Annotated in this window: 42 protein-coding genes and 2 pseudogenes (1 of these 44 only partly in view); 30 read left to right on the top strand and 14 right to left on the bottom strand. The window is 61.2% G+C overall.

What is annotated here, in order from left to right:
• Positions 1–358, top strand: partial view of a LysR substrate-binding domain-containing protein gene (locus tag AC070A_RS24510; protein WP_057255152.1) — the end only. 560 nt of this gene lie to the left of the window's left edge; 358 of the gene's 918 nt are visible here — the last part of the coding sequence; its start codon lies beyond the left edge, outside the window; it ends in the stop codon at positions 356–358.
• A 263-nt stretch (positions 359–621) separates the two neighbouring features.
• Here AC070A_RS24510 and AC070A_RS24515 read toward each other — a convergent pair whose 3' ends face one another.
• Together AC070A_RS24515 and AC070A_RS24520 are read right to left on the bottom strand one after the other, a co-directional pair.
• Positions 622–1425: a L,D-transpeptidase gene (locus AC070A_RS24515; protein WP_057255153.1), complete on the bottom strand. Its 804-nt coding sequence runs from the start codon at positions 1423–1425 to the stop codon at positions 622–624.
• Positions 1426–1700: 275 nt separating this feature from the next.
• On the bottom strand, positions 1701–1892 hold the full coding sequence (locus AC070A_RS24520) for a DUF6494 family protein (protein WP_057255154.1): 192 nt from the start codon (positions 1890–1892) through the stop codon (positions 1701–1703).
• Positions 1893–2769: 877 nt separating this feature from the next.
• Here AC070A_RS24520 and AC070A_RS24525 point away from each other — a divergent pair.
• From AC070A_RS24525 to AC070A_RS24565, 9 genes are all read left to right on the top strand, one after another.
• Positions 2770–4524, top strand: a complete 1755-nt coding sequence (locus tag AC070A_RS24525) for an alkaline phosphatase (protein WP_057255155.1) — start codon at positions 2770–2772, stop codon at positions 4522–4524.
• Positions 4525–4603: 79 nt separating this feature from the next.
• Positions 4604–5068: a hypothetical protein gene (locus tag AC070A_RS24530; protein ID WP_057255156.1), complete on the top strand. Its 465-nt coding sequence runs from the start codon at positions 4604–4606 to the stop codon at positions 5066–5068.
• Positions 5069–5070: 2 nt separating this feature from the next.
• Positions 5071–5757, top strand: coding sequence for an ABC transporter ATP-binding protein (locus AC070A_RS24535; protein WP_057255157.1), 687 nt, complete (start codon positions 5071–5073; stop codon positions 5755–5757).
• Entirely contained in the window at positions 5754–7052 is a 1299-nt protein-coding gene (locus AC070A_RS24540) for an ABC transporter permease (RefSeq protein WP_057255158.1), read from the top strand. Before AC070A_RS24535 ends, AC070A_RS24540 begins: the two co-directional genes overlap by 4 nt.
• Before the next feature lie 339 nt (positions 7053–7391).
• Positions 7392–7718 (top strand): GYD domain-containing protein, encoded by a 327-nt coding sequence (locus AC070A_RS24545; protein ID WP_057255159.1) that lies wholly within the window; start codon positions 7392–7394, stop codon positions 7716–7718.
• 693 nt (positions 7719–8411) lie between these two features.
• Positions 8412–9830 (top strand): aspartate ammonia-lyase, encoded by a 1419-nt coding sequence (aspA, locus tag AC070A_RS24550; RefSeq protein ID WP_057255160.1) that lies wholly within the window; start codon positions 8412–8414, stop codon positions 9828–9830.
• 63 nt (positions 9831–9893) lie between these two features.
• The gene (locus AC070A_RS24555; protein ID WP_057255161.1) at positions 9894–11174 is read left to right on the top strand and encodes a dicarboxylate/amino acid:cation symporter; all 1281 of its coding nucleotides are present in this window, start codon (positions 9894–9896) and stop codon (positions 11172–11174) included.
• A 144-nt stretch (positions 11175–11318) separates the two neighbouring features.
• Positions 11319–13136, top strand: a complete 1818-nt coding sequence (locus AC070A_RS24560) for a sensor histidine kinase (RefSeq protein ID WP_057255162.1) — start codon at positions 11319–11321, stop codon at positions 13134–13136.
• Positions 13112–14440, top strand: coding sequence for a sigma-54-dependent transcriptional regulator (locus tag AC070A_RS24565; RefSeq protein ID WP_057255163.1), 1329 nt, complete (start codon positions 13112–13114; stop codon positions 14438–14440). The genes AC070A_RS24560 and AC070A_RS24565 overlap by 25 nt, the downstream gene beginning before the upstream one ends.
• Positions 14441–14497: 57 nt before the next feature.
• On the opposite strand, the gene AC070A_RS24570 is transcribed toward AC070A_RS24565, so the two are convergent.
• Positions 14498–15514, bottom strand: coding sequence for a LacI family DNA-binding transcriptional regulator (locus AC070A_RS24570; protein WP_057255164.1), 1017 nt, complete (start codon positions 15512–15514; stop codon positions 14498–14500).
• Between the two features lie 137 nt (positions 15515–15651).
• On the opposite strand from AC070A_RS24570, the gene AC070A_RS24575 reads away from it, so the two are divergent.
• The 6 genes from AC070A_RS24575 to AC070A_RS24600 all read left to right on the top strand — a co-directional run bounded on the left by AC070A_RS24575 (position 15652) and on the right by AC070A_RS24600 (position 21889).
• On the top strand, positions 15652–16686 hold the full coding sequence (locus AC070A_RS24575) for a Gfo/Idh/MocA family protein (protein ID WP_113133400.1): 1035 nt from the start codon (positions 15652–15654) through the stop codon (positions 16684–16686).
• 10 nt (positions 16687–16696) lie between these two features.
• Positions 16697–17599, top strand: a complete 903-nt coding sequence (locus AC070A_RS24580) for a sugar phosphate isomerase/epimerase family protein (protein ID WP_057255166.1) — start codon at positions 16697–16699, stop codon at positions 17597–17599.
• 59 nt (positions 17600–17658) lie between these two features.
• Entirely contained in the window at positions 17659–18891 is a 1233-nt protein-coding gene (locus AC070A_RS24585) for an ABC transporter substrate-binding protein (protein ID WP_113479322.1), read from the top strand.
• A 201-nt stretch (positions 18892–19092) separates the two neighbouring features.
• Positions 19093–19995 (top strand): carbohydrate ABC transporter permease, encoded by a 903-nt coding sequence (locus AC070A_RS24590; RefSeq protein ID WP_057255168.1) that lies wholly within the window; start codon positions 19093–19095, stop codon positions 19993–19995.
• Positions 19992–20819 (top strand): carbohydrate ABC transporter permease, encoded by an 828-nt coding sequence (locus tag AC070A_RS24595; RefSeq protein WP_057255169.1) that lies wholly within the window; start codon positions 19992–19994, stop codon positions 20817–20819. The genes AC070A_RS24590 and AC070A_RS24595 overlap by 4 nt, the downstream gene beginning before the upstream one ends.
• Positions 20816–21889 (top strand): ABC transporter ATP-binding protein, encoded by a 1074-nt coding sequence (locus AC070A_RS24600; protein ID WP_057255170.1) that lies wholly within the window; start codon positions 20816–20818, stop codon positions 21887–21889. Before AC070A_RS24595 ends, AC070A_RS24600 begins: the two co-directional genes overlap by 4 nt.
• A 74-nt stretch (positions 21890–21963) precedes the next feature.
• On the opposite strand, the gene AC070A_RS24605 is transcribed toward AC070A_RS24600, so the two are convergent.
• Entirely contained in the window at positions 21964–22629 is a 666-nt protein-coding gene (locus AC070A_RS24605) for a TetR/AcrR family transcriptional regulator (RefSeq protein WP_057255171.1), read from the bottom strand.
• Positions 22630–22909: 280 nt separating this feature from the next.
• On the opposite strand from AC070A_RS24605, the gene AC070A_RS24610 reads away from it, so the two are divergent.
• The 6 genes from AC070A_RS24610 (at position 22910) to AC070A_RS24635 (ending at position 30136) form a co-directional block, all read left to right on the top strand.
• Positions 22910–23473, top strand: coding sequence for a TRAP transporter small permease (locus tag AC070A_RS24610; protein ID WP_113479321.1), 564 nt, complete (start codon positions 22910–22912; stop codon positions 23471–23473).
• A gap of 10 nt (positions 23474–23483) precedes the next feature.
• A complete protein-coding gene (locus AC070A_RS24615) occupies positions 23484–24764 on the top strand; it encodes a TRAP transporter large permease (protein ID WP_057255173.1) in 1281 nt (426 codons plus the stop codon).
• A 59-nt stretch (positions 24765–24823) separates the two neighbouring features.
• Positions 24824–25837: a TRAP transporter substrate-binding protein gene (locus AC070A_RS24620; protein WP_113133404.1), complete on the top strand. Its 1014-nt coding sequence runs from the start codon at positions 24824–24826 to the stop codon at positions 25835–25837.
• 92 nt (positions 25838–25929) lie between these two features.
• Positions 25930–26790, top strand: a complete 861-nt coding sequence (locus tag AC070A_RS24625; protein ID WP_057255532.1) for a shikimate dehydrogenase — start codon at positions 25930–25932, stop codon at positions 26788–26790.
• A 34-nt stretch (positions 26791–26824) separates the two neighbouring features.
• Positions 26825–28714, top strand: coding sequence for a bifunctional sugar phosphate isomerase/epimerase/4-hydroxyphenylpyruvate dioxygenase family protein (locus AC070A_RS24630; protein WP_057255175.1), 1890 nt, complete (start codon positions 26825–26827; stop codon positions 28712–28714).
• Between the two features lie 996 nt (positions 28715–29710).
• Positions 29711–30136 (top strand): DUF4168 domain-containing protein, encoded by a 426-nt coding sequence (locus tag AC070A_RS24635; protein WP_082616269.1) that lies wholly within the window; start codon positions 29711–29713, stop codon positions 30134–30136.
• A 79-nt stretch (positions 30137–30215) separates the two neighbouring features.
• Here the strand turns inward: AC070A_RS24635 and AC070A_RS24640 are convergent.
• Positions 30216–30458 (bottom strand): annotated as a pseudogene (locus tag AC070A_RS24640) (hypothetical protein); the annotation flags it as partial.
• A 317-nt stretch (positions 30459–30775) separates the two neighbouring features.
• On the opposite strand from AC070A_RS24640, the gene dtd reads away from it, so the two are divergent.
• Positions 30776–31219, top strand: a complete 444-nt coding sequence (gene dtd / locus AC070A_RS24645; protein ID WP_057255177.1) for a D-aminoacyl-tRNA deacylase — start codon at positions 30776–30778, stop codon at positions 31217–31219.
• 284 nt (positions 31220–31503) lie between these two features.
• Here dtd and AC070A_RS24650 read toward each other — a convergent pair whose 3' ends face one another.
• Positions 31504–32100 (bottom strand): TetR/AcrR family transcriptional regulator, encoded by a 597-nt coding sequence (locus tag AC070A_RS24650; protein ID WP_057255533.1) that lies wholly within the window; start codon positions 32098–32100, stop codon positions 31504–31506.
• Between the two features lie 100 nt (positions 32101–32200).
• Between AC070A_RS24650 and AC070A_RS24655 the strand changes: the two genes are divergently transcribed.
• The 3 genes from AC070A_RS24655 (at position 32201) to AC070A_RS24665 (ending at position 36686) form a co-directional block, all read left to right on the top strand.
• Complete coding sequence (locus AC070A_RS24655) at positions 32201–32887, top strand: PspA/IM30 family protein (RefSeq protein WP_112994280.1); 687 nt, start codon at positions 32201–32203, stop codon at positions 32885–32887.
• Between the two features lie 28 nt (positions 32888–32915).
• Complete coding sequence (locus tag AC070A_RS24660) at positions 32916–33194, top strand: YiaA/YiaB family inner membrane protein (RefSeq protein WP_057255179.1); 279 nt, start codon at positions 32916–32918, stop codon at positions 33192–33194.
• Between the two features lie 93 nt (positions 33195–33287).
• A complete protein-coding gene (locus AC070A_RS24665; protein WP_112994279.1) occupies positions 33288–36686 on the top strand; it encodes an acyl-[ACP]--phospholipid O-acyltransferase in 3399 nt (1132 codons plus the stop codon).
• Positions 36687–36706: 20 nt separating this feature from the next.
• On the opposite strand, the gene AC070A_RS24670 is transcribed toward AC070A_RS24665, so the two are convergent.
• From AC070A_RS24670 to AC070A_RS24695, 6 genes are all read right to left on the bottom strand, one after another.
• On the bottom strand, positions 36707–37726 hold the full coding sequence (locus tag AC070A_RS24670; protein WP_112994278.1) for a nitroreductase family protein: 1020 nt from the start codon (positions 37724–37726) through the stop codon (positions 36707–36709).
• Positions 37723–38829, bottom strand: a complete 1107-nt coding sequence (locus tag AC070A_RS24675) for a GNAT family N-acetyltransferase (protein WP_113479320.1) — start codon at positions 38827–38829, stop codon at positions 37723–37725. Before AC070A_RS24675 ends, AC070A_RS24670 begins: the two co-directional genes overlap by 4 nt.
• Complete coding sequence (locus tag AC070A_RS24680; RefSeq protein ID WP_057255183.1) at positions 38822–40021, bottom strand: hypothetical protein; 1200 nt, start codon at positions 40019–40021, stop codon at positions 38822–38824. Before AC070A_RS24680 ends, AC070A_RS24675 begins: the two co-directional genes overlap by 8 nt.
• On the bottom strand, positions 40018–40905 hold the full coding sequence (locus AC070A_RS24685; protein ID WP_112994276.1) for a HesA/MoeB/ThiF family protein: 888 nt from the start codon (positions 40903–40905) through the stop codon (positions 40018–40020). The genes AC070A_RS24680 and AC070A_RS24685 overlap by 4 nt, the downstream gene beginning before the upstream one ends.
• Positions 40902–41849, bottom strand: a complete 948-nt coding sequence (locus AC070A_RS24690) for a hypothetical protein (protein ID WP_112994275.1) — start codon at positions 41847–41849, stop codon at positions 40902–40904. Before AC070A_RS24690 ends, AC070A_RS24685 begins: the two co-directional genes overlap by 4 nt.
• A 294-nt stretch (positions 41850–42143) precedes the next feature.
• Positions 42144–43043 carry a LysR family transcriptional regulator gene (locus AC070A_RS24695; RefSeq protein ID WP_112994274.1) on the bottom strand — a complete coding sequence of 300 codons (900 nt, stop codon included), beginning with the start codon at positions 43041–43043 and terminating at the stop codon, positions 42144–42146.
• 117 nt (positions 43044–43160) lie between these two features.
• Between AC070A_RS24695 and AC070A_RS24700 the strand changes: the two genes are divergently transcribed.
• The 4 genes from AC070A_RS24700 (at position 43161) to AC070A_RS24715 (ending at position 46482) form a co-directional block, all read left to right on the top strand.
• Positions 43161–44093, top strand: coding sequence for a VOC family protein (locus tag AC070A_RS24700; protein WP_057255186.1), 933 nt, complete (start codon positions 43161–43163; stop codon positions 44091–44093).
• Between the two features lie 129 nt (positions 44094–44222).
• Complete coding sequence (locus AC070A_RS24705; protein WP_057255187.1) at positions 44223–44510, top strand: XapX domain-containing protein; 288 nt, start codon at positions 44223–44225, stop codon at positions 44508–44510.
• Positions 44511–44680: 170 nt separating this feature from the next.
• Positions 44681–45784, top strand: a complete 1104-nt coding sequence (locus AC070A_RS24710) for an NADH:flavin oxidoreductase/NADH oxidase (RefSeq protein WP_057255188.1) — start codon at positions 44681–44683, stop codon at positions 45782–45784.
• 407 nt (positions 45785–46191) lie between these two features.
• Positions 46192–46482: a GNAT family N-acetyltransferase gene (locus AC070A_RS24715; RefSeq protein ID WP_057255189.1), complete on the top strand. Its 291-nt coding sequence runs from the start codon at positions 46192–46194 to the stop codon at positions 46480–46482.
• A 16-nt stretch (positions 46483–46498) separates the two neighbouring features.
• On the opposite strand, the gene AC070A_RS24720 is transcribed toward AC070A_RS24715, so the two are convergent.
• Together AC070A_RS24720 and AC070A_RS24725 are read right to left on the bottom strand one after the other, a co-directional pair.
• Entirely contained in the window at positions 46499–46897 is a 399-nt protein-coding gene (locus tag AC070A_RS24720) for a DoxX family protein (protein WP_057255535.1), read from the bottom strand.
• Positions 46898–47030: 133 nt separating this feature from the next.
• Positions 47031–47186 (bottom strand): annotated as a pseudogene (locus AC070A_RS24725) (hydrolase); the annotation flags it as partial.

Consider the following 47186-nt stretch of genomic DNA (forward strand, 5'->3'; position numbering starts at 1 on the left):
GTCCCGGCCCCTGATCAAGGTGGATTATGCCGAACCGGGCTGGCACGATGAAGGGTGGGAAGCATGGTTTGCTGCAACTGGGTTTGGGCATCTCGAACTGCGGTCAACCTTGTCGTTCAATCTGGTGCACCTTGCGATCGATGCCTGTCTGTCGGGCGCCGGCTTCGCTCTGGTTCCAGATTTCCTGGTCGAGACCGAGCTTTGCACCGGGCGGCTGGTCGATGCCTTCGGGATATCGCTGCCGATTAGGCAGCCCTATGTCATCATGACACCCGACGCTAATCTTGCGCGACCAGAGGTTGCGATCCTAAGAAGCTGGCTCTTGGATCAAGGTATTGCGACGGCGAAACTGGGGTAACCGGTCCCGCACGGCTTTCAGTCCGAGTACTGTTTTCGCCGACCCCGTTCGAGCAAGAGACGCATGGCATTGGGCAGAACGCGCCATTCACCGCGCTTGTGGCGGATGACAGCAACGGGTCAAAGGGAGCCGTTCTCCTCGATCCCCGTGCACGGCTTGCTGCGAGGTTGTTCACGTTCTGGGCTAAGAAGATCGCATAATTTATCGACGGGAAGGGACTGTCGTGATCCTTCGATCCCCTACGCACTCAGCGCGGAAGGCTTTCACGCCACCACAATCGGGACTTTGGTCGGCGAAGCCTTGACCCGGTTGTAGAGGTCGATGACGTCCTGATTGATCATGCGCACGCAACCGGAAGATGCTTGAGTGCCAATGGTCCACCATTCCGGTGAGCCGTGCACGCGATAGCCAGTGTCGTGGCCGTCCTTGTAGATATAGTGCGCGCGGGCGCCGAGCGGGTTGTCGAGCCCGCCTGGCTGACCGCCCGTCCATTTCACCAGTTCCGGCTTGCGCGCGATCATCTCTCTGGGCGGCGTCCAGGTGGGCCACTCCTTTGTGTACTGGATCTCCGCGCGGCCGTTCCATTCGAAGCCGGCCTTGCCGATGCCGACGCCGTAACGGATCGCTTCGCCGCCTTCCTGCACCCAATAGAGATGCCGCTCGTTGAGCCGCACCACGATCGTACCCGGCGCCTCGCCGGTCGGATCGATAACAATCTGACGCCGGAATTCCGGCCTGACCTTCTGGAATGGGATTTCCGGGATCACGAAACCATTGTCGACCAGCGAGGCATACATCGTGCTATTGTCGGTGATGTTGCTGTCGACGCTGATCGGTGGGATCGGGCGGATGGACCCGGTCGGCATGTGGTCAACGCCCACAGGCGGCATACCACCAGACGGCTCGATTGGTCCCAGCGAAGGGAGTTCCAGCGTCTGCGAGCAGCCGGAAGCGCCAAGCAGGGTCATGACACCGAGGCCCGAAAGTACGGCGCGGCGGGAGACGATGTACCCGGACTCCGGTATGGGAGCGTCAGAGGATAGCTTCTGATCTTGCGGCTTACGCATGCACTTTTCACCCCAAACGAACGGTCGGCATCATACCCACCGGATGGGCACATTTTCACAATTCATGGTTAAGAAGGCGTGAAACCGGCCGCCCGGCTGCTTGCCATTTGCAAGTGCAGGGTAATTCAAGCTCGAACTATATGGCTCTGGTTGCCAGCGATAGGCGAGATATCACTGGCAATTCCAATGTAGTGATAATTTTGAATGGCGTGTTTCTGACGGCCCCGAATTCGTACGAGGGGATGCGACGTTTCACGTAGGAAGCTCGATGCTTCCTATGGAAGTTCGATCTCGCCGGTCACCACGTGGTCGAGGTCGGTGCCTTCCGCCGTCAGCGTCATGCGGACCTTCAGCTTTTGGCCGCCGGTTTGCCCTTCGCGCACCGTCTCCTCGATCTTGCGCTGCGAGGTGATGCCGACTTCCTTCAGGAACTTGCGGATCGACATGTTAAAGGCGTCTTCGCTCATGGCAGAACTCCACTGTGTTCAGAAGGGATTGTAAGGGAAGGGGAGTGGTCAAGGAAGCAGGACGGTGAGGCGCGGTGTGCTACAAACAGACTGCGACCGAAGAAGAGGCGCCGAGGCCCTTTGAACTTAACCGACTCTGGGAGGAGGCGTGAAACCGATCCACGTTATGCGCGGCGGGGGGAGCTCGAAAATCGCATAATGTTTCGTGCTGAACTTGAGTTTCGCGTTGCGCTCGGAGGAGCAATTCGACTTGCTCGGAAGTTTGGTGGGGGATGGTGTCCGGCTCCACACCCGGAAGGGCGACGATCGGTTCGTAGCGGCTATTTTGCGAGCAACCTTGTAGGTTTCGTCCGGCACGCCTGTCGGGACGTAGCCAGAGACGCCGCTGAGGGCTTTGACGACGGACGACCGTGATTGCTGCCCCTGCTTGCTCTCCACCCCGAGAATCCGGCACCACTGTCACGCGGCGCCGTTACGCTCGTCTATCTCGGTAAGTTCTCTGTATGCACTGATGCGAGGAGATCCGGGCGTCCCGCGTCTCCCAGACATCACGGAGGCTGATACTCGTCCACCACTTCGGCGCGACCCTCGTTCGACGGATATGCATGCGAACCACGGGTCTTCGGTTCCGATCCCATCAAGGCAACGGATGCACAGTTCAACTCCCAAGGTCGGTGTCTCTTTGGCCCAGAGCTCAGCTCAGAGCTGGTATCGTCCAGGAAGCGGAGCGGATGCTATCCACGAGAGTGCAGGTCTCCCTCACGACCGAACCGGTATCGGGAAGGCCGAAAGCGCCTCCTTGATGCGGCTGTAATACGCCTGTCACGCTGAGTTTCTATCGCAAGAAGGGTAACCACCGCTCAAGAGAGGCTCTCCCATGCGTAAACTTCTCCTCGCCCTGGCATCGGCAACGATCCTTTCCGGCGCAGCACAGGCCGCGACTGTTTATCCCATCGATCGCGCGACGATCCTCGTCGGTTCGCCGTTCGACTTCAAGGTAGAGTTCGATACTGTCGTGAAACCGGAAGACGTGAAGGTCACCGTCAACGGCCAGGACTACGAAACCGTTTTCGGCAAGAAGGCCGAATTCGTCGTCGAGGAAAAGGGCGCGGAAGACAAGGTACTCGGTTCCGCCCTCGTCCTGCGCGGCCTGACGATCGGCACGGCCGGCGCCTACAAGGTTGAGGTTTCAGCCGGCAGCGAAACGCAGTCGGTGGGCTGGGATGTCTACGGCACCGCCGCCGAGCCGAAGGCGAAAAACGTCATCTTCCTGATCGCCGACGGCCTCTCCGTCGCCCACCGCACGGGCGCGCGCATCATGTCGAAGGGTATGACGGGCGGCAAGGCGAATGGCCGCCTCGCCATGGACGACATCCCGCCGGTCGCCTTCATCGGCACGTCCTCGACGCATTCGATCGCAACGGACAGCGCCAATACCATGTCGGCCTACATGACCGGCCACAAGTCGCGCGTCAACGCGCTCGGCGTCTATGCCGACCGCACGCCGGCAAGCCTCGACGACCCGAAGATCGAGACGATTGCCGAGGCACTGCGCCGTACCACCAAAAAGTCCGTCGGTATCGTGACGACCGCCGAAGTTGAGGACGCCACGCCGGCAGCCGTCGTCTCGCACACCCGCAAGCGCGGCGACAAGGCGGAGATTGTCGGCATGCTGTTCGATGTCAAGCCGGACGTGCTTCTCGGCGGCGGCTCCGCCTATTTCCTCGGCAAGGACGTACCGGGCTCCAAGCGCAAGGACGACAAGGACTACATCGCGGAATTCAAGAACGCCGGCTACGCGCTCGCGACCGACAAGACGGAACTGGCCGCTGCCACCGGCTCCAACCAGGACAAGCTGCTTGGTCTCTTCCACACCGGCAACATGGACGTGACGCTCGACCGTGAATTCCTCAAGAAGGGCACCGTCGAGAAATTCCCGAACCAGCCCGGTCTTGTCGAGATGACCAAGGTCGCGCTCGACAAGCTCTCCAAGAACCCGGAAGGCTTCTTCCTGATGGTCGAAGCCGCTTCGGTCGACAAGATGAGCCATCCGCTCGACTGGGACCGCGCACTCGTCGAAACGATCGAGTTCGACAAGGCCGTGGGCGTGGCCCGCGAATTCGCTGCTGCCAATCCCGACACGATGATCGTCGTCACCGGTGACCACACCCACGGCGTCGCCATCATCGGCACCGTCGACGACGAGAAGCCGGGCGAGGACATGCGCGCGAAGGTCGGCACCTATGACGACGCCGGCTTCCCGAACTACGAGGACAAGGACGGCGACGGTTATCCGGATCGCATCGACGTCACGCGTCGTCTCTTCCTGGCCGCCAACAACGGTCCGGATCACTACGAAACCTTCCGTCCGAAGCTGGATGGTCCGTTCGTTCCGGCCGTGCAAAACGAGGCGAAGGAATATGTCGCCAACGAAGCCTATAAGGACGTTCCCGGCGCCGTCTTCGTCCAGGGCAACATCCCGAAGGATGGCGACAGCGGCGTTCATGCTGTCGACGACGTCGTGCTTCAGGCGGCCGGTCCTGGTTCGGAAGGCTTCCGCGGTTACATGGAACAGAGCGACGTCTACCGCGTGCTTGCCGACGCCTTCGCCCTCGGCACCGCGAAGGACTAAGGGCTTACATCCCTTTGACGGACAGGCGGTCCCGCGCCGCCTGTCCGCATGATTGCGAATGAAGAGGGAAAGCACGGCCATGACCGAAGAAACCCGTAGGTTTTTCAACAGACGGCGGGTGCTCGGCGCGCTCGCGGCCCTGCCCATCCTGTCCCTCTCCCGCCCGGCGCTGGCGGCGGAGACGCTTGGCTTCGGCGAGCTCTACAAGAGCTTTGGCGTGCTGGGCCTCGAGTTTTCCGACAAGGTGAAGCGGCTGAATGGCCAGGACGTCACCGTAAAAGGCTTCATGGCGCCGCCTTTAAAGGCCGAAGCGAATTTCTTCGTGCTCACCGAAATTCCGATGTCGCTCTGCCCCTTCTGCTCTTCCGACGCGGACTGGCCGGACAATATCGTTGTCGTCTATCTCGCCCGCAAGCAGACCTTCGTGCAATTCAACGCACCGATCGAGGCGCAGGGCGTACTGGAATATGGTTCATGGATCGATCCGGAAACCGGATTCGTCAGCCAGCTTCGCCTGCGCGAAGCCGCATTCAATACGGTCTGACGATGCTGGCGCTCGCTATTTCCGGCCTCACGATGCGGTTTCCCGGCCTCGACGCGCCGGTGCTCGCCATCGACCGGCTCCACATTCCGGCCGGTGGTCGGCTTGCAGTCACCGGCGCTTCGGGCTCCGGCAAAAGCACGCTGGTCAACGCCATCACGGGGCTTGAAATCGCAACCAGCGGTTCCGTTTCCTGGGGTGGGACGGACATCGCCCGCCTTTCGGCCGGACGCCGCGATGCCTTCCGCGCAGCGCATATCGGCCTCGTCATGCAGGATTTTCATCTTTTCCCCGGCCTTTCGGCCTTCGAGAATGTCGTGCTGCCGGTCCGGCTCTCCCGCCGCCTGACGCCGGTCGAGCGCGAGCGGGCGCTGCATCTTCTCGAAACCACCGGCATCGCTCGCCCGAACCAACCCATCGAGACCCTGTCGCGCGGCGAAATGCAGCGCATCGCGGTGGCACGGGCACTGTTGTCAAAACCTGGCGTGATCGTCGCTGACGAGCCGACCGCCAGCCTCGACCGACGCACAGGCAACGAGGTGGCCGAGCTGATCGTCCGGCTCGCCCGCGAGCAGGGCGCCACACTCGTCGTCGTCACCCACGATCCGGCCCTGGTGGATAGGCTTGACCGTCGGATCGGCCTCGACGGCGGCCGCATCGTCGAAGACAGCGCGGAGGCGCGCGCTGCGTGATCCGTTTCATCCTCGCCGATCTTCGCCGGTTCAAGGGTGGTGCGCTTGCCGTCATCGTGCTGATAGCGCTCTCCGTCGCGCTCAGCGTCACCGTTACCTTGCAGGAGCGCGCCGTCAGGCTCGGCAGCGCCCGGGCGGCGGAAAATTTCGATCTGCTGGTCGGCGCCGCCGGCAGCGAAACCCAGCTTACCCTCTCGGCCGTCTTCCTCCAGCCCTCGCCGCTGCCGCTGATGTCCGGCAGCGTGCTGGCCAAACTCTCCGAGGACCCGCGCGTCGATTTCGCCGCCCCGGTTGGCTTCGGCGATTCCGCCGATGGTTATCCGGTGGTCGGCACAACCGTCCAACTCGTATCGGCTCTCTCGCCAACGCTCGCTGAGGGTGCGATCTTCGCTCGCCTCGGCGATGCGGTGATCGGCTCGGACGTGCCGAAGCGGTTGGGCGCACAGATCAAGCCGATGCATGGTGCAGCCGACGAAGGCGGTCATGCCCACACCGAGCTCGTCTACGAGGTCACCGGCCGCATGGCCCCGACCGGCACCGCCTGGGACCGGGCGATCCTCGTGCCGATCCGCGCTGTCTGGCAACTGCACGGTATGGCTGGGGACGGCGGACACGCCCATGACCACGTGACCGAAGGTACCGCGGCGACCGATCATCATCATGCCGGCGAAGCATCCGAACGCTCGGCCGCAGACGAGCGCGACCGCGAAACGCATGTCGAGGGCGATGCGGCGCTCGACGAGCATTTCGATACCGATACGCCCCGCATTCCCGCCGTTCTCGTCAAGCCGAAGACGGTCGCCGATGCCTATCGCCTGCGCCAGGAGTATCGCGGTGAGACCACGCTCGCCGTCTTCCCCGCCGAAGTGCTGACCCGTCTCTACGCCACGCTCGGTGATGTGCGCAGCCTGCTGCTGGCGATCGCCATCGGCACGCAAGTCATCGTCATCGCCGCCATCCTTCTGGTCACGATCATGCATGTCGGCGCCCGCCAGCGGCAGATCGGCGCTCTCAGGGCCTTCGGCGCGCCAGGACGCGCGGTCGTCGCCATCGTCTGGGGCGAACTCTTCCTGCTCTTCCTCGCCGGTTTCGGGCTCGGCATTCTCATCGGCTATGGCGCGGCGCAATTGATCTCGGCCACCGTCACCGCCACGACGGCCATCCGCATGCCCGTGGAGTTCGCCCGCGAGGATGTTTCGCTGGCCGCCTGGTTCGGGGTTCTGGCTGTGCTGGTATCGATCGTGCCGGCGCTCTCGGCCCTGCGTCTCAGCCCGGCAACGGCGCTGAGGGCCTGACGCCGCCTCGTAATCATTGCCGCGTTCGAACTACCAGTGCTGCCGTTTGCCACCCTGAGCAGCGATGCGGCGCAGGGGTATTTCGCCGACGGCCTCGCGGAAGGCCTCATCACCGATTTTCCAAAGTTCAAGGCCTCCTGGTGATCGCCCGTCATTCGAGTTTTGCCTATCGCGCGCTGGATTTGCGCGATCGCCAACGTCCGCTATCTGGGGCTTTCCGCCGCAAGCCCAGAAACTGCGAAGTTGAAACCGTTGACTACGACAAGTCCGCACATTGGATGACTCGCGTTTTCCTCGCCTTGAGCGTTAACTGTGTTGTTCTGGCGGAGGAGACAAATCATGGCCATTTATCTCACGCGCTTCAGCTACACGCCCGAAACGTGGGCGCGAATGATCGAAAACCCCGAGGATCGCCGAGAGGCGGCGCGCACTTACATTGAATCCGTTGGCGGAAAGCTCCATGGGTTCTGGTACGCCTTTGGCGAGCATGATGGTTGGAATCTGTGGGAGGCGCCTGATAATATATCGATGGCGGCAGTCGCCCTTTCTATTGGCGCAGGAGGCGCGCTCAGTTCTATTGAGACCACTGTTCTGCTCAGCGTCGACGATACGATCGAAGCCTTGGAAAAGGCAAAGTCAATTCGGTATCGTCCACCGGCAGCGTAGGCGGCGACCCACTGCTTGCCATCATGTTGAGATGCGTGCTTCGTGCGTATCTCCGTCGCCGGCGCAAGCTGTCTTTGAATAACGCTGGAGGCAAGAAGAGTCGAGAATGGGTCGACAGTGGCCGCTGATCGCAAATTATCCGATGTTCATGCACGAAGTTGACTCGTAGACGAGCGATGACCCCGTTATGTGCTTCTAGCATCGCATAATGTATCGACCGGAACTGGTCACCAATTGCCTGTCTGCGCCGGTCAGCCGATCGGGCGATAAAACCAAGCCAACAACAGGCTATAGCGGCCGGTAGATTTACTCGGCCCGTGGCTCGCGTTGGCAGAGATAATTTGCAGGGTTACCAGCCACTTGCCTTGCCAATCACGATGACCGCCCGGTGGCGAGGAAAGTAGTTGCAAGCGGGGTCGCCTCAGATGCATCCGCGGGAGCGACGTCCAGGCCATGCGCCGCTCGGTTCATGGCGGTGGCGTCACTAAATGGGGTTGGATCATTCGGAACACCGAACGCGCAAGCTATTCTCCATTCGGAAATCCGAACATTGCCCAACGGCTCGGCAAACCGCAACGTTTGACTTCAATGACTTAGCGGCACGGCTCGGGCCCGCTCGAATTGGCACGCCTGTTGCTCTCTTCAGGTGACACTCGCTCGGCAGCGGGTGGATGGAGAGGAGTAAAACGCCCGATGACTGTTGCCTTGAGCCGTACAGAGCATGATCTGCTCGGGGACCGTGAGGTCCCCACGGACGCCTATTACGGCGTTCACACGCTGCGCGCCGTCGAAAACTTTGCGGTGACCGGCATTCCGATTTCACACTATCCGGATCTGATCCGCGCGCTCGCGCAGATCAAGATGGCGGCGGCGCGGGCGAACATGGAGCTGGGACAGCTCGATGCCGAGAGGGCCGAGGCGATTGTTGCCGCCTGCCACGAAATCGAGGCCGGCGCGCTCAACGAACAGTTCGTGGTGGACGTGATCCAGGGAGGAGCCGGTACGTCCACCAACATGAATGCCAACGAGGTCATCGCCAATCGGGCGCTTGAGCTCCTGGGCCACGCCCGCGGCGACTACCGGCGCCTGCACCCGAACGAACATGTCAACCTCGGCCAGTCAACCAATGACGTCTATCCGACGGCGCTGAAGCTTGCGACCTACAGCGGGATCTTCCGCCTGATCGATGCAATGGCCTATCTCCGCGCAGCCTTCGAACGCAAGGCAGACGAATTCCACGACATCCTCAAGATGGGGCGGACCCAACTGCAGGATGCAGTGCCGATGACGTTGGGGCAGGAGTTCTCCACCTACGCGGTGATGCTTGGCGAGGACGAGCAGCGGCTGCGCGAAGCCGCACTACTGATCCGCGAGATCAATCTCGGCGCGACTGCCATCGGCACGGGCATCACCGCCCATCCCGATTATGCGGCTCTGGTTTGCCAGTTGCTCGCGGAGGATAGCGGCGTGCCCGTGATCACTGCGCCCAATCTCATCGAAGCCACACAGGATTGCGGTAGCTTCGTCCAGCTGTCGGGCGTCTTGAAGCGCGTGGCGGTCAAGCTTTCCAAAGTCTGCAACGATCTTCGCCTGCTTTCCAGCGGACCGCGGGCGGGCTTCGGGGAGATCAACCTGCCGCCGCGCCAGGCTGGCTCCTCAATCATGCCCGGCAAGGTCAATCCGGTGATCCCTGAACTCGTCAACCAGATCGCCTACGAGGTGATCGGCAACGACCTGACGGTGACCTTTGCGGCCGAGGCGGGCCAATTGCAGCTCAACGCCTTCGAGCCGATCATCGCCCACAGCCTGTTCAAGAGCATCGGCCACCTCAGCCGGGGATGCCTGATCCTCGCCGACAAGTGCGTCGACGGCATCACCGCGAACCGCGAGCGCCTGGAGGCGAGCGTGCTGGGTTCGATCGGCATCGTCACCGCGCTCAACCCCATCATCGGCTACGCCAATGCGACCGAAGTCGCGGCGGAGGCGCACCGAACCGGAAAGGGTGTCGCCGAACTCGTGGAGGCGCGCGGGCTGATGACCGCCGAAGCGCTCGCCGAAGTCCTGCGCCCCGAGGCGCTGACCCAGCCGCGCCCGATCACGGCGCGCAGCTGAACCACCCATCTGTTGACTGAAAAACCGCCCGGATGGACCGGGCGGGGGAGGAAGGAGATTATCATGAAGATAAACAAGCAGACGACCTGGATCGTCATCGCAATGATCCTGGGGGTTGTCGTCGGCTACGGCTGCAACGTGCTCTCGGGCAGCCCGGCCGTGGCGAAGGATATCGCCGGCTATTTCGCGATGGTGACCGACATTTTCCTGCGGCTGATCAAGATGATCATAGCGCCGCTTATTTTCACGACCCTCGTCGCCGGCATGGCTGGCATGGGCGATGCCCGGACCGTCGGCCGTATCGGCGGCAAGGCGCTCGGCTGGTTCCTGATGGCGTCGCTCGCATCGCTGGCAATCGGCCTCGTCTTCGCCAATCTTTTCCAGCCCGGCGCCAATGTTGGCGTGCCGTTGCCCGATGTCTCGGCCTCTGCTGACCTGAAGACCTCCTCGCTCAATCTCAAGGACTTCATCACCCACGTCTTCCCCCGCAACATCTTCGAGGCGATGGCGAATAACGAGATCCTCCAGATTCTCGTCTTCTCGGTATTCTTCGGTCTCGCCCTCGGCAGCTTGAAGGACACGAAGGCTCGAGCCCTGATCGAGGTCATCGAAGGCGCCGTCCCGGTCATGCTGAAGGTGACGGATTATGTGATGCGTTTCGCACCGGTCGGCGTCTTTGCTGCCGTCGCCAACGTCGTCACCGTCCAGGGTCTCGGCATCCTGATGGTCTACGGCAAGTTCGTCGGCAGCTTCTACGCAACGCTCGTCGTGCTTTGGGCCGTGCTAGTCGGCGCAGGATTCCTGGTGCTCGGCGCGAACGTGTTCCGACTGGTCAGGGAAGTGCGCCAGCCGATGCTTGTCGGTTTTTCCACCGCTTCCAGCGAAGCGGCCTACCCGCGCGTCATGGAGAAGCTGGAAGACTTCGGCGTGAAGGAGCGTGTCATCGGCTTCGTTCTGCCGCTCGGCTATTCGTTCAACCTCGACGGCTCGATGATCTATACAGCCTTTGCCGCTCTTTTCATCTCGCAGGCCTACGGCCTGCCGCTCACAATGGAACAGCAGATCGTCATGCTGCTGGTCCTCATGGTTTCGAGCAAGGGCATCGCCGGTGTGCCGCGCTCCGCGCTGGTCGTTGTCGCCGCCGTTCTGCCGATGTTCAACCTGCCGGAGGCGGGCGTGCTGTTGATTATGGGTATCGACCATTTCCTCGACATGGGGCGCACCGCCACCAACGTGCTCGGAAATGCGATTGCCACCACAGTTGTCGCCAAGTGGGAAAACGCGCTCGACATTCCTGACGGAACGGAAGAGCGCACACGCGGAAGACTGGCCGCAGCCGAATAGCAGGACGCCCAAGGACAGTCTGCCCGCTTTCCCTTGAGAAGGCGGGCAGTTTCCCGCACGCTCGCTCGGTCTCATCGGATGTGGTAGGGAGCCGGATCAACAACAACACCGTTGCGGCGTGTGCATCCGCTTCCATTCGTTCCCATGTCGATCGCCTCTTTCATTCGCAAATACGGTTTGCTGCTGCCCGGCCTCGTCGCTATTGCGCTTGCCGCCGGCATTGCCGGCTTTCGCGTCAGCGAGAACCTGGGGCTCGCTGAGTTGCAAAGAACGGGAACCCAACGCCTCGAAGTCTACGCCACCAGCCTGAACAGGCAGATCGACAAATACGCCTACTTCCCTGCGACGCTTGGACTGGAGCGGGACGTAATCGACCTGGTCGCGCGCGGAAAACCGCTCACCGACACCGTCAACCGCTACCTCGAACAGCTCAACCACCGGGCGGGCACGCTGTCTATCTATCTGCTCGACCGGCAAGGACATGTGGTTGCTACCAGCAACTGGAACCGACCTGACAGCTTTATCGGAGAGGACCTGTCCTACCGCTCCTACTTCACAGATGGCATGCGGGGCCGGCCCGGCCGGCTCTTCGGCATCGGTATCACCCGCGGCGAGCCGGGCTACTATCTCTCTTCGCCGTTGCTCGCGAATGGCGAGGTTGTAGGCGTTGCCGTGGTCAAGGTCAGTCTTGAACAATTGGAGCAGTCCTGGGCGACCGTCGAAGTGCCCGTCATCGTCACTGATCAGAACGGTGTCGTCATCCTCGCGTCAGTGTCATCCTGGAAATTCACGACGCTGCGCCCGTTGCCGGATCAAGAAAGGCGGCGGCTGGAGCGCAGCCTGCAATATAACGCCCGCCCGCTTCCCTCGCTCGGCCTGACGCGTGAGGAGGCTTTCGATGAAAATGCTGTCCTCGTGCGGCTTGCTCTGCCGTCGGACGTCGACGGCGGCTCCAAGTTGTCCGGCAATTTTCTGGCGCAGACTGCTCCCATGGGCGACACTGGCTGGTCGCTGACCGTGCTCTCGCCCGCCGGCGAGGTCAGGGCTATCGCCTGGACACGCGCCGCGCTGGCGGCGATCGCCAGTGCCTTCGTCGGCATCTTGCTGGTGCTGCTCGACCAGCGGCGGCGGCATCTGCGCGACCGGCTGCGGGCGCGAGAGGCGTTGCAGCGCGCCCATGACGAACTCGAACGCAAGGTGGAGGAGCGGACACGGACGCTACGCGCGGCGCAGGACGAGCTCGTCCATGCTGCCAAGCTGGCAACGATCGGTCAGATTTCCGCAGGCCTTGCCCATGAATTAAATCAGCCTCTGGCAGCGCTACGCACGCTTTCCGGCAATGCGGTCAAATTCCTCCGTCGCGGCGACATCGCGACCGCCGAAAGCAATCTGGACCGCATCGGCAGCATCGTCGATGGCATGGGCACGCTCACCAACCAGCTCAAGTCCTTCGCCCGCAAATCCTCCGGCATGCCGGGCCCGGTCGATGTCCGACGCGCCGTCGACAACGCGCTGTTCCTGCTCGCCCAGCGCCTGCGCCGCGCAAACGTGACCATAACCACCGAGATTGGGGCGGAAATGACGGCGCTCTGCGACGCCAACCGCCTGGAGCAGGTCATGGTCAACCTGATTGCCAATGCGCTGGATGCGATCGAGGGCATTGCGGCACCCATGTTGCGCATTCGCGGCCGGCGCGAGGCGACGCGCGTGATCGTGGAGGTCCATGACAATGGGCCGGGTCTGCCGGAAGACGTGCGCGAGCACCTCTTTGAGCCATTCTTCACGACCAAGGAAAGCAACAGGGGATTGGGGCTCGGCTTGGCCATTTCATTGGAAATCGTGCACCATTTCAGTGGAACGCTGTCGGGGGCGAACCATCCCGAGGGCGGCGCGGTTTTCACCGTCGCTCTTCCCGCAGCCGATATCGGAGAAACGCCATGGGCGACCACCTCAAGGTCCTGATCGTCGAGGACGAACCGAACGTCCGGCTCGGCTGTCAGCAGACGCTCGAGCTCGAAGGCATGGCGGTCTTGGCGGTCGAAAGTGCCGAAAAGGCACGGCAGCTCGTTGCTGCGGATTTTCCGGGTGTCGTCGTCACCGACATCCGCCTGCCGGGCGATGACGGCATGGCTCTCATGCATGACCTCCTACGGCAGGATCGCGACCTGCCGGTGGTCCTGATGACTGGCCATGGCGATGTTTCTCTGGCGGTCCAGGCGATGAAGGACGGAGCGCACGACTTCATCGAGAAGCCGTTCTCGCCCGACTATTTCGTTGAGATTGTGCGGCGGGCGCTGGAAAAACGCACGCTGACGCTGGAGGTGCGCGAATTGCGCGCGCGACTTGAGAACAGGCAATCGACCGCCAGCCGCATCATCGGAGATTCTGCTGCCATCGAGCGCGTACGCCATCTCATCGGCGAGCTTGGAAATAGCGCAGCCGACGTGCTGATTCAGGGCGAGACCGGGACCGGAAAGGAGCTCGTCGCGCGCTGCCTGCATGATGCGAGCCCAAGGCGTAGCGGCAATTTCGTCGCCATCAATTGCGGCGGCGTGCCTGAGAACCTGTTCGACAGCGAAATCTTCGGCCATGAGCCTGGAGCCTTCACCGGCGCCGCCAAGCGCCGGATCGGCAAGATCGAGCACGCCAATGGCGGCACGCTGTTTCTCGACGAGATAGAAAGCATGCCGATGGCCATGCAGGTCAAGCTGCTCCGGGTGCTGCAGGAACGCACGCTCGAGCGTCTCGGGTCAAACACCCCGATCCTCGTCGACTGCCGTGTCATCGCTGCGACCAAAGTCGATCTGGCAGTACTTGCCGAAAAAGGCGAATTCCGCGCTGATCTCTATTATCGCCTGAACGTCGCGACACTGCCCTTGCCGCCCTTGCGCGAAAGGCGCGAGGACATCGGTCTCCTGTTCGAGCATTTTGCTCTGCAGGCTGCATCACGCCACGAGCGCCCCGTGCTCGCGCCTGACGCCGAACGCACGCGATGTCTGCTCGCTTACAACTGGCCCGGCAACGTGCGCGAGTTGCGCAATGTCGCCGAGCGCTGCGTGCTGGGGATCGCAGCCGGCTTCCCGCCCTTTGGTGGGGCGACAGGCACCGCCCCTCGGCCGCTGGCGCGAACCGTCGAAGCCTTCGAGCGTGCCCTTATCGCCGAAGCCCTCGGCCGCAACGGCAACAGCCTAGCCCGCGTCAGCGAGGAATTGCTAGTGCCGAAGGCGACCCTGCATGACAAGATCCGTAAGTATGGCTTGTCGTGATGCTGGTCCATCCGCGTTGGGTTGCGGTGTGGTTATATCCTTAAGATCGAATGTTGCTCAATCGCTTTCGCCGGGGACGAGAGCCATGGGCCAGAGAAATCGCTCAGACCTCGCCGGGTAGTAATCTGCAAAGGCTGGCATCGTTGCAAGCAGGGACTCGGCAAGCGCAATCCCGAGGTCGCGCAGCGACAGACTGAAGGATGTCAGACGGGGCGACAGGAATTGCGAATGCGGGCTTTGGCGTCCGATGATCGCCATGTCTCGCCCGGGCTTTATCCCGGCTTCGACAAGCCCCCGATAAAGGCCGACAGTGATTGCTTCGTTGATGAGCACGATTGCCGTTGGCCGGTCCTCAAGCGCGCTCAGTTCGCGGGCGATCTGGTATCCTCCCGCCTCGTTCGGGGTTGAACGAAAAACGTGACGCTCGTCGAGGTGAAGCCCGTGTCGGGCGAGGGTCGCCCGGCACTGATCCGCGAAAACGTAGCCGAGATTCATGTCGTCGTGAGGTCGTGTAACGGCGATGTGCTTGTGGCCGCGGGAGACGAGCCGATCGATGGACGCCTCGGCCATGCCCTCGAAATCGAGATCAAGCCAGGGCTGACCGACATCCGTCAAGCTTCGTCCAAGCGTGATGAACGGGATCTTGCGTTTGGCCAACAGTTCGAAACGAGCGTCGTGGCGCCGGGTCGCCGAAAGAATGATGCCGTCGGCAAACCCACGCGCAACCACGCGTTTCAAATAGTCGTTGGGATCCTCCTCGGAGGAGCAGAGCAGGGCAACAAGATCGAGCTTGTGACGGGCAAAGACGGTCTGAACACCGTCGAAGACGCTCATGAAGAAGGTGTCACCCTGACCGGTAATTTCGGAGCCGGTCTGCATCATGAAGCCGATGACGCCGGTCGCGCCCTTCCTGAGCGCACGGCCTGATTGATTGGCGACATAACCAAGGGATTCTGCTGCTTCAAGAACCCTTTTTCTGGTTTCCTCGTTGACGTCGGGCTTGCCGTTCAGCGCGCGCGATACCGTGCCGATAGAAATATCGAGGTGTTCGGCAAGTTCGCGAATCCCCTTCATTTTTCCGCGTTCCTCCCCAGACCCGCGATTGGTCATTTTCTCACCTCTTGACATAAAAACCCGTTGCCGCATAGTATCGTAAACGTTTACGGAAGCCAATTGAGGAGTTGCCGCTTCCGTTTCTTGGAGGAAATCACGTGAGACACAGGGCCGTTTTGTGCGGGTGCGGAGCTATGGCCAAAGGGTGGCTAAGAGCTCTGACGCAGAGCAAAGTTCTTCGAGAGAAGGTAGAGATTGTCGGCCTTGTGGATCTTAATCAGGCGACCGCAGGCGCGCTCGCCGCAGAATTCCACCTTGGCCACATCCTGATCGGTACGGACCTGACGGAGGTTCTTCGCGGAAGCCGGGCGGACCTGCTCTTCGACATCGTCGTTCCTGCGGCGCGGCGCGCGGTGGTCGCTGCCGGTCTTGCGCATGGTTGCCACGTTTTGAGCGAGAAGCCGATGGCCGCCACGCTCGATGAGGCGCGCGAATTGCGCCGGCTTGCGACCGCGGCCTCGCGCGTTCACGCCATCGTGCAGAACCGCCGCTTCATCGGTGGTGTCCGTCGCATCCGTCGCCTCATCCAGTCCGGCGCCTTGGGCGAGCTGACGGCGTTGCATTGCGACTTCTTCCTCGGTCCGCATTTCGGGGGATTTCGCGAGCAGATGGACAATGTCCTGCTTCTGGACATGGCCATTCACACCTTCGACGCAGCGCGCTTCATGTCCGGCAAGGAACCGCTCGCGGTCTATTGCCACGAATACAATCCTGAGGGTTCCTGGTATCGCCATGGCGCCGCCGCCAATGCGATCTTCGAGTTTTCCGACAACGTTGCCTTCACCTATCGCGGTTCCTGGTGTGCTGAAGGCGCGAACACGAGCTGGGAAAGCGCGTGGCGCATAACAGGTTCGAAGGGCACGTTGCTTTGGGATGGCGGCGAGCGCTTTGAGGCCAATGTCGTCACAGGCAGCGAAGGTTTCCTGCGTGCCGTAGAGGCGATCGCAGTGCCTGAGGCCGAAGACAGTGCCGACACCAACGGCCACACGAGCGTCATCGAGCGTTTCATCCGCGCGATCGATGCGGGAACCGTGCCGGAAACCGACGGCAGCGACAACATCAAGAGCCTTGCCATGGTCTTCGGCGCGATCGACAGCGCGCGCGAGGGCAAACGCGTTACCATTGCAGCCTAGGGAGCCCATTTTGACCAACCCCAGCAAATCCATTCGCATCGGCACGATGATCTCGGCCACCAAGGGCGGCGCCGACAGGCGCATCGGCCAGATCGCCGACATGGGCTTTGAGAGTTTCGAGCCCTTCTTCTGGCAGACGACCAACGGCCAGGATCTTGCCGAACTTGGCAAACGTTGCGTGGCGGCAATCGGCGACCGCGACATCACCATGTCTACCCTTGGCATGTTCGGCAATCCGCTGGAGACGACAGAGATTGACGAACAGACCCTCCAGGGCTGGCGAGACTGCATCGACAACGCCCACCACTTCGGCGCCACCTGCGTCGCCGGTTTCACCGGCCGTCTTCGCGGCAAGCCGCTGACCGACAGTCTGCCGCGCTACCGGAAAATCTGGTCAGAGCTATCAAAGCGCGCAGGCGACAGGGGCGTGAAGATCGCCTTTGAAAACTGCGCCATGGACGGCAACTGGCAGAGCGGTGACTGGAACATCGCGCACAATCCGGACGCCTGGGAGCTGATCTTCAATGAGACGCCGGACGATCATATCGGGCTCGAATGGGAACCATGCCATCAGATGGTCTATCTGATCGATCCGCTGCCGCAGATCCGCAAATGGGCAAAGAAGATCTTTCACGTGCATGGCAAGGACGCCACGATCCGTTGGGACGTCATCCGCGAACACGGGATCTTCGGCAAGGAGAAATTCGTCTTCATGCGCACGCCCGGCTTCGGCGACACCAATTGGACCGACGTGATTTCCGAACTTCGGCTGGCCGGCTGGTCCGGCTCGATCGATATCGAAGGCTGGCATGACCCGGTCTATCGCGACGAACTGGAGATGACCGGCCAGGTCCATGGCCTGAATTACCTTAAGACCTGCCGGGGTGGCGACTTCGTCATCGACCCGGCCTGAGACGTGCATGTCGGCCGGCATGGAGGATGCCGGCATCGGGATAACCAAAGGAGGAGAAAATGGCTATCCGCGGATCCGCAATCCTGGGCGCTCTCGCCCTTGCAGGTGTCTCTCTGCTTGGACTTTCAGCCAAGGCGGAAGATGTCACGATCAACGTCTGGTCGCTCGATCGCGACATCCAGCCCGCACCGAACCTGATATCGGACTTCAACAAGCTGAACACGGGCATCAAGGTCGAATATCGCCAGATCCAGTTCGACGATGTCGTCAGTGAGGCGATGCGTGCCTATTCGACCGGGCAGGCACCCGATATCATCGCCATCGACAATCCGGAACATGCGCTCTTTTCGTCACGCGGCGCCTTCCTCGATCTAACCGACATGATCGCAAAGTCGACCGCGGTGAAGACCTCGAACTATTTTCCGGGACCTCTTGCCTCCACCATGTGGGACGGCAAGAACTATGGCCTTCCCAAAGCGACGAACACGATTGCGCTCTACTACAACAAGGACATGTTCAAGGCGAAGGGGCTCGATCCGAGCAAGCCGCCGCAGACCTGGGATGAACTGGTCGATGCGGCTCGCAAGCTGACGGATCCTTCGGCGAACGTCTACGGGCTCGCCTTCTCGGCCAAGGCCAATGAAGAGGGGACATTCCAGTTCCTGCCCTGGGTCCAGATGGCCGGCGGCAGCTACGAGCACATCAACTCGGAAGGTGCCGTCAAGGCGCTCGACATCTGGAAAACCATCATAACCGAGAAACTGGCCTCGCCGGATACGTTGACCCGCGGACAGTGGGATTCGACCGGCACCTTTAACTCCGGCAATGCCGCCATGGCGATCTCCGGTCCGTGGGAGCTCGACCGAATGGTGAGCGAAGCGAAGTTCGACTGGGGTGTGGCGCTGCTGCCGGTGCCCGAGGCCAGTGCGGAGCGTTCGTCGGCCATGGGCGATTTCAACTGGGCGATCTTCTCCAACACGCAGCACCCCGCCGAGGCGTTCAAGGTGCTCGAATACTTCGCCTCCCAGGACGTCCGCATGTTCAAGGACTTCGGACAGCTGCCCGCTCGATCCGATATTGCCATCCCTGAGACTGGTGTGCCGCTGAAGGACGCGGCCCTCAAGGTCTTCATCGAGCAGCTCAAATTCGCAAAGCCCCGTGGACCCCATCCGGAATGGCCGAAGATCTCCAAGGCCATCCAGGACGCAATCCAGGCGGCCTTGACCGGGCAGATGACGTCGAAAGATGCCCTCGACCAGGCGGCTGAAAAGATAAAGGCAGTCCTTGGCTAAAGCTTCTGGCAAGGCGGCCTGCAGGCTTCCGGACGGACCGGAACAGCCGGCCGCCTTTCACAAGCGCTTAATCCGCTTGAGGCGCTCGGGCGGAAAAACCGCAAAACCATGCCGGCGAGGCCGGCGTGCTTCTGGTCGTTCTAGTTTGCAGGCCGGGTTGTGCGAGCGGTATATGCTGGCGCCTTGGCGGCGGAGGAGCTCATGAAACGCTTTCTATCCAGCATGATCGATGGTCGCGGCTTCGATATCGGCCTTGTCGGCCTGCCGCTCGCGTTCCTGCTCACGCTCTCCGGTCTTCCGCTACTCTACAATATCGCCATGAGCCTCCAGGAGGTCGACATGTTCAGCCTCGGGAGCTTCTGGCGCCCTTTCGTCGGCCTCAAGAACTACCGTGATCTGTTCGCTCAGCCGGAAACGTGGCCGATCCTGGTCAATACCGCGACCTTCGTCGTCGCCTCGATCGCGGGTCAGTTTCTTGTAGGTTTTGGCCTGGCATTGTTCTTCTGGACGAATTTTCCGGGCGCCTCGTGGCTGCGGGGTCTGTTCCTAGTGTCCTGGGTGATGCCCGGTCTTGTGGTCGGTGCGATCTGGAACTGGATCCTCTCGGGCGACTTTGGCGTGCTCAACTTTATCCTGCGTGAAACCGGCCTCATCGACGGCAATATCTTCTGGCGCTCGGACCCCGGCTTTTCGCTCTGGGCCGTCATCATCGCAAATATCTGGCTCGGCACATCTTTCAACATGATCCTTCTGTCCGTTGGCCTGTCGTCGATCCCACGGGATCTTTATGAGGCATCCGAACTGGACGGCGCCAATGTCTGGCAGCGCTTCTGGACGATCACCTTGCCGATGATGCGCTCGTCCATCGGGGCCATCATCGCGCTCGGTCTGATCTTCACGCTGCAGCAATTCGATCTTTTCGCCGCCATCACCTCGGGAGGACCGAACAATGCTTCGAACGTCACACAATACTGGGCCTGGGATTTGTCGTTCCGACAGTACGATTTCGCCAAGGGCGCGACGATTTCGGTGATCATGATCGTCTTCGTGATGATCGCCTCAGTCGTCTACGTGCGCTCCACACGGCACGAGGTGCGCGGATGAGCCATCAAACCCGCGACCGTCTGCTGCTCGCAATCGCGATCATCCTCGCCGGCATTTATCTGTTTCCCCTCTACTGGATGTACATAACCACGATCAAATCGGGATCGGAGATGTTTGCCACTCCGCCGACCTTCTGGCCGACCGATCCCCAATGGCAGATCTTCGGCAACGTCTGGCAAGGCCGCAACATGGGCCGGTACATCTGGAATTCTCTGGTCATCGCTTGCGGAGCGGTCAGTGTCATCACCGTACTCGGTGTCGGCTGCGCCTATGTGCTGGCGCGCTATCGTAACATTTGGGTCGATATCGGGCTCTTCCTCATTCTCATGTTGCAGGTGCTTCCGGCCTCACTGATGGTCACGCCGATCTTCGTGGGTTTCTCTCAGATCGGGCTGCTCAATTATCCCCGCCTTGCGGTGATCCTTGCGATCGCGGCGAAAAGCATGCCGTTCTTCGTGGTTCTGGTGCGCGCGACCTTCATGAGCGTGCCGCAGGAATTGGAGGAAGCCGCCCTCGTTGACGGCAACTCGAGGGTTGGCGCCTTCTTCAACATCGTCCTGCCGCTGGCACGAAACGGCATCCTTGTCAGCGCCATCCTGATCTTCATGCAGGCGTTCGGAGAGTTCGTCTATTCGAAGTCGATGATCCAGGCGGTGGAGCTGCAGCCGGCAAGTGTCGGACTGAATTCCTTCATGGGACCGAACACCAACGAATGGAACAATATCATGGCCTATGCGGCGATCTACGTGACGCCAATCCTCGCCATCTTCGTCCTCCTGCAACGCCGCATCGTCTCTGGCCTTACCTCGGGAGCGCTCAAATGACCGCCCAGATCGAACTGACCAACGTCAACAAGTATTATGGTGCCTATCATGCATTGAAGGACATCGAGCTCTCGATCCGCAAAGGCAGCTTCACGGCGCTTGTCGGCCCTTCCGGTTGCGGGAAGTCGACACTGCTGCGGTCGCTGGCCGGCCTGGAGAGCATATCGTCCGGCACCCTGAAAATCGCCGGCGAGGTCATGAACGCGATGCCGCCGCGCAAGCGTGACGTGGCGATGGTTTTCCAATCCTATGCGCTCTATCCGCACATGACGGTCGAGGAGAACCTCACCTACAGCCTGCGGATCAAGGGCGTTGCCAAGGCTGACCGCAAGAAGGCGGCCAATGAAGTCGCTGCAGTGACCGGGCTTACGAACCTGCTCGGACGCTATCCGCGTGAGCTTTCCGGCGGTCAGCGCCAGCGGGTGGCGATGAGCCGGGCGATCATCCGCCATCCCAAGGCGTTTCTGTTTGACGAACCGCTTTCCAATCTTGATGCAGCGCTTCGCGTTCATATGCGCAAGGAAATCCGCGCGTTGCACGACCGTTTGGGTGCCACTTCGGTCTATGTCACCCACGACCAGGTCGAGGCAATGACGATGGCGGACCATGTCGTCATCATGCGCGATGGCGTCATCGAACAACAGGGCAGCCCGCTTGAGCTCTATGACCGGCCGGACAACAAGTTTGTGGCCGGGTTCATCGGATCTCCGGCCATGAATTTTCTGCCAGCAGTCGGCGGTCCGGATGGCCGGTCGATCATTCTCGATCTCGGTATGAAGCAAACGGTCTCTCTCGAACGCGCCGTGCAGCCGGGGCGGGCCTTGGTCGTTGGCTTGCGCCCGGAGAACATCGAGCTTGCCCCGGCGGATGAGGGCGTTGTCTCGGTACAGGTGGCGCTGGTCGAATCGACCGGGGCGACATGCTTCTTGACCATGGCAACGACGCCTGAGCTTTCGGTAGTCTTCAACGGGCGATCGCAGGCGCAAGCCGGCGATCGGGTCGGACTGAACTTTGCACCCGCCAGCATTCATCTTTTCGACGCAGATACCGAACGGCGTTTGCCGGACTGAGGGCAGATACTGACCGCCCTATAGCGCGTGGGTTGCTTCGATATGCGACTTTCCGGCTGGCCCTTGCCAGTGGCTCAGGGACGCACCAGCGCATTCCCGTCCGCTTCTTTGAGATAGCTAACAACGGCGTCGGCGATCATGGTCCGATGCCTGCCGATCGTATGTGGCTCTGAGAGGTCACGGCGAAAGATCGTGCCGAACGTATAGCGGTTGGAGACCCGGAAGAAGCAGAAGGCACTGATCAGCATGTGCACGTCGATCGGGTCGGCCTTTCGCTTGAATACGCCTTCAGCGATACCGCGCTCCAGAATGCCGGCAATCGTCTCGATGACCGAGACATTCAGATCGCGGATCGCTTCCGAACGCAGCATATGTGCGGCGTGGTGGATGTTTTCGATGCTGACCAATCGCACGAAATCGGGATTGGCCTCGTCGTGGTCGAACGTACTGGAGATGAGGGTGCGCAGCGCCTCTTCCGGCGCAAGGCTTGCAAGCTTCAAATCCTCCTCAAGTGTGCGGATCTTGCGATAGGCGCGCTCCAGCACGGAGAGGTAAAGTCCCTCCTTGCCTCCGAAATAATAGTAGATCATGCGTTTGGAGGTGCGGGTCCGCTCCGCGATGGCATCGACCCGCGCGCCAGCCAGACCATGCGTCGAGAACTCCTCCGTGGCGACGACAAGGATGTCTTCCTTGGTCCGTTCCGGATCGTTCTTCCGACTTGCCTCAGCCCGCCCCGCCATTCTTTCGTCGTCACTCCTCCGGCGTTAACCGAAATTTTCTCAATAAAACCAATTCGAAACGGGCGGGCCACAGGACTCGTCATCTCGCCTCCATTGAAAGTCATATTGAGGTTGCAGGGGTCTTTCAAGAGACTCCTCTTGACATACGTACTAGTTCGTACATTTTGTTATGAGCGATTACGCCTGGAGGAGGGCGTGGTCGCCCCGTGCCCCTGATGCGCATCCCGAAGCCGATACAACGCTCGGGCGCAAAGACGGCACTCTGCTTTGGGAGGAGCGCATGACCCGCATCATCGATTTCTATTTCTTCGCGCTGAAGGTGGCGATTGCCGTGCTGCTCGCCGGCATGGTTGTCCTCGTCTTCGGCAATGTCGTTCTGCGTTATGCCTTCAATCAGGGGATTACGGTTTCCGAAGAGCTGTCACGCATCTTCTTCGTCTGGCTGACATTCCTTGGCGCCGTCGTCGCCATGCGCGAACACGGTCATCTCGGCGTTGATACGGTCATCAAACGTCTGCCACCCGTCGCGGCAAAGATTGCTGTGCTCCTGGGCCATGCGCTGATGCTTTATGCGACCTGGCTGATGATCAGCGGCAGTTGGGCGCAGACGCTGATCAATCTCCACGTCGGTGCACCGGCGACCGGGCTTTCGATGGGCTTCTTCTACGGCGCCGGTCTCGCCTTCGGCATTCCTGCCTTCCTGATCCTACTTGCCGACGCGTTGGCGATCGCCACCGGCCGCATCGACGTGACAACGGCCGAACTCGTGCGCGAGAGCGAGGACGAGTTGGCCCTCGACGATCTTCCCGAGCCGGTGTTCGATCCCGTTTCCGCGAAACGCTGAGGAGCTGGCCATGACCGTTACGATCTTCCTCGGTGCACTCCTTGGACCCATGGCGCTCGGTGTGCCGATCGCCTTTGCACTCATCCTCAGCGGTGTGGCGCTGATGCTTTACCTCGGTCTTTTCGACGCACAAATCGTGGCGCAGAACGTCTTGAATGGTGCTGACAGTTTTCCGCTGATGGCCGTGCCCTTCTTCCTGCTCGCAGGCGAAGTCATGAACACAGGCGGGCTTTCCAGGCGCATCGTCGCGCTGGCGCTGGCGATGGTCGGCCATATTCGTGGTGGTCTCGGCTTTGTGGCGATCTTCGCCGCCTGTATTCTTTCAAGCCTCTCTGGCTCGGCCGTCGCGGACGCGGCTGCCCTCGGAGCGCTACTCCTGCCGATGATGCTGAAGAGCGGTCATGACGCAGCGCGCGCTGGCGGGCTGCTCGCCTCCGCCTCGGTGATCGGACCGATCATACCGCCGTCGATCGGCTTCATCCTCTATGGCGTCGTTGGTGGCGTCTCGATCACCAAGCTTTTTCTCGCCGGCATCTTCCCGGGGCTGATGATCGCTGCGGCCCTTTGCATCACCTGGCTGATCGTTGCCCGCAAGGAGCAGTTCGAGTTGCCGCCAAGGCAGAGCGGCACCGTGCGGCTCAAGGCGCTCGTCGACAGCATCTGGGCGCTGATGCTGCCGGTGATCATCATCGTCGGCCTGAAGTTCGGGGTCTTTACACCAACCGAGGCCGGCGTTGTTGCTGCCGTCTACTCGCTTTTCGTCGCCATGGTCGTCTATCGCGAACTGCCGCCAGCACAGCTCTTTCACGTCTTCGTGTCGGCGGCAAAAATCACCTCCGTCGTCATGTTCCTGGTCGCTTGTGCCGCGGTCTCCGCCTGGCTGATCACGGTGGCCGACGTCCCCGGTGCGCTTGCCTCGCTGATCGAGCCGCTGATGGACAACCAGACGCTTCTCTTGATTGCAATCATGGTCCTGATCGTGCTCGTCGGCACTGCGATGGACATGACGCCGACCATCCTCGTGATGACGCCGGTGCTGATGCCCATCATCAAGCAGGCGGGAATCGATCCGGTCTACTTCGGTGTCCTGTTCATCATCAACAACTCGATCGGTCTGATCACGCCGCCCGTCGGCACGGTTCTGAACGTCATCTGTGGCGTCTCGAAACTGTCGATGGAAGACCTTATGAAGGGCGTGCTGCCCTTCCTGGTCGCCGAGTTGATCGTCCTGTTCCTGCTTGTCCTGTTCCCCGCGCTGGTGACCGTTCCGGTTACCTGGTTCGGGCACTGACCGAAACTTCAAGCTTCAACACGGCCGGCGGAACTACCGGCCAAATCTGGGAGGAGAACATGTTGAAATTGACGAAACTGGCCTTGGGCCTTGCTCTGCCGCTCGCTTTGCTGACGGCAGGACCGACGCTTGCCGAGATCCGCGATCAGACGATCAAGTTCGCTTCGGCCAACAACAAGGGTCACCCGCAGGTGACCGGCATGGAGAAGTTTGCCGAACTCGTGAAGGACAAGAGCGGCGGCAAGATCGAGGTAAAGCTCTTCCCGGGCGGCACGCTCGGCGGCGACGTCCAGACTGTCTCGGCCCTGCAGGGCGGCGTCATCGAGATGACGGTGCTGAACGCCGGCATCCTCGCCAACAACGTCAAGCAGTTCGGCGCCGTCGACCTTCCCTTCCTCTTCGACAGTGGTGCGGAGGCGGACAAGGTCATGGACGGTGCTTTCGGCGACAGTCTCCTCAAGCTTCTGCCCGATACCGGCCTTATCGGTCTCGGCTATTGGGAACTCGGCTTTCGCAATCTCACCAACAATCGCCATCCGGTGACGAAGCTCGAGGACATCAAGGGTCTGAAGATCCGCACGATCCAGTCGCCCATCCCGATCGAACTCTTCAACACGCTCGGCGCCAATGCCGTGCCGCTGCCCTACACGGAACTCTATACCGCGCTCGAGACAGGGACGGTCGACGGGCAGGAGAACCCGGCCGCAAACATCATGAACGCCAAGTTCTACGAAGTGCAGAAGTACATGACGCTGACCCGTCACCAATACAATCCGCAGATCGTGCTCGTCAGTAAGAAGTTCTGGGATGGGCTGAATGACGAGGAAAAGGCCGTCCTTGAGGCGGCCGCGACCGAAGCGCGCGACTACCAGCGCAAGGTGTCACGCGACGCGGACGCCGCAGCTCTCGAGGAAATTCGCAAGACCGGCATGGAAGTCAGCGAATTCAGTCCGGAGGAAACGCAGAAGCTGCGTGATGCCGTCAAGCCGGTGATCGAGAAGTTCAGTGCCGAGATTGGCGCTGAGACGGTTCAGGCGCTGTTCAAGGAGATTGGTGCCGCACGGGGCCAGTAACAGGGTGCGAAGTCTTCGGCCCGCCCGCAAGTCACGGCGGGCCGGAAGCTGGCTGCCCGTACTTGCGGGCTTTGAGGATGGAAACGCAAATCATGACCGAAACGCTTGTAAGACCCTTGAAGGCCGGTCTGATCGGCGCAGGCATTCAAGCGTCGCTGACCCCAGCGATGCACATGGCCGAAGGCGCGGCTCAAGGGCTCCGCTATGTGTACGAACTGATCGATCTTCGCGAAATCGACGCGACGGAAAACGACCTGCCGCGTCTGCTTGCCGATGCTGAACGGCAGGGATTTGCGGGCCTCAATATCACCCATCCATGCAAGCAGGCGGTCATTGCGCATCTTGACGATCTCGCACCTGACGCGCAGCGGCTTGGCGCCGTCAATACTGTCGTGCTCAAGGGAGGGCGGCGACATGGCCACAATACCGACTGGTGGGGTTTTGCCGAAGGTTTCAGGCGGGGGCTGCCGGATGCCGACCTTTCCTTCGCCGTGCAGCTTGGAGCAGGCGGCGCCGGCGTTGCAACGGCCTATGCCGCACTTTCGCTCGGCCTGAAACGTCTAGCGGTTTTCGACCGCGAGCCGGAGCGGGCACAGTCGCTTGCCGAGATGCTGACCGCCCTGTTCCCCGAGGCGGATATCTCAGCCGGCACGGACCTTGCGGCTGCAATGCGGTCGGCGTCGGGGTTGATTCACGCCACGCCGACAGGGATGGCGAACTATCCGGGGCTGCCGCTCGACGGTGACCTTCTCGATCCGCGCCACTGGGTCGCCGAGATCGTCTACTTCCCGCTCGAAACGGCGCTGCTCAAGGAGGCGAGACGGCGCGGCTGCCGCACGCTCGATGGGGGAGGAATGGCCGTCTTCCAGGCGGTCGGCGCTTTTCGACTGTTTACCGGGCTCGAGCCGGACGCAGCGCGGATGCTCAACCATTTCAAGGCCATGACCGGCTGACACTGACGCCGGAAGTTCCAGCAAGGACAGAAACATGAAGACCTCGATAGCAACGGTTTCGCTGAGCGGCGATCTCAAGGACAAGCTGCGCGCCATCGCCAAGGCGGGCTTTGCCGGTGTCGAAATATTCGAGAACGACTTCCTTGCCTTCGACGAAAGCCCGCGCGAGGTCGGCCGAATGGTGCGCGACTTTGGCCTGGAGATCAGTCTGTTCCAGCCGTTCCGTGATTTCGAGGGTATGCCGGAGCCACTCAGAGCCCGGACTTTCGACAGGGCCGAGCGCAAGTTCGACCTGATGCAGGAGTTGGGCACCGACTTGGTGCTCGTCTGCTCGAACGTGTCGCCGGCGGCAGTGGCTGGCATCGACAGGGCAGCCGCCGACTTTTGCGAACTCGGCGAGCGGGCGGCGAAGCGGAACTTGCGCGTCGGTTACGAGGCGCTCGCCTGGGGGCGCCATATCAGCGACCATCGCGATGCCTGGGAGATCGTCCGGCGCGCCGATCACCCGAGCATAGGCCTGATCCTCGACAGCTTTCATACCCTGTCGCGCAAGATCGAGATCAATTCGATCCGCTCGATCCCGAAGGAGAAAATCTTCATCGTCCAGCTTGCGGATGCTCCGCTGATCGACATGGATCTGCTCTATTGGAGCCGGCACTTTCGCAATATGCCGGGCGAGGGCGACCTGCCGGTGACCGACTTTACCCGCGCGGTGGCGGCGACCGGCTATGATGGATATCTGTCGCTTGAAATCTTCAACGACCAGTTTCGCGGCGGTAACGCCAATGCCATCGCGGTCGACGGCTACCGCTCGCTGATCTATCTCGGGGACCAGGTGAAGCGCGCCGAGCCGGACGTCCGCCTGTCGGTTCCTGAGATGCCCCCGCGCGTCGACGTCAAGGGAGTGGCCTTCGTGGAGTTCAGCGCCTCGGAGGACGAGGCGGGCGAGCTCGAAGCGCTGCTCGTCACCATCGGCTTCAGGAAAGCGGCGCAGCACCGGACCAAGCAGGTGGTGGTCTACCGCCAAGGCTCCATCAATCTGGTGATCAACACCGAGCGGGAAGGCTTCGCCAACGCTTCCTATCTGGTTCACGGCACGTCCGCCTATGCGTTCGGCCTCGTGGTCGACGATGCCAAAGCGACTGCTGAGCGAGCCCGGGCGCTTGGCGCTGAACCCTTCGAACAGCCAGTCGGCCCAGGAGAATTGCTGGTTCCGGCGATCCACGGTGTTGGCGGCGGGATCATCTACTTCCTCGACGAGCGATCCGACCTCGCCAGGATCTGGGAGATTGAGTTCGATCCGGTGCCGGACAAGGGAGCGGCGATACCAGCTGGCCTGACGACCATCGATCACATTGCCCAGACCGTCAAATATGAGGAGATGCTGACCTGGCTGCTGTTCTACACATCGCTGCTCGATGTGCGAAAGACGCCGATGATCGACATCGTCGATCCGGCCGGCATTGTTCGCAGCCAGGTCGTTGAGAATGATGCCGGGACGCTGCGCCTGACGTTGAACGGCGCGGAGAACCGCAACACGCTTGCGGGCCACTTCATCGCCGAGACCTTCGGCTCCGGTGTGCAGCATATTGCCTTTGCCACCTGCGACATCTTCGCAACGGCTGAGGCGCTGCGTGCAAACGGCTTCAAGGCGCTGCCGATCTCGCCGAACTACTACGATGACGTCGAGGCGCGCTTCGGGCTCGACGCGGAACTTGTCGAGCGGCTGAGGGCCGAGAACATCCTTTATGACCGGGACGAGAACGGTGAATATTTCCAGCTCTACAGTCCGACCTACGGCGAAGGATTCTTCTTTGAAATCATCGAGCGGCGCGGGTATCGCGGATACGGAGCCGCCAATGCAATCTTTCGCATTGCGGCGCTGAAAAAATACCTGAGGCCAGAGGGTGTGCCTAAAAACTGATCTTCCAACGTCAGCTTTGCGTCGGTAACTGGCACGGCTCAGGCAAGTGCTCATTCCGATCGTTGAGGCGTCCTAGACGACCCAGCGTCACGCACGCACTTGCTATTGATGCTCTTTCCTTCGCGACCGAGGGGTCCGGCGTCGATGGAATGGGCGCCGAACGCTCTCTCGGCGCCCACATAATCAAGCTGGGGGCTAGGTTGTCAGAAGTAGCGAACCTCTTCGGCCTTTATGCTGAGCGGGTCTTTGCCGCGTTTGGACAGCCAGGAGTAGACGGGCGGCGATCGACTCCACGTGGATGTCGAGATCATGCATGGGCCGTCAGTATAGGCGAAGGCCGCAAGGGCTGCGTCCAATCCCTTCCGTTTTTTCGCCGTTCATGCCTTCACAGGCAATTTCCGGATGTTTCCGATAGATACGGAAGTTCCATAATTAGTCGTACGCCTCAGCGGCCGTCAGATGTTCGATCCGAGGGGAACTTTACTTATGTCGACCGGTTTTGCAGTGGAAAGCGCGAGCAACGAGTTTATGACTGAGAAAATTGTTCCTCCGCCCAAGAAGGGCGATCCCAAACCACGGCCCGTCCGCCGTCCCGAGCCCCAGGACTCGACGCCGAAGTCCGAAGAACGGATACATCCGCCTCGGGACACGAGAGAGGCGCCGGCGCCAAACCCGAATGGCGAGGATGCCACTCAACCGTGACGGCGCGCCGTCGTGCGCCGAAGGCTAGCTGATCTGCCGCCCTTCGCCCGGCGCAGCCCCGACACGCCAAAAGGGGTTCGAGGGCGGGGAAGAACATAGGGCTCGACAGAACCGGCGTCGTGGGTGAGCCATAAAGCTGCCGTTCAATGGTCAGCAAATTGCCCCGGTACCGCCGCACCAAGCCCTTCCCAGCGTTTCATCGTCACTGACGCGTTCGGTATCCAGCCGACGTGAGTGACGATCGAAAGGCCCTATCGCTGCCGATTACGTCATGAACATCATAGAGGAATGAATATGATCACTCGTTACACGCCAATTTCATCGCTGACGGCTGCAATCTTCAGTTTCATGATCTTCAGTCCAGCATCTGCCTTTGAAATTGCTCAGGCGCAAGAGACGCAGCCGACGCAGGGCCAGGCCGACAACAAGGGTACGGACGCCGCCATCAGCGAACAAAAGATCGAAGCCTTTGCTGTTGCCTATCTTCAGGTCGACAAGGTCAGGCAGGAATATTCCGCAAAGATAGAAGCAACATCGGACGAGGCGGCGAAAAAGAAGCTGGAGACCGAAGGCAGCAAGAAAATGGTCGAAGCCGTCAAAGCATCGCCGGCCATTTCGGTCGAAGAATATTCGGCAATTCTTACAGCGGCACAGAGCGATCCGGCAGTCGCCAAGAAGGTTCAGGCAGAACTTCAAAAGACCGCTCCGGCACAGCAGTAGGTGGCCTCGGCAGCAATCGGATTGCCGGACACTTGCGTGCGGCCCGCGAACTCATTTTGCGGGCTTCCGCTCCCGAGTGTTAAATACGCAAGGAGGCTTGCTGGCAGGCCCCGTGGAACTGTCGGCTACTAGCGGCCACTTGCCAAATTTTGGCGGCCACTTCCAGCGACCTTTCGAATGCCTGCACCGGCAGAAACGCGAAACGCGTGTGGAAGTTGTAGGCGCCGGTGAAGACGTTGGGCGTCGGAATGCCGCGGGCCGAGAGCACCGCGCCATCGGTGCCGCCGCACATCGGGATCAGCTTCTTGTCGATCCCGAGTTCGATGCGCCGCGATCACCACGCCATCCTCGAAGAGGGGATGTGTTTCCACGTCACCCCCTGCCACAAGTTCACGAGGAACCCAGTTCTCTTGCTTCCGCGGCATCGCCCGCGCGACAGGAAGGGTGCTTCAACGATCGCATAATGTATCGTCCGGAACGGTCGCTCGGGCAGGCGGATCGCGCATGGCCAGCCCTCCATGCTTTCCACTACGATTTCAGCGACGATCTCCTGACCGTCGGCGCGCGGTTCTGAGTAGAGCTTGATCGCCATCGCCTCGGAGCCGATAAGAGCGGGAAGCCATAGGGAGAATCGTTGCCATGAGAGCACTTATCCAGCGCGTTTCATCTGCGCGTGTCACCGTCGACGAAACGGTGACGGGGGAAATCGGCAATGGTCTGTTGGTCTTCGTTTGTGCGATGAAGGGTGACTCTGAAAAGGAAAGCGAATGGCTGGCGCGCAAGATTGTCAACCTGCGCATCTTCAGGGACGATGCGGATCGCATGAACCGTTCGCTTGTCGATGTCGGCGGCTCAGCTCTCATCGTCAGCCAGTTCACATTGGCCGCCGAGACGAAAGGAAACCGGCCGGGCTTTTCTACGGCAGCGCCGCCGGAGGAGGGCAAACGCCTATATGAGACTTTCTCTGCCAATTTCTCGGCCCTTGGCGTTGCCGTTGCGAATGGCGTCTTCGGTGCGGACATGCGGGTGGAATTGGCCAACGACGGTCCAGTTACGATCTGGCTGGACACGACGTCCGGCTAACCGCTTCAGGGTCGCATATTAAGCGGAACGAGCTTGAGGCGATGATCACCTATACTCGCGATCGGATCGCCTGGATGAATGACTGTCGGGCCGGGTCAGAGCCCAGGTTGAATAGCATCGACATGCGATCGGAGGTGCCGGGCTTTGAGTTGAATTACTACGAGCGTCGGTGCCCTTTGTTTGCGTCCACCCGCACGGCCGACGGCGCGATCCCTTCCACAAGGTCTGTGCTGAAAAGGTCGCGTCATCTATCGAACGGAACTGCCAAGCTGGCGCCGAGTACGTCAGCTCCGGCTCCTGGCGAGAATTCCTGCGAGCACTGTAATCTCACGTTCGAGCACTTCGGGCGTTATGCCGACGAACCGTCCTTCAAGGCTGAGAGAGATCACGCCATGAACGGCCGCGAAGAACGTCCGGGCACGAATTGCCACGTCTTGGCGAGAAGCATCAGGCATATGTCGCGCGAGTGGTGCTGCGATGAGCCCGATCAGGAAAGCGTGTTCGGCAAGGTGCCACTCCGGAACGGAGACGCCCTCCGGCATCCTATGTTCGAAAAGGGCGGACCACAGGTTTCGCTCTGCTAGCGCGAAGCGCAGGTATGCCAGAGACAGGCTGAGGAAAGTCTCCTCAATGGCCGCTGATGGCGAAATCGCGGTGTTGAGGGTGTTCTCCAACTGTTTCAGCGTCCCCGAGTTGACGTGGAGAATCAGCCCGTCGAGATCATCGAAGACCGTGTAAAGACCACCGAGCGCCGCGCCGGCGCGTTCGGCGATATCCCGCGCGCGCAGGTTCTTCAGCCCTTGTTCGCGAATGAGCTCCGTGCAGGCGACTATCAGCCTTGCCTTCAGGTCTTCCTTCTTCGTTTGACGCTTTCCGACCACCGGTAACCTCATTTTTGAACGTTGTTCATTTTTAACTTGAACATCGTTCATCTTTGTGACAAAAGATTATTGAACATTGTTCATACATGGAGGTGAGGAAATGTTCAAACAAATCGCAACGCTGATACGAGGTCGCGCCCACGAGGCGGAGGAGGCCTTCGGCGATCGGCATGCGCTACCGATACTTGCGCAGCAGATCCGTGATGCCGCGCGCGGCGTCGAAAGCGCACGTCGGGCGGTCGCTCTGGCGATCGCGCAAAATCGCCTGGAAAAAGAAAATGCCGAGAGGCTCTCTGCCCGCATCGATGATCTCGAAGCGCGCGCTATCGCAGCCCTTGAAAAGGGGCGAGAGGATCTGGCTACCGAGGCTGCAGCCTCGATTGCTCGGCTGGAAACCGAACTGCAGAACGCACGTCAGGTTCAGGCGGAATTTACAGATGGAATAGATCGGTTGAGGCAAGCGGTGCGGCAGAGCGAAACGCGCCTGGCTGCGCTGCGCCGCGGCGAGCGCCTGGCCGAGGCACGTGACCGGACGCGGCGCCTTTCCCGAGACGTGCCTGGCAACGATCTGGCTACGCTCAGCGATGCCGAGGCAACACTTGCGCGGCTCGAAACGCGCCAGCGCGAGGCTGAGTTGACGGCCGAGGCGCTAGTTGAGCTGGAAGACCGGCCTGATCCGACCGCGCTTGCAGAGAAACTGGCCGCTGCCGGTTGCGGCCGCCCGCTCGTAACGAGCGCTGAAGACGTGCTCGAGCGTCTGCGTGCCAAGGCAAACCCTACTCTTTGAACCCACTATCTCTCAAAGGTAAACGACGATGAACGACAGTCTGATGAAACACTCCCCGGCCTGGACCTCCTTCTCCTATGTGAGCTTCGGCGTGGCCGCCTTCATGGTGGTGATCGGCCTTTACATGATGCCGATCGATCTCTGGGGAAAGGGCTATCTCGCCATGGGCATCCTGATGCTCCTGCAGACGGCGGTAAACGTCACCAAGACGCTGCGCGACAATCTGGAAGCTGAAAAGCTCATCCGCAGGATCGATGATGCAAAGACCGAGAAGCTGCTGCTCGGCATCAAGGCCGACGACGTTTAATTCATCGTTAGCCCTGTCGCCACAAAGCACAACCTGTGAACGAGAGTGAAACGACTTTCATCTAGAACGCTCAAAAAAAAGGGGAGACGTTCCGTGAAAAACAATCTCATGACTTCTCGGCGGTTTGCGCCACTCTTCTGGACGCAGTTCCTGTCGGCGTTCAACGATAATTTCCTCAAGAACACGCTCGTCTTCCTCATCCTCGCCACCGTGGCGGCAAATGATGCCGGATCGCTCGTTACGCTGGCCGGCGCCGTCTTCATGGCGCCGTTCCTGCTCTTTTCCGCACTCGGCGGCCAACTTGCCGACAAGTTCGACAAGGCGGTCGTCGCCGAGAGGCTGAAGCGGTGGGAGCTCGCTGCCGCAGCCGTTGCGGTCGTCGGTATTGCGTTCTCATCCATTGCCGTTCTGCTGGTTGCGCTCTTCCTGTTCGGTGCCATCTCCGCGCTCTTTGGGCCTGTCAAATACGGCATCCTGCCGGACCACCTGGAGCGCAAGGAACTGCCGCGCGCGAACGCCTGGATCGAGGGGGCGACGTTCATCGCCATCCTCGGCGGCACAGTCGTCGCAGGGCTTGCCGCGGCCGATGGCGTCGATCCCTGGCTGTTTGGCCCCATGATGCTCGGCCTCGCGCTCGCCTGCTGGCTTTCCAGCCGCTACATTCCTCGCCTGGGCGCCAAGGCGCCGGACCTTGTCGTCGATCGCAACGTCCTCCGTTCCACGGGGCGGCTCCTCGCTTCACTGCGCAGCGACAAACGGCTCTGGCGCACCGCGCTGATGGCGGCGTGGTTCTGGCTGGTGGGCGCGATCGTACTGTCGTTGCTGCCGCCCATGGTGAAGAACTATCTCGGCGGCGACGAGACTGTGATCACTGCCTATCTCGCCGTCTTCGCCGTGGCGATCGGCGTTGGCTCGGCAATCGCCGCCTGGATGTCCGCAGGACGTATCGTGCTCCTGCCGGCACCGCTCGGCACCCTGATCATGGCGCTGTTCGGCCTCGATCTCGCCTGGTGCGTCGGACATGCCGGTGCGGCCGCAGCGGCCGAGACGCTCTCCGCCTTTTTCGCCGGTCCCTACACTCTGCGCATCGCCATCGATCTGGCCGGCATGGCCATCGCCGGCGCCTTCCTGGCCGTACCCACGCTTGCGGCCCTTCAGGCCTGGGCGCAAGAGGACGAACGATCGCGTGTCATCGGCGCGTCGAATGTATTGTCCGCGGCCTTCATCACCGCCGGCGGCGGCCTTGTCGCCGTCCTGCAGGCGTCCGGCGTGTCGACAGCGGTACTTTTCGCCGGCCTTGCGCTCGCCAATGCCGTGGCGGCCTGGGTCATGCTGCGCACGTTGCCGACCAATGCTTTCCGTGATTTCGTATCCATCCTCTTCCGCGCCTTCCTTCGGCTGGAAGTGGAGGGCCTCGACAATCTGAAAAAGGCGGGGCGTGCGCCGATCATCGCGCTCAACCATGTTTCCTTTCTCGATGGCGCACTGGCCCTGGCGCTGACGGACGAGGAACCGACCTTCGCGGTCGACTACACCATCGCCAAGGCGTGGTGGGTGAAACCGTTCCTGAAGATGTGCAACTTCCTGCCGTTGGATCCTTCGAAGCCGATGGCAACGCGTACGCTCATCAAGACGGTCAACAATGGTGAGCCGCTCGTGATCTTCCCCGAGGGCCGCATCACGGTCACCGGCGCGCTGATGAAGGTCTATGACGGCGCCGCGATGGTGGCCGACAAGACCGGCTCCATGGTCGTACCGGTTCGTATCGACGGGCTGGAGAAGAGCTACTTCTCGCGCCTCAGTTCCTTGCACGTTCGCCGCCGCCTGTTTCCGAAGGTGAAGGTCACCATTCTAGAGCCCGTTCGCCTCTCTGTTCCGGAAGAGCTGAAAGGTCGCAAGCGCCGCATGGCCGCGGGTGCTGCTCTCTACCAGGTCATGTCGATGTTGATGTTCCGCACCACGGATACCAACACCACCGTGCTCGAAAAGGTGATCAAGACGGCCAAGGAGCGCGGATTCAACCGGCTCGCTGTGCAGGACCCGGTCACCGGTTCCCTGTCGTATGGCAAGCTGCTGACGGGCGCGGCCGTGATTGGCGCGAAGTTCAAGTCGCTCTTCCCGGCTGAGAAGGCGCTCGGCGTTCTCTTGCCCAACGCCAACGGTGCGGTCGCAACCATCCTCGGCGTGATGTCCGCCGGCAAGGTGCCGGCAATGCTCAATTTCACGGCGGGCGCGGCCAACATCATTTCGGCCTGCAAGGCGGCGCAGGTCCGCTACGTGCTGACGTCGCGTGCCTTCGTCACCCAGGCGAAACTTGGCCCCGTCGTCGAGGAGTTGGCGAAGACGGTGGAAATTATCTGGCTCGATGATCTGCGCCAGACGATCGGCCTTGCCGACAAGCTGCGCGGTCTCCTGCAGAAGGCACGTCCGCTTGTTCGACGCACAGCCGACGATCCGGCAGTCATACTCTATACCTCCGGTTCGGAAGGAACGCCGAAGGGCGTGGTGCTGACACACCGCAACATCCTCTCCAATGCGGCTCAAGCCGCGTCCCGCATCGATTTCCACTCGGGCGACAAGGTGTTCAACATCCTGCCGGTGTTCCATTCCTTCGGGCTCACCGCTGGTACTGTGCTGCCGCTCATCTCCGGCGTCCCCGTCTATTTCTATCCGTCGCCGTTGCACTACCGGATCATTCCGGAACTGATCTACGCCTCCAACGCAACGATCATCTTCGGGACCGACACCTTCCTGAACGGTTATGCACGGACGGCTCATCCCTATGACTTCCGGTCGATCCGCTATTGCTTCGCCGGCGCCGAACCGGTCAGGGCGGCTACCCGTGCGCTCTACATGGAGAAGTTCGGCGTCCGCATCCTCGAAGGCTACGGTGTGACCGAGGCGGCGCCAGTGATTGCGCTGAACACGCCAATGTTCAACAAGGCCGGTAGCGTCGGCAAGATCATGCCGGGCATGGAGTATAGGCTCGATGCCGTGCCGGGTGTCGTGGAGGGCGGAAGGCTTTTCATCCGCGGCGCCAACGTCATGGCCGGATATCTCCGCGTAGAAGCGCCCGGCGTAATCGAGCCGACGCCGGACGGCTGGCATGACACCGGCGACATCGTCACTGTCGATGAAGATGGTTTCATCGTCATCCGGGGTCGGGCCAAACGATTTGCCAAGATCGGCGGCGAGATGGTTTCGCTTGGCGCTGTGGAGGCGCTGGCGGGAGAGCTGTGGCCGGGTCAGTTGACGGTTGTCGCGTCGCTGCCTGATGCCAAAAAAGGCGAGCGCCTGGTCATGCTCACTGACGCTCCGGGTGCGACACGCGCCGCATTCCTTCGCTTCGCCAAGGAAAAGGGGGCGATGGACATGATGGTTCCCTCGGATGTGAGGGTGGGAGCCGTGCCTGTGCTTGGAACCGGAAAGGTGGACTTCGTCAGTGCTCAGAAACTTCTCGCCGAGACTGCAAGGACCGAGGACGCCGCCTGATATGGAAAAGGGAGCCGGCTTCAGTCCGGCTTTCCGTCCAGCACGAGAGCATGGGCCGGAAGGCGATACTTCGGAACGGTCGACGGCGCCGGCCCCACGCGCAGGACATTGATCAGCCGGTGGCCGGGTGGCAACGGGAAGCGCTGCCGCATCGCCTCTGCAGCGGACGGTAGATCAGCCAGCACCGCCATCGGCCAACCGGCGAAGCCGAGACGCGTGAAACCCAGCCAGAAACGATAGAAGGCTTGTCCGGAGACGATTGGGCTCTCGTCTTCCGGCCGATGGAACAGGAGGCAAGCCGCGGCGGTTATCGTCTTTCCCGCTTCGGCGACGAGACTTTTGCCGAGGCCCAGCCGATCGGCAATGTCGAAAAGTGGTGAAGCGAGCACATGCTCCGCCAGTGCGCCTTCCAGCCGCCCCATCTGCAGCGCGGCAATATTGAGCCCATCGAAGGCATAGGCCGGATGGGTTGGGGAAAACCGCATCCACGCCACGAGTTCATTGCGGAACGATCTATCGCGCATGATCGACAGACTTGCGCGGTCGTTAAGTGCGGCAATGAAGGCGAGATTCTCGTGGCCGCTGGCGAGCTTTACATCAGCCGTCTCAGCCACCCAGTGCTCGAGCCTTTCGATCTGTTCGGGCGCCGCGGGCAAGAAGCGGGCACGCCATGTGAAGCGCTTGGTGCCCCAGCCGGCAAGCTCCGTGGGCATCGCCGCGCGCGCAAGGGTCAGCCGCGCGGCCAATCGGTAGTCGGGCCTCCAGTCGAGAATGTTATCGCCCCAGAGATCTTCGATGGCCACACCGATCCCGCGCGCGGCGAGCGCCATCACCATGCCCTCGAGCGCCGCTCCACAGGAGAGCCCCATATCGCGACCGGTCGGATCGCCGATGCCGAGGTGCCGGGAGAGGTCGGCAGCAAGCAGAATGCATCCGTCTTCGTCCAGTATCCAGCGGGCCGGCTGGGTATTGTGGACGGAGGGGGCGAGATTGGCCTCAGCCGCCAGATCGACGAGCATGGCGGTGTCAATGCGGCTCATAATGTCTTTCCGAAGAGATGCAGACGATGCAGGGGCCTTGCGCCGGCTTTTTCCACCTGCCTCAGGCTGGCCGCATTGACGTCCGCGATCCAGGTGCCGCCGGCAGTCTCGTAGCCGGCGCGGCGCATTTCTTTGAGCACATGGGCAAGAAGGAGCGGATTGAGGCCGCGCCCCTGATGCTCCGGTTTCACACCCTGGAATATGATCACGGCACGGCGGCGCTTGAGGCGGTGCTTGAGCAGATGCCAGGGCGCACTCAACCCGAGCCGCGAGCCCATCGCCTTCAGCATCGGATTGACGTCGGGTATGGCAATCACCGCACCGGCTGGCGCGCCGTCTTTCTCCGCGACCGCCGAGATGCGTGGATCCATGATCCACTTCATCTCCTTTGCCTGAAAGTCGTATTCCGCACGGCTGACGGGCACGAACATCGGATTGTCGGCGAAGCTCTCGTTGAGGATCAGCCGGGAATCCTCCAATCTCCGTTCGAGCGTTGCCCGCCGGATCGGTGAAAAACGGAAGCCGTCGTCGAAAAGCGCGCGCATTTGCGCACTGGCGAGCAGACCGTCGACTGCCACAGTGCGGACGTCGATTTCGAAGGTGGTCATCGGGAAGCATGGGGCGTATCCCCGGCGTTCCAGCAGGCGGGGCAGATGCGGTGGCCCCCAGATCTGATCCGTATAGGGCGCGTTCTCGAAACCGCCGGTCATGATGCCGACTTGCTGCATGGCAGTCAGGTTGAAGTTTCCGAGGATTTCCCCAAAGCCCTTCGCGCGCGCCCAATCCTCTGCCCGCTCCAACAGGGCGGCCGCGACGCGCTCGTCGTCGGCACAGTCGAAGTAGCCGAAATAGCAGCGATCGAGGCCAAACTTCGCGTTCGATGCGCGGTGCACGTGGGCTGTTATGCGCCCGCGCACGGCGCCGCCTTCATGGGCCGTGAAGATGGCGAAGTCTTCTGCCGTATCGAAGAGAGGGTTCTTTTCAGCTGAAAGGAAACGCCTGACGTCGCTGAACATCGGCGAGACATAGGGCGTGCGTGCACCGTAGATCTGAAGGGGCGCAGTGAAGAAGGCGTCGATATCCCCCTCGCGGATCTCAATCATGGAGCGGGTTCCTCTCGGAGATCAGCATGGCCATGCGCTGGACGACCTTCAACTCTGTCTCCGCACCCGGCGTGGCAGTGACGGAGGGCATGTTGAGCGCAATGAGCCGGAACGGCCGGTTCGACACCAGCATGACATGGGTGGCCTCGTATTTTTCGAGCAGCCAGGCAAGCTGCTCGGCATCCGATTGGGAAAGGCTGCCCGTTTCGGTAGTGCGCATCAACGGCCGGGCAGCAAAGAGCGCCTTGATCACCGGCAAGTCGAGGTCTGAAAGTTCATTCTCGCCAAGCAAAAGTGCGCCATCCACCAACGGATGGTTCTGTAATTCCTTGAGGAAGCCGAGCGTGTCGTCGATGCGGTCCTCGGCCAGATGCCGGATCAGGCTCTGCCGCCTTTGCTCCGTGCGAAGGCTTAGGCTGTCTTTCCAGATCACGCCAAGCAAGGCGGCGCTGAGGATGACGCTGGCCGCTCGCACCAGCGCTGCCGGTTCGAGCCCGTTTTCGAAGCCGACGACAAGGGCTGCGAGCAGAGCGACCGAAAGCAGGATGGCGAAGGAAACGACCGTGTCACGATGCCCCGCGGCGCGCTGGCCAAGGCTGATCAGCAGCCAGCACAGGAACAGGATCGCGACCCCGCCGAGCCGCACCGGCTGGTCGATGTAGGCCGAGCGGAAATCGGTGACGAGGAGTGGCAGGATCAGAAGCAGCGAGAGGGCCATGCGGTCAACCGCCTGGTTCTCCGCCTTTGACAGGCTCGCCCGGTCGCGCGTTACCGTCATATGCCCGGCGAGAGCGAAGGTGACGAGTTGATAGACGAACAGCAGCGCGACACGCCAGGGCTCGGCGATCGACGCCGGAAGGAAGGCGAGCGCGAAGAAGGTGGCCGCGCCGCCGGCTGCGATCCATTTCGTCGTCCTCGGTGCATGGCGGCGCAACAGACCCTCGGCGAGGAGAACTGTCGAGAGCGGAACGAGGCCCGCAGTTATGATCGTTGCGGCTTTGAAGATGAAGAGGTCCGTCCACCAGGCCAGCACCCGGCTCGCCATCAATGCCGCCAGCACCTGCAATCCAAAGAGGAAGCGGCGGTTCAGCGGGCTTTCCGTATCGAAGCTACGGATGGTGCCGATCAGCACAAGGAGGCCGCCAAGCGCCGCCAGCGAAACGAAACTATCGGCAACGAGCGGCGTGTTCATGGCGCTGCCGGAGCCGCAAGGCGCTTGAGGTAGCGACGTACCAGCGGACGCAGCAGCGCAGCGACGATTGCATTGCGGGGCCGTTCGATGCGCCCGGCATGGAGGTTGAAGAACCAGCCGCGGCAATCGGCGGACTGTGGACGGCCGAGGACCACGTGGATCGCCTCGTAGGCCATCAATGTGCCGGTGGAGATCACCATTGGCGCGAAGGACATGCGACTTCGGGTGCCGGCAATCACTTCGCCGGCGAGCGAAAGATCGACATGGTGGCGTGACGACGAATGGACCATCACGTATTCCGCCTCGCGCAGGAAAGCTTCCGACCGCTGGTCGGCCGTCAGTGCGTTCCAGGCGGTTCCGGCAGTCGGATAACCGAGCCGCTCTTCCGGCATCGGATCTTGCGGTCGCGTCACGTACACGGAGGGCAAAGGAGACGCATAGGCGTCGATCACCGTCCGGCCGAGGTTTCGCGAGACGCGATAGAGCAGGAGGCTGGCGCCGAGATCGTCCGTCCCGTTGATGACGACGTCCGCGTCGGCAATGAGCGTCTCGGCATGATCGGTCCAATCCGGGCCGAAGACGGTCACGTCCAAGTCGGGATTGATCTTTAAGCAGAGGTCTCGGGTCGCTTCTGCCTTGGGGGTGCCAATAGTGTCGGCAAAACAGAAGACCTGGCGATTGAGATTCGACAGCTCGAAGCGGTCGATATCGGCGAGGATGAGACGACCGATGCCGGCCCGCGCCAGCGCCTGGATGCAGGCGCCGCCCATACCGCCGGTTCCGCAGACGAAGACGGTCGCCAGTCTCAAGCGTCGTTGCTCCGCCTCCGTGACGAAGCCGATGTTGCGCGTGGTGAAGGCCTCATAGGAGAAGACGCTGCTCATTGGTTTGAAGGCCTCAATATGCTCCACTGCCGACGGCTGTCCGCCCAATGCAAGACCGGTAGAGCCAGCCTTTGGACGAGGATGACGAAACTTGCGACGGCAAGACGACCGAGCGCGTTGCGCGGCACGCTTTCCATGAGGTAACGCTGCGCCGCGTTGAGGTCGAGCTGTCCGATTTGAAGCAGGTCGTCGCCGCGATCGTAGTCGAGTTCGGCCGCGCAGAAATCGTTGTACTCAGCCTTGCGGTGCTTCGGCGCCGCCTCGAAGGTCTTTTTCAGGTTGTCGGAACCGCCCGTATAGGCGTTGGTGATCACGAAGCGATCGGCGTCGAAACCGGCATCAGGACCGACGCCGAAGACATGCCGATGGGAGCCCATGATCGCCGTGGCGATCAGTTGCTGATGCAACGATCGGCGCGCGCCGCGCGTGGGCGCAGGGAAGACGCCACTGAAGGTCTCGGCCACCATGCCGGCAACGGCCGGCACCTGGGTGACATTTGAAATCCAGAGCGGACGAAGCTGGTTGCGCAGGAAAAGAAGAAAGCAGGTGAGACCGTAGAGCACCCAGGAAAGCCCCTGGCTGCGAACTGCGGGATCGATCATCACCAGCCCCAGGTGGAGAACGTCGACGGGTTTGCCCGAGAGAGAGACCTGGATGACCGGCAAGGCGTTGAAGGCGACCGGCTCGCCGTCGGAAACCCGATAGACGACCGTCACGATCGTTCGGGCGAGGGCGTCTTCACGCTCGGAGAAGACGCCGTAGTCCAGCTCTCCATCGGCAACCGATCGCTGCGCGACCTTTCGCAGATCGTGCCGCAGTCTGGCGACTTCCCGCTCGCTCATCCACAGCCCGGGAGCTTCCACGATCCTCGCGCGGAAATCTGGTGAAGTCTTGAATGAGAGGTCGAGGCGCTTCTTCAGCACGACCGATATCAGATTGTACAATGGCCCGGCCCGGCAGCTTCAATTCTAGAATGGAGGTTTGTGCAAGCTTGGGTCGCATCTTCGCGGGAGAGAGCAAACATTTGGTTTAATTTTTGCCTGAGAGCAAGCGCCAACGGTTTGGTGTCAGGCAGTGATGCCGTGATTGTCCTCGCCGACGCCTCTTTTTCTCACAAGAAGCGCAGATCGTCATAAGACAAGCGCCGTGCGTTCAGATGAACGCACAAAAGTACGCTCCAGCACTTTGATTCTAGGGTATCTTTTCGCTTCTAGTTATTCCACTTGAAAGCGGGAGCTCTAGTCGAGCATGACCATATGAGCGGTCAGTTGTTCCTCGAAGAATTTCGAGAACGTCGCGATGCGCGGCGGTAGGGCCTGGTACGGCGGATAGTAGAGTGTCAACCAAAGGTCTGGTGGCGACCAGCCACGCAGAACATGGACGAGCCGTCCGCTGCGAATATGCTCGGCGATATGAAATCCCGGCAGCATCGCCACGCCCGCGCCGTCTGCGGCCATGTCGGCAAGTACCTCGCCATTGTTGGCGCTGAATGCCCTTCCGGCGACGATGGTGATGCTCGAGCCTCCGTCCGAAAGCAGCCAGTTCTCCCGTCGGCTTTCGCCGCTATAGGCGAGACAATCGTCCGGGGTCAGCTCGCTCGGGTGTTGCATCTCAGCGAACCTGCTGCCTGGTGCGGCCACCAATATCCTCGGCACCACCTTGATCTTGCGCCATATCGTGAACTTGTCCGACGGCGCCGACGAGATGCGGATCGCGAGATCGTAGTCGTCGTCAACGATATCGACCAAGCCGTCCGACAGCGAGATCTCGAAGCACATTTTCGGGTAGAGCTCCCGGAAGCCGGAGAGGATCGGCGGCAGCACCGTCTTGCCGAGCCAAGTCGGCGCGCTGATCCTTAAGCGTCCCTGGTCAGCCTTGTGGGCATTCTTGACGTCGCGCCGCGCGTTTTCGAGCGTTTCGACCGCCGGCTGGATCTGGGCGGCAAAAACGGCGCCGTCCGTCGTCAGCGATACCTGGCGGGTCGTGCGAACAAACAACTGGACCCCGAGATCATCTTCAAGCGCGGCAATGGCCCGCGTGACGGCAGCGGGCGTCATATCGAGCTCGCGGGCAACCTGAGCGAAGTTGCGCTTCTCGGCGGCCATCAGGAAGATTTTCAGGGCTTTATGATCGTTCATCTCTATTGTTTCAAAAATCGCAACTCACTCGAAAGAAATATTGCAATTCTGCGACCTAATCAACCCGAGTACATCTCTTCGCATAGACGGACAAGTCAACGAAGAAAGGCACGGGCCATGATCAAGGATATCAAGGGACTGCATCACGTCACCTCCATGGCGTCGGATGCGCAGCAGAACAACAGGTTTTTCACCGACACGCTCGGCCTTCGCCGCGTGAAGAAGACAGTGAATTTCGATGATCCGAGTGTGTATCACCTTTATTATGGCGATGAGAACGGTACGCCTGGTACCGTCATGACGTACTTTCCGTTCCCGCACATGATGATCGGGCGGCCGGGCGTCGGCGAAGTCGGCGAAACCCAGTTCTCCATTCCAAAGGGGGCGCTGGCCTTTTGGAAAGACCGTCTCATTGCGCAAGGTGTGGGTGGTATTCAGACCGATACGGTCTTCGGCGCCAATCGCCTGCGTTTCACGGGCCCCGATGGTGACGGCCTCGCCCTGGTCGAAGCGGCCGACGACGTCCGCGCCCCCTGGCTTGCCGAGGGCATTTCCGAGGCCAACGCCATCCGCGGCTTCAGCGGTGCCCGCTTCAACCTTCACGACACTGCGGCGACCGAAGAACTCCTCCGTTTCATGGGCTATGAGCGTTCTGAAATCGAAGGGGACGTCACGCGGTTCATCATTCCCGGCGGCAACGGTGCAGACACGATCGACTTGGCGGCGCTCCCGAAGACACCGTTTGCCCGCCAGGGGGCAGGTTCGGTCCATCACATCGCCTTTGCGGTCGAGAACCGTGAAAAGCAGCTCGAAGTTCGCAAGGTATTGATGGACACCGGCTACCAGGTAACCCCCGTCATCGATCGCGACTATTTCTGGGCGATCTACTTCCGGACACCGGGCGGGATCCTGTTCGAGATCGCAACGAACGAACCCGGCTTCGACCGCGACGAGGATACCGCTCATCTCGGCGAGGCGCTGAAGCTGCCGAACCGATACGAGCCTTTCCGCAACAAGATCGAGGCAAATCTGGCTCCGCTTGCTGCATGAGGTCAGCGCCTGACCGGCGCCACCCGCAAGCAGCGCGTCCACCCTGGAAAACGCATCGGATACGATAGGCAAAGCCACTCTGGGCCGACCCGCTCGGAGTGGCAGCTACACCAATCAAGGATCACCGTCATGAAACTCTATCTCCTGTCACTCGGCGCCGGACTGCTCGTCGGCATTGTCTATAGCCTCCTCAATGTCCGCTCGCCGGCACCGCCGGTTATCGCCCTGGTCGGTCTTCTTGGAATTCTCGTCGGCGAACAGATCGTTCCTTTTGCCAAAACTCTGTGGGGCAAGGAGCCGGCGGTGATTTCCTGGATCAACCAGATCAAACCCCACATGTTCGGTCACATGCCGAAGGGAGAAAACCGGAGCGATGTCGCTGCGGCCCAGCGGGTTCGGATCAAGTCTGATAGCTGAGCCCGCGCCGAAAGCCTTTCCGCGTCCAGCACGAGCCCAATCGAAATGGCAGAGCCGGAACGGCAAGTTCTGAAGCCCCTTCGATACCGAGAGATTGCAACCTCGCTGCCAAACGGCGAAACATTGGCAGGGCCGATCCGACAGGCCCTGTCGACCTCTGGAGAACGATCATGAGCGGAACCAGGCTTTTCTCGCCCTTCGAAATGGGATCGCTTAATCTGCGAAACCGCATCGTCATCGCGCCAATGTGCCAATATTCGGCCACGGACGGGCAGATGACCGACTGGCATCTTATTCATCTCGGTAATCTGGCCATGTCGGGTGCGGCTGTGCTCACCATCGAGGCGACCGCAGTCCTGCCTGAGGGCCGTATTTCCTATGGCGATGTCGGGCTTTATTCGGATGCCTGCGAGCGCGCGATGGGCCGGGTTCTGGACGGGGTGCGTCGGTGGTCCGACATGCCCATCGCCATTCAGCTCGGCCATGCCGGACGGAAAGCTTCCAGCGAAGTCCCATGGAAAGGCGGCCGCCAGATCAACCCGAAGGACGAAGGCGGCTGGAAAACCGTCGCACCGAGCCCTGTCCCGTTCCACGATGACTATGACCATCCGGTTGCGCTCGATCGCGCCGGCCTTGCGCAGGTCCGCTCGGCCTTCGCCGACGCCGCCCGTCGCGCCGCCGCTCTCGGGCTGGACGCTGTCCAGATTCATGGAGCTCACGGCTATCTCCTGCATCAGTTCCTGTCGCCCCTCTCCAACCGTCGCACGGACGACTATGGTGGAACGCTGGAAAACCGCATGCGCTTCCCCCTTGAAGTCTTCGAGGCCGTTCGCGCGGCATTTCCGGCGGACCGGCCGGTGACGATGCGGGTCTCGGCGACCGACTGGGCCCAGAACGGCTGGGATATCGAGCAAACCATTACCTTTTGCCAGGCGCTTGAAGCACGTGGCTGCTCGGCTATTCATGTCTCGTCGGGCGGCCTTGCATCCCACCAGCAAATTGCGATCGGCCCAAGCTATCAGGTACCCTTTGCGCGCGCCGTCAAAGAGAATGTGGCGATACCAGTCATCGCCGTCGGCCTCATTACCGAGTTCGAACAGGCCGAAGCAATCCTGACGACGGGTGATGCCGACCTCATCGCGATTGCCCGCGCCATTCTCTACGATCCCCGCTGGCCCTGGCATGCCGCCGCGCATTTCGGCGAGCGGGTGTGGGCGCCCGATCAGTATCTGCGATCGCAACCCCGACAACTCCGTCATCTCTTCGACCGCTAAAGCCTGTCGCGCAAAAGTGCGCAGCGGTTTTGCGACAACGACATGCGAAACATCAAAAACTTAGAGCGCAAGGAGCGAATCTGAAAGATCGCGACGCGCTTTAGGCAGACGTAAGAACCGGCGCCCCCGCCATACCGATGTCGGATCGCGCCCTGGTTCATTCCGGCGCAGAAAGAAGACCGTCTCCTGCGGCAGGAGACGGTCTCAGCGGCCCGGGGCGGCCCGGGGGTTTCGAAAGGTAGACCTGCGCGGTGCGCCACGTAACTACACTTAGGTATCGGTGCGCCTGGACAAGAAGCTTGTTTTGTCCGGCGAAAACGGCGGGAGCGCAAACGGATCGTCGCCTCCTATCCATCAGTTTCTGCAACAGGCCGTTTGAAGCCCGGCCGGAGAAGGGAAAGCGTCCCATGAACCAATCCGAAAACAATGTGGTTATCGAGCGCCCGGAGCTGCACCGCTTCGAACTGGCGGTCGACGGGGGCATCGCCGCCGTCTACTACCGTCAGGAGGATGGGCGCCTAGTGTTGATCCATACGGAGGTTCCTGAGGAATTGTCCGGCCGCGGGATCGGGTCGCGGCTGGTGACCGGCGTTTTCGACCTCGTGAGAGCGAGCCACCGGAAAGTCGTCATCCGTTGCCCGTTCGTGGCCGCCTGGTACGCTCGCCATCTGGACTATGGCGACGTCGTCGACGGTTGACCGGCGCGACCGACCGTCAAAGCTTGGCGTCACCGCGCGCCGCATCAAGGCCGACGGGTCCGCCGCCTGCGGCAGCGAGGTAGAGGAACACGAAACAGAAGATGATGGCGGCCGTACCGCCGTTCTGAGCCGGATAGAAACCCTGCGGCGCATGGCGCAGGAAATAGGCCGACGCCATGAGGCCGGAAAGAATGAAGGCGGAAAGCCGGCTCTTGAAGCCGACCAGCAGCGTGAAGCCGAGGACGAGTTCGAACAATCCGGCAATCCAGGGCAAGGAGCCGACGGGCGGTCCGCCGCCGTCACTTGCGGGAAAGCCGGTGACCTTCTGCGTTCCGTAGCTGAAGAGGACGAGGGCGGAGACGATGCGCAAAAGGCTGAGCAGATAAGGGGCCAGCTGGTTGGATAAAGCGTGCATGCGTGTTTCCTTTGCAAGCGACCCGGTGAGGTCAATGTGGGCGTGATCTGAAACATTCAAAATAATGACCGGCTTCATGCGAAGCCGGTCTTATTGTGGGTCTGGGGTGTTGCGCGGTGGGCAGATCGCCCCGTTATTTTGCCGGGTTGGGGCCGATCGTCTTGCCGTGGCTGACGCGTTCGTCGCCCTTGTGAACCATGGTGACGGCGTAATCGATGCCCATGCCGTAGGCGCCGGAATGCTCCTTCACCAGCGTGGTGACGGCATTGTAGGTTTCCTTGTGGGCCCA

Source organism: Ensifer sp. GW101-20A05, assembly GCF_059424735.1.

What these genes read in the sequence shown, in the direction of transcription:
- AC070A_RS24515 (WP_057255153.1), bottom strand. Translation starts at nt 1,425, where the DNA reads ATGCGTAAGCCGCAAGATCAGAAGCTATCCTCTGACGCTCCCATACCG.
- AC070A_RS24520 (WP_057255154.1), bottom strand. Translation starts at nt 1,892, where the DNA reads ATGAGCGAAGACGCCTTTAACATGTCGATCCGCAAGTTCCTGAAGGAA.
- AC070A_RS24525 (WP_057255155.1), top strand. Translation starts at nt 2,770, where the DNA reads ATGCGTAAACTTCTCCTCGCCCTGGCATCGGCAACGATCCTTTCCGGC.
- AC070A_RS24530 (WP_057255156.1), top strand. Translation starts at nt 4,604, where the DNA reads ATGACCGAAGAAACCCGTAGGTTTTTCAACAGACGGCGGGTGCTCGGC.
- AC070A_RS24535 (WP_057255157.1), top strand. Translation starts at nt 5,071, where the DNA reads ATGCTGGCGCTCGCTATTTCCGGCCTCACGATGCGGTTTCCCGGCCTC.
- AC070A_RS24545 (WP_057255159.1), top strand. Translation starts at nt 7,392, where the DNA reads ATGGCCATTTATCTCACGCGCTTCAGCTACACGCCCGAAACGTGGGCG.
- aspA (WP_057255160.1), top strand. Translation starts at nt 8,412, where the DNA reads ATGACTGTTGCCTTGAGCCGTACAGAGCATGATCTGCTCGGGGACCGT.
- AC070A_RS24555 (WP_057255161.1), top strand. Translation starts at nt 9,894, where the DNA reads ATGAAGATAAACAAGCAGACGACCTGGATCGTCATCGCAATGATCCTG.
- AC070A_RS24560 (WP_057255162.1), top strand. Translation starts at nt 11,319, where the DNA reads ATGTCGATCGCCTCTTTCATTCGCAAATACGGTTTGCTGCTGCCCGGC.
- AC070A_RS24565 (WP_057255163.1), top strand. Translation starts at nt 13,112, where the DNA reads ATGGGCGACCACCTCAAGGTCCTGATCGTCGAGGACGAACCGAACGTC.
- AC070A_RS24570 (WP_057255164.1), bottom strand. Translation starts at nt 15,514, where the DNA reads ATGAAGGGGATTCGCGAACTTGCCGAACACCTCGATATTTCTATCGGC.
- AC070A_RS24585 (WP_113479322.1), top strand. Translation starts at nt 17,659, where the DNA reads ATGGCTATCCGCGGATCCGCAATCCTGGGCGCTCTCGCCCTTGCAGGT.
- AC070A_RS24590 (WP_057255168.1), top strand. Translation starts at nt 19,093, where the DNA reads ATGAAACGCTTTCTATCCAGCATGATCGATGGTCGCGGCTTCGATATC.
- AC070A_RS24595 (WP_057255169.1), top strand. Translation starts at nt 19,992, where the DNA reads ATGAGCCATCAAACCCGCGACCGTCTGCTGCTCGCAATCGCGATCATC.
- AC070A_RS24600 (WP_057255170.1), top strand. Translation starts at nt 20,816, where the DNA reads ATGACCGCCCAGATCGAACTGACCAACGTCAACAAGTATTATGGTGCC.
- AC070A_RS24605 (WP_057255171.1), bottom strand. Translation starts at nt 22,629, where the DNA reads ATGGCGGGGCGGGCTGAGGCAAGTCGGAAGAACGATCCGGAACGGACC.
- AC070A_RS24610 (WP_113479321.1), top strand. Translation starts at nt 22,910, where the DNA reads ATGACCCGCATCATCGATTTCTATTTCTTCGCGCTGAAGGTGGCGATT.
- AC070A_RS24615 (WP_057255173.1), top strand. Translation starts at nt 23,484, where the DNA reads ATGACCGTTACGATCTTCCTCGGTGCACTCCTTGGACCCATGGCGCTC.
- AC070A_RS24620 (WP_113133404.1), top strand. Translation starts at nt 24,824, where the DNA reads ATGTTGAAATTGACGAAACTGGCCTTGGGCCTTGCTCTGCCGCTCGCT.
- AC070A_RS24625 (WP_057255532.1), top strand. Translation starts at nt 25,930, where the DNA reads ATGACCGAAACGCTTGTAAGACCCTTGAAGGCCGGTCTGATCGGCGCA.
- AC070A_RS24630 (WP_057255175.1), top strand. Translation starts at nt 26,825, where the DNA reads ATGAAGACCTCGATAGCAACGGTTTCGCTGAGCGGCGATCTCAAGGAC.
- AC070A_RS24635 (WP_082616269.1), top strand. Translation starts at nt 29,711, where the DNA reads ATGATCACTCGTTACACGCCAATTTCATCGCTGACGGCTGCAATCTTC.
- dtd (WP_057255177.1), top strand. Translation starts at nt 30,776, where the DNA reads ATGAGAGCACTTATCCAGCGCGTTTCATCTGCGCGTGTCACCGTCGAC.
- AC070A_RS24655 (WP_112994280.1), top strand. Translation starts at nt 32,201, where the DNA reads ATGTTCAAACAAATCGCAACGCTGATACGAGGTCGCGCCCACGAGGCG.
- AC070A_RS24660 (WP_057255179.1), top strand. Translation starts at nt 32,916, where the DNA reads ATGAACGACAGTCTGATGAAACACTCCCCGGCCTGGACCTCCTTCTCC.
- AC070A_RS24670 (WP_112994278.1), bottom strand. Translation starts at nt 37,726, where the DNA reads ATGAGCCGCATTGACACCGCCATGCTCGTCGATCTGGCGGCTGAGGCC.
- AC070A_RS24675 (WP_113479320.1), bottom strand. Translation starts at nt 38,829, where the DNA reads ATGATTGAGATCCGCGAGGGGGATATCGACGCCTTCTTCACTGCGCCC.
- AC070A_RS24680 (WP_057255183.1), bottom strand. Translation starts at nt 40,021, where the DNA reads ATGAACACGCCGCTCGTTGCCGATAGTTTCGTTTCGCTGGCGGCGCTT.
- AC070A_RS24685 (WP_112994276.1), bottom strand. Translation starts at nt 40,905, where the DNA reads ATGAGCAGCGTCTTCTCCTATGAGGCCTTCACCACGCGCAACATCGGC.
- AC070A_RS24695 (WP_112994274.1), bottom strand. Translation starts at nt 43,043, where the DNA reads ATGAACGATCATAAAGCCCTGAAAATCTTCCTGATGGCCGCCGAGAAG.
- AC070A_RS24700 (WP_057255186.1), top strand. Translation starts at nt 43,161, where the DNA reads ATGATCAAGGATATCAAGGGACTGCATCACGTCACCTCCATGGCGTCG.
- AC070A_RS24705 (WP_057255187.1), top strand. Translation starts at nt 44,223, where the DNA reads ATGAAACTCTATCTCCTGTCACTCGGCGCCGGACTGCTCGTCGGCATT.
- AC070A_RS24710 (WP_057255188.1), top strand. Translation starts at nt 44,681, where the DNA reads ATGAGCGGAACCAGGCTTTTCTCGCCCTTCGAAATGGGATCGCTTAAT.
- AC070A_RS24715 (WP_057255189.1), top strand. Translation starts at nt 46,192, where the DNA reads ATGAACCAATCCGAAAACAATGTGGTTATCGAGCGCCCGGAGCTGCAC.
- AC070A_RS24720 (WP_057255535.1), bottom strand. Translation starts at nt 46,897, where the DNA reads ATGCACGCTTTATCCAACCAGCTGGCCCCTTATCTGCTCAGCCTTTTG.